Origin of the sequence: Bacillus sp. SRB_8 (assembly GCF_003264205.1) — a bacterium.
In the GTDB taxonomy this organism is placed as follows: Bacteria; Bacillota; Bacilli; order Bacillales; family Bacillaceae_G; genus Bacillus_A; species Bacillus_A mycoides.
In genome coordinates this window covers 1-51381 of the sequence record NZ_NADT01000043.1, presented here as the reverse complement: position 1 = coordinate 51381, position 51381 = coordinate 1, and the positions used below count along the sequence as shown (strand labels likewise).

General features: G+C 34.4%; 40 protein-coding genes and 12 pseudogenes. 39 read left to right on the top strand and 13 right to left on the bottom strand.

Going from position 1 to position 51381, the window contains the following annotated elements; genetic code table 11:
* Nucleotides 1–533 precede the first annotated feature (533 nt).
* The 3 genes from B5P40_RS26750 to B5P40_RS26740 form a co-directional block, all read right to left on the bottom strand.
* Nucleotides 534–1166 carry a sterol desaturase family protein gene (locus tag B5P40_RS26750; RefSeq protein ID WP_002191655.1) on the bottom strand — a complete coding sequence of 211 codons (633 nt, stop codon included), beginning with the start codon at nucleotides 1164–1166 and terminating at the stop codon, nucleotides 534–536.
* A 21-nt stretch (nucleotides 1167–1187) separates the two neighbouring features.
* On the bottom strand, nucleotides 1188–1871 hold the full coding sequence (locus tag B5P40_RS26745) for a GntR family transcriptional regulator (RefSeq protein ID WP_002144339.1): 684 nt from the start codon (nucleotides 1869–1871) through the stop codon (nucleotides 1188–1190).
* 140 nt (nucleotides 1872–2011) lie between these two features.
* Nucleotides 2012–3709 (bottom strand): helix-turn-helix domain-containing protein, encoded by a 1698-nt coding sequence (locus B5P40_RS26740; RefSeq protein WP_002191654.1) that lies wholly within the window; start codon nucleotides 3707–3709, stop codon nucleotides 2012–2014.
* Nucleotides 3710–5585: 1876 nt separating this feature from the next.
* On the opposite strand from B5P40_RS26740, the gene B5P40_RS26735 reads away from it, so the two are divergent.
* Entirely contained in the window at nucleotides 5586–7277 is a 1692-nt protein-coding gene (locus B5P40_RS26735) for a hypothetical protein (protein WP_113710197.1), read from the top strand.
* Nucleotides 7278–8835: 1558 nt separating this feature from the next.
* On the opposite strand, the pseudogene B5P40_RS33800 reads toward B5P40_RS26735, so the two are convergent.
* A pseudogene (locus B5P40_RS33800) lies at nucleotides 8836–9185 on the bottom strand (Replicase RepFR55); the annotation flags it as partial.
* A 127-nt stretch (nucleotides 9186–9312) separates the two neighbouring features.
* Here B5P40_RS33800 and B5P40_RS33795 point away from each other — a divergent pair.
* The 10 genes and pseudogenes from B5P40_RS33795 to B5P40_RS26670 all read left to right on the top strand — a co-directional run.
* Nucleotides 9313–10211 (top strand): annotated as a pseudogene (locus tag B5P40_RS33795) (hypothetical protein).
* Nucleotides 10212–10470: 259 nt separating this feature from the next.
* Entirely contained in the window at nucleotides 10471–10731 is a 261-nt protein-coding gene (locus B5P40_RS26715; RefSeq protein ID WP_113710195.1) for a hypothetical protein, read from the top strand.
* Nucleotides 10724–11868 (top strand): annotated as a pseudogene (gene mobP2, locus B5P40_RS32960) (MobP2 family relaxase). The gene B5P40_RS26715 and the pseudogene mobP2 overlap by 8 nt, the downstream one beginning before the upstream one ends.
* Nucleotides 11869–11916: 48 nt before the next feature.
* Nucleotides 11917–12360, top strand: coding sequence for a hypothetical protein (locus tag B5P40_RS26700; RefSeq protein WP_002191647.1), 444 nt, complete (start codon nucleotides 11917–11919; stop codon nucleotides 12358–12360).
* A 42-nt stretch (nucleotides 12361–12402) separates the two neighbouring features.
* Nucleotides 12403–12678, top strand: coding sequence for a hypothetical protein (locus B5P40_RS26695; RefSeq protein ID WP_002191646.1), 276 nt, complete (start codon nucleotides 12403–12405; stop codon nucleotides 12676–12678).
* A pseudogene (locus B5P40_RS26690) lies at nucleotides 12671–12886 on the top strand (hypothetical protein); the annotation flags it as partial. The gene B5P40_RS26695 and the pseudogene B5P40_RS26690, both read left to right, overlap by 8 nt.
* A gap of 228 nt (nucleotides 12887–13114) precedes the next feature.
* Nucleotides 13115–13303 carry a hypothetical protein gene (locus B5P40_RS26685; RefSeq protein ID WP_002193510.1) on the top strand — a complete coding sequence of 63 codons (189 nt, stop codon included), beginning with the start codon at nucleotides 13115–13117 and terminating at the stop codon, nucleotides 13301–13303.
* Between the two features lie 202 nt (nucleotides 13304–13505).
* Complete coding sequence (locus B5P40_RS26680) at nucleotides 13506–14483, top strand: DUF3991 and TOPRIM domain-containing protein (RefSeq protein WP_002193511.1); 978 nt, start codon at nucleotides 13506–13508, stop codon at nucleotides 14481–14483.
* Nucleotides 14476–14667, top strand: a pseudogene (locus tag B5P40_RS26675) (restriction endonuclease); the annotation flags it as partial. The gene B5P40_RS26680 and the pseudogene B5P40_RS26675, both read left to right, overlap by 8 nt.
* A 541-nt stretch (nucleotides 14668–15208) precedes the next feature.
* Nucleotides 15209–15796, top strand: a pseudogene (locus B5P40_RS26670) (reverse transcriptase domain-containing protein); the annotation flags it as partial.
* Between the two features lie 33 nt (nucleotides 15797–15829).
* Here the strand turns inward: B5P40_RS26670 and B5P40_RS26665 are convergent.
* Nucleotides 15830–16096, bottom strand: a complete 267-nt coding sequence (locus B5P40_RS26665; protein ID WP_162208023.1) for a hypothetical protein — start codon at nucleotides 16094–16096, stop codon at nucleotides 15830–15832.
* 167 nt (nucleotides 16097–16263) lie between these two features.
* Between B5P40_RS26665 and B5P40_RS26660 the strand changes: the two genes are divergently transcribed.
* The 16 genes and pseudogenes from B5P40_RS26660 to B5P40_RS26585 all read left to right on the top strand — a co-directional run bounded on the left by B5P40_RS26660 (nucleotide 16264) and on the right by B5P40_RS26585 (nucleotide 33277).
* A complete protein-coding gene (locus tag B5P40_RS26660) occupies nucleotides 16264–16560 on the top strand; it encodes a WXG100 family type VII secretion target (RefSeq protein WP_000918583.1) in 297 nt (98 codons plus the stop codon).
* Between the two features lie 377 nt (nucleotides 16561–16937).
* A complete protein-coding gene (gene esaA, locus B5P40_RS26655; protein WP_113710193.1) occupies nucleotides 16938–20465 on the top strand; it encodes a type VII secretion protein EsaA in 3528 nt (1175 codons plus the stop codon).
* The gene (essA, locus tag B5P40_RS26650; protein WP_113710199.1) at nucleotides 20440–20952 is read left to right on the top strand and encodes a type VII secretion protein EssA; all 513 of its coding nucleotides are present in this window, start codon (nucleotides 20440–20442) and stop codon (nucleotides 20950–20952) included. Before esaA ends, essA begins: the two co-directional genes overlap by 26 nt.
* A 13-nt stretch (nucleotides 20953–20965) precedes the next feature.
* Nucleotides 20966–21217 (top strand): EsaB/YukD family protein, encoded by a 252-nt coding sequence (locus tag B5P40_RS26645; protein WP_000918627.1) that lies wholly within the window; start codon nucleotides 20966–20968, stop codon nucleotides 21215–21217.
* A gap of 188 nt (nucleotides 21218–21405) precedes the next feature.
* Nucleotides 21406–22614: a type VII secretion protein EssB gene (gene essB, locus B5P40_RS26640; RefSeq protein WP_002191637.1), complete on the top strand. Its 1209-nt coding sequence runs from the start codon at nucleotides 21406–21408 to the stop codon at nucleotides 22612–22614.
* Between the two features lie 40 nt (nucleotides 22615–22654).
* Nucleotides 22655–27157: a type VII secretion protein EssC gene (gene essC, locus B5P40_RS26635; protein ID WP_113710192.1), complete on the top strand. Its 4503-nt coding sequence runs from the start codon at nucleotides 22655–22657 to the stop codon at nucleotides 27155–27157.
* The gene (locus B5P40_RS26630) at nucleotides 27154–27966 is read left to right on the top strand and encodes a DUF3952 domain-containing protein (protein WP_016127887.1); all 813 of its coding nucleotides are present in this window, start codon (nucleotides 27154–27156) and stop codon (nucleotides 27964–27966) included. Before essC ends, B5P40_RS26630 begins: the two co-directional genes overlap by 4 nt.
* A 36-nt stretch (nucleotides 27967–28002) precedes the next feature.
* A complete protein-coding gene (locus B5P40_RS26625) occupies nucleotides 28003–29571 on the top strand; it encodes a Tle-like phospholipase domain-containing protein (protein WP_113710191.1) in 1569 nt (522 codons plus the stop codon).
* Nucleotides 29572–29635: 64 nt separating this feature from the next.
* Nucleotides 29636–29896, top strand: a complete 261-nt coding sequence (locus B5P40_RS26620) for a hypothetical protein (protein ID WP_000363076.1) — start codon at nucleotides 29636–29638, stop codon at nucleotides 29894–29896.
* 1 nt (nucleotide 29897) lies between these two features.
* Nucleotides 29898–30236, top strand: coding sequence for a DUF4176 domain-containing protein (locus B5P40_RS26615; protein ID WP_000656386.1), 339 nt, complete (start codon nucleotides 29898–29900; stop codon nucleotides 30234–30236).
* A gap of 392 nt (nucleotides 30237–30628) precedes the next feature.
* Complete coding sequence (locus B5P40_RS26610; RefSeq protein ID WP_002193517.1) at nucleotides 30629–30847, top strand: hypothetical protein; 219 nt, start codon at nucleotides 30629–30631, stop codon at nucleotides 30845–30847.
* A pseudogene (locus B5P40_RS26605) lies at nucleotides 30765–31043 on the top strand (hypothetical protein); the annotation flags it as partial. The gene B5P40_RS26610 and the pseudogene B5P40_RS26605, both read left to right, overlap by 83 nt.
* Nucleotides 31040–31858 carry a DUF3952 domain-containing protein gene (locus tag B5P40_RS26600; RefSeq protein WP_113710190.1) on the top strand — a complete coding sequence of 273 codons (819 nt, stop codon included), beginning with the start codon at nucleotides 31040–31042 and terminating at the stop codon, nucleotides 31856–31858. The pseudogene B5P40_RS26605 and the gene B5P40_RS26600, both read left to right, overlap by 4 nt.
* Nucleotides 31859–31959: 101 nt before the next feature.
* Nucleotides 31960–32181: a hypothetical protein gene (locus B5P40_RS26595; protein ID WP_206703389.1), complete on the top strand. Its 222-nt coding sequence runs from the start codon at nucleotides 31960–31962 to the stop codon at nucleotides 32179–32181.
* Between the two features lie 19 nt (nucleotides 32182–32200).
* A complete protein-coding gene (locus tag B5P40_RS26590; RefSeq protein WP_113710188.1) occupies nucleotides 32201–32683 on the top strand; it encodes a hypothetical protein in 483 nt (160 codons plus the stop codon).
* 267 nt (nucleotides 32684–32950) lie between these two features.
* The gene (locus B5P40_RS26585) at nucleotides 32951–33277 is read left to right on the top strand and encodes a hypothetical protein (protein WP_113710187.1); all 327 of its coding nucleotides are present in this window, start codon (nucleotides 32951–32953) and stop codon (nucleotides 33275–33277) included.
* Nucleotides 33278–33360: 83 nt separating this feature from the next.
* Here B5P40_RS26585 and B5P40_RS26580 read toward each other — a convergent pair whose 3' ends face one another.
* A complete protein-coding gene (locus B5P40_RS26580; RefSeq protein WP_113710186.1) occupies nucleotides 33361–34050 on the bottom strand; it encodes an IS6 family transposase in 690 nt (229 codons plus the stop codon).
* A gap of 68 nt (nucleotides 34051–34118) precedes the next feature.
* Here B5P40_RS26580 and B5P40_RS33790 point away from each other — a divergent pair.
* From B5P40_RS33790 to B5P40_RS26565, 3 genes and pseudogenes are all read left to right on the top strand, one after another.
* Nucleotides 34119–34655: pseudogene (locus tag B5P40_RS33790) on the top strand (type VII secretion protein EssC); the annotation flags it as partial.
* The gene (locus B5P40_RS26570; protein ID WP_002193420.1) at nucleotides 34652–35494 is read left to right on the top strand and encodes a DUF3952 domain-containing protein; all 843 of its coding nucleotides are present in this window, start codon (nucleotides 34652–34654) and stop codon (nucleotides 35492–35494) included. The pseudogene B5P40_RS33790 and the gene B5P40_RS26570, both read left to right, overlap by 4 nt.
* 173 nt (nucleotides 35495–35667) lie before the next feature.
* Nucleotides 35668–36486 (top strand): annotated as a pseudogene (locus B5P40_RS26565) (DUF3952 domain-containing protein).
* A gap of 473 nt (nucleotides 36487–36959) precedes the next feature.
* Here B5P40_RS26565 and B5P40_RS26560 read toward each other — a convergent pair.
* The 4 genes and pseudogenes from B5P40_RS26560 to B5P40_RS26545 all read right to left on the bottom strand — a co-directional run.
* Nucleotides 36960–37640 carry a DUF1266 domain-containing protein gene (locus B5P40_RS26560; RefSeq protein WP_078177135.1) on the bottom strand — a complete coding sequence of 227 codons (681 nt, stop codon included), beginning with the start codon at nucleotides 37638–37640 and terminating at the stop codon, nucleotides 36960–36962.
* Nucleotides 37641–37652: 12 nt separating this feature from the next.
* Entirely contained in the window at nucleotides 37653–38951 is a 1299-nt protein-coding gene (locus tag B5P40_RS26555) for a J domain-containing protein (RefSeq protein WP_113710185.1), read from the bottom strand.
* The gene (locus tag B5P40_RS26550; protein ID WP_113710184.1) at nucleotides 38948–40651 is read right to left on the bottom strand and encodes a molecular chaperone HscC; all 1704 of its coding nucleotides are present in this window, start codon (nucleotides 40649–40651) and stop codon (nucleotides 38948–38950) included. The genes B5P40_RS26555 and B5P40_RS26550 overlap by 4 nt, the downstream gene beginning before the upstream one ends.
* A 512-nt stretch (nucleotides 40652–41163) precedes the next feature.
* Nucleotides 41164–41550: pseudogene (locus tag B5P40_RS26545) on the bottom strand (DDE-type integrase/transposase/recombinase); the annotation flags it as partial.
* Nucleotides 41551–41732: 182 nt separating this feature from the next.
* On the opposite strand from B5P40_RS26545, the pseudogene B5P40_RS26540 reads away from it, so the two are divergent.
* From B5P40_RS26540 to B5P40_RS26500, 9 genes and pseudogenes are all read left to right on the top strand, one after another.
* Nucleotides 41733–42109 (top strand): annotated as a pseudogene (locus B5P40_RS26540) (SUKH-3 domain-containing protein).
* 130 nt (nucleotides 42110–42239) lie between these two features.
* Nucleotides 42240–43082 (top strand): hypothetical protein, encoded by an 843-nt coding sequence (locus B5P40_RS26535; protein ID WP_002191614.1) that lies wholly within the window; start codon nucleotides 42240–42242, stop codon nucleotides 43080–43082.
* Between the two features lie 327 nt (nucleotides 43083–43409).
* Nucleotides 43410–43925 (top strand): hypothetical protein, encoded by a 516-nt coding sequence (locus tag B5P40_RS26530; protein WP_002191613.1) that lies wholly within the window; start codon nucleotides 43410–43412, stop codon nucleotides 43923–43925.
* A 6-nt stretch (nucleotides 43926–43931) separates the two neighbouring features.
* Nucleotides 43932–44360 (top strand): annotated as a pseudogene (locus B5P40_RS26525) (deaminase domain-containing protein); the annotation flags it as partial.
* Between the two features lie 27 nt (nucleotides 44361–44387).
* The gene (locus B5P40_RS26520) at nucleotides 44388–44744 is read left to right on the top strand and encodes an Imm3 family immunity protein (protein WP_002191609.1); all 357 of its coding nucleotides are present in this window, start codon (nucleotides 44388–44390) and stop codon (nucleotides 44742–44744) included.
* Nucleotides 44745–45303: 559 nt separating this feature from the next.
* Nucleotides 45304–45618 carry a hypothetical protein gene (locus B5P40_RS26515; protein WP_002191606.1) on the top strand — a complete coding sequence of 105 codons (315 nt, stop codon included), beginning with the start codon at nucleotides 45304–45306 and terminating at the stop codon, nucleotides 45616–45618.
* A 12-nt stretch (nucleotides 45619–45630) separates the two neighbouring features.
* Complete coding sequence (locus B5P40_RS26510; protein ID WP_002191605.1) at nucleotides 45631–45897, top strand: hypothetical protein; 267 nt, start codon at nucleotides 45631–45633, stop codon at nucleotides 45895–45897.
* An 11-nt stretch (nucleotides 45898–45908) separates the two neighbouring features.
* Nucleotides 45909–46427 (top strand): hypothetical protein, encoded by a 519-nt coding sequence (locus tag B5P40_RS26505; protein WP_002191604.1) that lies wholly within the window; start codon nucleotides 45909–45911, stop codon nucleotides 46425–46427.
* A 349-nt stretch (nucleotides 46428–46776) separates the two neighbouring features.
* On the top strand, nucleotides 46777–47409 hold the full coding sequence (locus B5P40_RS26500; protein WP_002191603.1) for a hypothetical protein: 633 nt from the start codon (nucleotides 46777–46779) through the stop codon (nucleotides 47407–47409).
* A 434-nt stretch (nucleotides 47410–47843) separates the two neighbouring features.
* On the opposite strand, the gene B5P40_RS26495 is transcribed toward B5P40_RS26500, so the two are convergent.
* The 3 genes from B5P40_RS26495 to B5P40_RS33105 all read right to left on the bottom strand — a co-directional run bounded on the left by B5P40_RS26495 (nucleotide 47844) and on the right by B5P40_RS33105 (nucleotide 51218).
* On the bottom strand, nucleotides 47844–49385 hold the full coding sequence (locus B5P40_RS26495) for an S-layer homology domain-containing protein (RefSeq protein WP_002193425.1): 1542 nt from the start codon (nucleotides 49383–49385) through the stop codon (nucleotides 47844–47846).
* Nucleotides 49386–50000: 615 nt separating this feature from the next.
* Nucleotides 50001–50645 (bottom strand): hypothetical protein, encoded by a 645-nt coding sequence (locus B5P40_RS26485; protein WP_078177138.1) that lies wholly within the window; start codon nucleotides 50643–50645, stop codon nucleotides 50001–50003.
* A 405-nt stretch (nucleotides 50646–51050) separates the two neighbouring features.
* On the bottom strand, nucleotides 51051–51218 hold the full coding sequence (locus B5P40_RS33105) for a hypothetical protein (protein ID WP_002187068.1): 168 nt from the start codon (nucleotides 51216–51218) through the stop codon (nucleotides 51051–51053).
* Between the last annotated feature and the right edge of the window lie 163 nt (nucleotides 51219–51381).

The following is a 51381-nucleotide window of genomic DNA, read 5'->3' as shown; positions in this document are numbered from 1 at the left end:
TGAAAGTGGGGGTAGTTCAATGGAGAAAGCATACTGTTAGTCTCACCTCTTCTTTTTTAACGAATTCTGTCATTGTACAAGGGAAAGATGATAAAGAAAGGGATGTGTTGCACCATTTGGTTAAAAAGGTATCTAGATGAAAGAGATGATGAGGGGCTGTATTCGTCGTGCTTTCACGCCTGAATATTCCGAGTTTCTCCGCAATAATATTTTCAGGTGCCATAGCTTTGCGCGAAAATTTTCTTTTGATACGAAGATTCTTCTGGAATGAGTCGCTAAAGAAATCACTGGGGCAAACGCGATACAGATTGTAGATAGCATCGGCGAAACACTTCGTGAAAAATGAAGCAATGCTAAGAGAAATAGAGAAAAAAGCGGGTGCATTTTTCGGTAAGAAAAACTTTAAAACGAGCCTTATGCAATCTATTATCATGCTTACTATTCAATAGGAAAAAATGCCTGTCACTCCCCGAGAAATGTCGAAGCTACAAAATTCATTCGACATTTCCAGGATGATGACAATGGATTATTTTTTATAATTCTATTTTCTGGTCACCACGTTTTTCTAGGTTTTTAGCAGTTTTACTTTGGTCAACATCCTTTTGGTCTTTAAAGGTGCCCATGAGAAAATCATAGGCTGGGTTCGTGACACCATACCAGTAATTTTCATTTTTGAAGTGATGCCATAAATGAACCTTTTTCATCCATCGCCCCCATGGTGATATTGGTTGAAGGGGGCGATGCGCGATATAATGCTTCCACTCATAAAATAATAAAAAGAGCATAATACCTGCAATAAATGCGTTTGTCATGACAAAGCTGGATGAAAGAAAATAAAAAATCGCTCCTGAAATTGCAATGTTTGGCACACTATACCATAAGGGTAAAAATAATAAATGTAATTCATTCGGATTTGTATGGTGATCATAATGTAGGCGCTTAAGTATTTTTAATAAGAATGCATTCTTTGGTGGCTTTAGATGAAAAATAAACCTGTGAGTAGCGTACTCAGCTAAGGAATACATAATCATTCCCAAAATAAAAGCACCCCAAATTCCGATAGAGGTTAAATGTAAAATCATAAATCCAAAACTAGCGAAGAAAAGACAGCTCATGATCAAAATATCAGGATAGGAAAAATATTCTTTAAAATATTTTAGTTTCATTTATCACGCCTCCAGCTTTCTTTATTTTTTTCTATCTTTCCAGAGAGCCAAGCTTTTCTCCAATGTTGTCTTACACAATCTTTCCGCTTCAATTGCATCTCCCTTTAATGCAGCTTTTAATAAGTCGTGATAATAGTTGAAGGACAACCCACGATGATCTTTTACAGAAAAATATCTTTTCGCCATATCTACATAAATGGAATCGAAGCTATTTAAAATGAGTAGAAAGATCGGATTGGCAGCAAGCCCAGCACACCTTTTTTGCAAATACCAATCAAATGCTGCATAGCTTTCTGCACTATCTTCAAGTTGCTCAAGATTAGCAAGGAGAGCAACCACTTTAGGTTGATTAAACGTAACAGCATCACGAATATAAGTCGGAGTCAACGAACTTCTAAATTCTAATAAATACATAATAAATTCATCTGTAATGGTATGATGATTCTCAACAATATTAATAAGTGTCGTTAGATTCCCATTGCTCCAATAATCATTAATAATCGCTGGCATTCCTTTTCTTCCTGTTATCCATCCACTCCTTTCTAAACGTTGAAGCGCCTCCCGAATAGTTGGGCGACCAACACCAAATTCTTTCGCAAGCTCTCTTTCCGGCGGTAAAGTACTTCCTACAGAATAAACACCCGCCAATATGGATCTAATTAATTCATTCTCAATTTTATCTGAGGAGCGTTCCTTTTCTTTCAAGCCATCGTCCCCTTTATTTTTTGGTAATACATGTTGAAGATATTGGTAATACCAAAAATTATATAACGTGTTTGAATTTTCCGTCAATAAGATTCATTAAAAAGAGGAAACCATTTTCAAAGTGGTTTCCTCTTTTTTGCTTACATAGACTCGATTATCATTTGTCTTTCATACCATTTTGTTAACTTATCATTAACACTGTTTGAAATCCGTTTCATTTTCTTATTACAGAATCTCGATAGTGTAGCAGGGGATAAGCCTAACTCATCTGCTATTTCGCGCATTGTTCTATTTTGATGCATATGTTGGTGCATAATTTTCTCTCTAATTAGCTCCTCAGTACTTACTGTACTATGAGCTATCGTATTTATAATCACATTATTTTCTTGCTTATCCGGAGTATCAATTACCTTTTTCTTTGCCAAACTCCCGATATTATCCATTAACTCTTTTGGTGGTAAAATGATGATTCCTAATTTTGAGTAATAATTCTTAAACCAGTTCCGTTCTCCAATTCTTGATTCATCAATTTCCTCAGCGTATTCCCAATGTGAAATAACTTTTTCTTTTTCTAAATCTATTAATACATTTTCTAATTGCTCACGAATACGGTGGGGGCGTCCCTTAGCTATATTAATCCCCATAACAGACAATAGTCCTTTTTCTCCATCAATTGAATATGGTCTTTTTAAATTACTGTACTGTTGTCGAATTCTCCATTGCCAAGATAAATAGCGAATTAGTCGCTTGTGGAATTTGTGTCGATAACTATTATACTCCAATGCTTTTTTAGATAATAACGCTGTTGTGCTACTAGATCCGTATAAATACATCGACAAAAAGCTACCTGGCTTTATTCTACAAGATTCAATACCTACGTAATCATTGGTATTTTTATCTCTCCAAAGAACTACAGAATCTAAAACGAAAAGTCTTTTAATTATTTCACGTTTCATTTCAAATTGCTCACCAGTTTCTGCACGATCATTTAAAACCACGACTTCATTATCGTCATTTAAATAAATAAAGATACTCGCCAAAGCAGCTATACGTTGTGCAATTTTAATTTTATCTTCTGCACGATAATACTCTATACCATTTGCTGATGCTTTTGGAATATTACACATATCTAGTACATTTTCATAGCTGAAATCAATAAAATCATCTGGAGATTTCGCTTGATTCAACCACTGTATTGTAATTGTATCTAAACAGTCTGCGGTAAGATCATCCATGTTACTAATAACACCATCGACTAGTATTGACCATCTTTCTGCTTCATTGGTGTTTACTAGCCTTAAATCTTCATCCTTGTGTGATGATAGCTGAGCAACTCCGCTTGTATTTTTAGTTTCTAATGGTAAAACAGATACTGCTCCTACTTCATCTTCTTCAAAGTGATTCTTGGCTATACCATCTCGTAGTTGATAATATACCGCATCATTACTTACAGGATAGTAATCCTCTTGTAGATCAATTGAATGCTCTTTTAACTTTTCATCGGTTGTATTAGATATTATAGACGTTTCAACTTCTTCAGACGTACCTCCAAATTCTTGCTCTATTATTTTATCGAGTACATTTCGAATCTCAATTTTATATTTATCTAGATTTGCGTATATATGCAATAATGAAATCCCTTGTTCTTGTTTCTGGCCTAACCAAGAGACAAGAGCTGAAAATGAAGGGGATATATTAGCTGAAGTTACTACTTTGTCATGATTTCCCTGTACTTCCTCATAATATCTATTCCACTTTTCCCATAGCTGCGTGTTCTTTTCATACATTGGTGCAGCAAGTAAAAGGGCATCGCTAAACAACACTAATACTTTCTCCATATTCAAAAACCTCCTTACTAAGTTCCCACCAATTAGAATTATAAATTATAGAACTTGAGACGTTATAGCTATATGGTGGCAACATAGCATATAAGTTGAAACGTTATCAGAATAATCTATATCGAGAAATGATTTATCGAACAGTATTTGTCCTATCAAGTAAACATTCTTGTACTTGTATTATATAAGACTGTACTTATTTGTAAAATTACTACTTTACACTACAATCTCCATGCGGGAAACCCATTCGGTATTAAATAGTGTAAATCATACTTTTAAAGTGAAACGTAATTGTCCCTTTTCTTACAAATGAAATAAAACATTATAGCGTTATGATAACAATTACTTTCTTACCAAGAAACATCGATGATTTGCTGGTTTCATCTAAAAAATTATTTGTATCATTCTATACAATGATACAAATACCCTTACTTTTATGAAACGTCATAGCTACATTGTGGCAAGTACTCCTTAGAACTTGAAACGTTTTAGCTTTATAGTGGCAAGTATATTCGAAACAAAAAATACCGATAAACTGTTGATTTCCACTTCACAAGCATTAACGTTATTTCATACTTCGACACAGATACCTCTACTTTTATGAAACATTATAGCTGCATTGTGGCAGTTACTATTGAAAACTTGAAACGCTTTAGCTTTATGATGGCAAGTATATCCTGAACAAGAAATACCAATGAATTTTTGGATTTCATTTAACAAGAATTAACGTTATTCCATATATCAGCACGAATGCCTCTCTTTTATGAAACCCCTTAGCTACATTGTGGCAAGTACTATTGAAGACTTGAAACGCTTTAGCTTTATGATGGCAAGTATATTCTGAACAAGAAATACCAATGAATTTTTGGATTTCATTTAACAAGAATTAACGTTATTCTATATATCCGCACGAATACCTCTACTTTTATGAAACCCCTTAGCTACATTGTGGCAAGTACTATTAAAGACTTGAAACGCTTTAGCTTTATGATGGCAAGTATATTCTGAACAAGAAATACCAATGAATTTTTGGATTTCATTTAACAAGAATTAACGTTATTCCATATATCGGCACGAATACCTTTACTTTTATGAAACATCATAGCTACATTGTGGCAGTTACTATTAAAAACTTGAAACGTTATAGCTATATGGTGGCAACAACTCTTTAAATCTGAAACATAAACGCACTAAAATCTGTTCATATAAAAAAAATATTTTTTATTTAAATTAGTGCTAAACATTGATATAAAGCCATTCTTTAAAAAAACTAAAAAATCCCAATGAAATGCTATAGCTATATGATGGCAACAACTTTTTTTTAAAAAAAACCTATGAATCCATATGTAACAAGGGTTTAGGTACATTTCAAGCGCAATGAAACATTGATTTCAAACATGAAACGCCATAGCTTTATGATGGCAACAATCTAAAAAAAACATGAAACGTATATAGCTATATGATGGCAATAGTCCCTTGACGTAAATTAACATGAAAACGCTATACCACAACATTTATGAATGAATTCTACACATTATTTAGTCATTTCAAAATATGAAACGTTATAGCTATATGATGGCAACAACTTTTAGACAAAAGTACTAAAAAACCTATCATATCAAGGTTTATGTGCTGTTTCATTCATTTCAGATACGTTTCATATTCAAAATACCTTATAGCTTTATGGTGGCCAAAAGATTTTTTTTGTGAAACGTTGAATCCCTTGTGCCTCTAAGGCTGAGGCAGCGTTTCACATTTTTGATTTTCCTCTTAAAGAGACACATTTCACCAAGATTCGATTTGATATAATCAAAATTGAATTTTTATATCCTATTTAGGTAAAAACTGAAACTCATAATAAGAGGAGGTGAAAAAGATGGCTAAACCTTTCGTTATAAAGAACAAACGTAGTTTAAATGGTGAAACAACAACTCCAGTATTAGTAACAATTAAAGCATGGCAAAAATTAGTGGAAGCTTTAGAAGGCAAATACTATAGCTTTAAAGATACATATCTAGAAGATATCGTAAATTCAATGTCTTACGAGGAACGAATTGCAGATGAAGAAGGGTTTGTTGAAAAAGCCAAACCATCTTTTTCACTTCAAATGAAAAATCTCTTCACTAAAGCAAATGGTAGAAAGCATAAGCTATATGGTATTACTAATGCAGATCTAGAAGTATTTCTATTTCTACATAAAAAATGTAATACCTATGGTGAACTTTCTCATGTTTCCATTCACATGCTTTGGGAGGACTACAAAAACTATAAAGAAGTATTTGCACATATTCATCATTCGCAATTCTATGTTGCGTTGAAAAAGCTTAGCTTACACAACATCATTGAAATTGAGAATGAATACAGTGGTAAATATAAAATTACATTAACTGATTTTATGAACAAGGAAACGAATAAAGCGAATCCTTACACGTTTATCAGCCCAATTGTATTTACAAAAGAGTTCTTCGATTTATCCATTGCTGCTAAAAAGCTATTTATTGATATCGCAATGCAGCAAAAACGAGAAACTACTTTGAAACGTTCACTATACAAATTTGATGAACAAGGACAACAGACTCATTTTGGCGGTATGTATCGCTTCTTACATAAGAAATACCCACATCAGATACGTTCTGTAATGGCTGAATTAACAACTAAATCAACTGCTACTGGATCTTCTTTGTTTAAAATTTGCAAATTAGAAAAAGGGAAAAAGAATAAAAAGCAGTATACAACACTGCATTTATCTGTACACCCTGATTTCCTGTGTAATAAGGAAATAGGGGAAGAGTATCGCGATCCATTTACACCAAGACTTACATATAAACGTAAAGCTGAGTTCATTGAAGAATCATTAGTTGAAATGAATATTGCAGAATTTACAAAAGATATAAACCAATTTGTAAATGTCTTAAAACATTCCTGTCATCGTCAAATCCGCCAAGTGATTCGTGGATTACGTGAAATGATTGATAGACAAGAGGGTTTCCCTAAAAACCTTGTTTATACACTAAGCAAATTATTAAAGCAGTCTTCTCAATATCGCGTATTAGATACAGCTGCTAAAACAGGTATTTATTCTCTGATTACACATAATGTGCCGAGAGAGAAACAAGAAGATGCGGTATTTAAATTCGGTACTCACTTCGCTATATATTCATTACAAAATGTTAAGAAGTTATTCTGTAAAGCGCATGACCTTCTTCATGCTACATATGCGGTTCCTGTGACTGAAGAAGCATACCATCGTAATTATATGCAGTATCAAGAAGAAACACTATTTAGGAAGTATGCTTTTGAGCAAGGAGTAAATGTTAACGCATATATTGCATTAGAAATTAAAATTCGTGAATTATTAAAATCTCATGGCCATAAAGAACATCATATTCCAAGTGATATTCGCGAACTGTTCATTGAAAAAATAGATAGATTGCCTAAGGAAAAAATCCGCGTAATTGAAGTTCCTAAAGACTTTAATTTGATCGATTTTCTTCATTCCTTAGAAGCTTATTACCGTAAAAATAGTGAAACACCATGCACGGTAGATCAGCTGCTTCCTGCAATGTAAAATTACATGCTCTCCTTTTTTGAAAAATCAAAGACGGAGGGCTATTCGTGCTGAAATTAGAAATTAAATTCGTACTATCCAAACATAAAAAAGAGAGATTCTTAAATTTGAGTTAGAATACCTCTCTTTTTTTATACACTTTTATACAAAATTCCTAAAATATAATCAGTAATTCACAATTTTACTTTACTTTTTTCTGAACATTCGTTCTCTTACTGGGATTTAATCTACTAAAAATCGTAAATATATATATAAATTCAGTGGATATCTTAATAATATTGTCCAAATGTGTACAATAAAATAGCTCAAAGCTTTATTTATAAACGTTTTATATATAAATCTACTTAAAATCAGAATGTTTTTTGTTAATAATGTTGATTTACTGAATTATGTCTATAACTTACTTCTAAATGTTAATAAAATGTGGGTTATTTTATAGCGTATGTGGAAATCATGTTATTAATTTAAGCAAGACTGCCATTAATCTTATATACACTTTTACGCATCAAAATAATGCTGATTATATGTAGGTTAAGTAATTCAACTTTATGATATTTTGTATATTTAGAGCGGCGTAAAACGCAATAAATACATTTCCAATAAGTGTTCTTTTCGATTTTTTATGGTTCTATAACTTTGCAGACACTGTTATTACTGAGTTTGTAAGCCATTTTTCATAAGTATAATAGTTTTATCTTTATATTCTTTTTATATAAAAGATATATATTATATTAGGTTTTAACGTACTATCCGAAAAATGCGCATTTCTTGATTATCTAAAAGGTAGTAGTCTTTCACTAAGTAACAAATAAATTTAAATACTTGAAGATACTGATGGTATGATTTTACAAAAGATGTGTAATCAGTATGAAAAGGAAAATTAGTTTAAATAGAAGCATTATCAGTATGAACTAAAGGGAAGAGAGATATTAATTGCTCAGACAACAATTATACGCTGAGTTTATCCATATAGGCCTTAATTAGAAGAGACAATACAATATCATCTTAAATGAACAAACAACTCATGAGGAGTCGATAAAACCTATATTAGAGTAAAAAGAAAACTTATTTTGTCGAACAAGTCTGTCTAAGATCAAAAACACTTTATTCATAAAATGTTTGGTTTAGCTTCATATGCTAGAAATTCACAGGATTCTTTTTATATATTGAAAATATGCTAAGCTTCCTGAAAAAATGACAAAAAATATAGAATATTATATTTAATAAATCTTGTTTTAGAAATTAAAATAAATAAAAACATTAGAATTAATTTTTCACCTTTCATACTTACTACAGCAAGCTATTGAAGATTTAAGCTTAGTAAATTTCAAAGTTAATCCATTGGTAAATAAATGAATATTCAGTATCTATCAAATGTAATTTCTATAGTAGAGTTACCTGGAAACTGATAATAGTTTACAGAAAACGAGTACGGCTATTGAAGATTTTTTTGTTGAAAAATACTAAGATTATAGAAAACTATAAGAAGATATGAAAAATAACCTTGATATATATAATTATTTTAAACAAGGTTATTTTTCATTGGATTTTTTAAAATTTATCTGTTCTCTTCTAAAAAATTAAAGAAAACAAACTTACGATTATTATTTGCATCCAAAAGCGAGTTTGTCCTTTGGGTATTACGTTTTCTACGTTCTTAATTCTGTTTAGATTTTTGATTAAAAATCTTTATGAAATGCACAGGATTGCAATGGTTTCAGCTTTATTAAACTGAAACCATTGCAATCATTCTTCAAAATCCCATCTTGTGAAGCGATCGATATCAGATGGCAGTCTTAAAGCAATTATGTACGCATCATTTTCGGAAAGGTATGTTAATTCTTGACTCAAAATGTAATAATATGCTTTTTTCTGATCATCACTTAAGTAATCGTTTAAGTCATGTAATATCGAGAAGAAAAAGTCAATAGTGTGTTACGAATCATCTAAAAAAAAGAAAAGGAAACATGGCGAGTTACAAGTGTAGAAAAACTCAATATGAAAGTTTTATAACAAAAAAAGGTGAGGTGAGAGTGTGATAGGTACAATCAGTAGGAAGAGTGAAAGAATCAATTTGAGAAGAAATAAGTCGTGGATCTACCTAGCAATTATCAGCTTTCTATTTTTAGGTTTTTCCGCTTTCTTCACATCTAAAATTTACATGCCGAACGATGAAAGACTATTCCATACGGCAACAAATAAAGTAATCAAGTTGTCGGGAATGGGGACATTGATTGTAGAACAAAGGGAGTATAATCCACATAAAAACTTCATTGAAATTCGATTTCGGATAGAAGGATATGAGGAAACAGAATTTACGTTTCAGGCACAAGAAAAAGCAAAACCAGGTGTTCAATTACCTGTCAAAGTGTTGTATGAAGAGAACGGAAATTACGTGATAGAAGTCAAAGAATTATCTCCAAATTGGAGAGCGTTAACTTTAGATATATATAATAAAAAACAGTGAAAAAGAACAAATGGATATTCGCAAATTCACACAAGATGTTAACGAATATGAAGATGAAAATACAAGTACAAAGAGTCCCAATAAACTTGTTCAGACGATTTTTACCGATCAAAGAAAAATAAAAGCAAATGATGAATTGTTAGCTGAAGATAAAAAAACATATGAGATAGATTTTATAGAAAGAGACAAGAAAGATTTAGAAACAAAGATTAAATATTATGGGAAGGTAATCAAGCTTGAAGAAGAAAATGGGAAGACAGTTTATGAGAAAGTAAAAGAACTAAAAGATGAAATGAAGTACCAAACCGGAGCGGAAAAAACGAAAACCCAATCGAAAATATCATCTTTAGAATCCAAAATAAAATCATCAGAAAAGAACGTTGAATTGTTTGAAGGAGAGTAAAAAAAATGCGAGAGATAAGATCAAAAAATTAGAGCAAAAGGCACAAGAAATTAATAAAAATTGAAAAAAGACATAGGGACACGATGGAGACATTGAGAAGAAAAAGAGGGACATGAACGAGACATGTAGAAAAAATAACGGGACGTGATGGAGACGTTAACGGAAAATATGGGGACATAAGGGGGACATTCAGTTTCTTTTCTTGTTCCCATCGTTTCGCTAGGCTCCGCCTAGCTTCACACCATGGGTGGGAACAAAAACCCCTTATGCTCTTCTCACTATTTTTTGATCTCTACCCAAAATTGTAGAAAGGAGAGGGAAAAGTGGAAATCAGAATTAGAGAAGTAGATCCAATTGCCGTAAAGAAAATAGATGAAATTGCAAAGAGGAAAGGATTATCCAGGCAGAAATTTTTGAAAGACCAAATTGAGATGTTGGCATTTTTTCAGCAACAAAATAAAAGAGAAATGGAATTAGAAAATATCATCCAAAAGAACATCCATATGATGAATGATTGTTATAGCGAAATAAAAAAAATGAATGAGTTTATTCAAATGATGATGCAGGATGATGAAAATGAGTAGTACGGTTCCAGTTCAATCTTCCAGCACGCCAGGTTTTGTTTTAAAAACAAAATTTGTGTTATCAAGTTCAGATGCCTTTCAGAACTATATTGAGTAGTAGACCGGGAAGAAGCACAAAGTGAAGTGAAGTTGAATCCGAAAATGTTTGAGACGTATCAAGAATATATGGTGAATCCAGAAAAGACATCGGCACTGTTTACGGAACACGCAAATCGTTTAACGGAAAGTGAGAAAAAATCCTTAAAGGAAATGTTTAAGACTGATCATGAAAATGGAAGTATTATGTGGCAAGATGTCATTTCTTTTCATAATCCTTGGCTAGAGAAACAAGGCATTTATGATGAGAAAACAAAAAAATCGGATGAAAAAAAGTTAATGGATGTGAAACGGCTTGCGATGAAGGAAATGCATAAAAGAGAAGGGCCAGAAAAAAGTTCTACCTGGTCGGCAGCCATTCATTTTAACACGAATAACATTCATATTCATGTGGCAACTGTTGAACCATTTCCAACGAGAGAACGAGGAAAAAGAAAACCCAAAACATTAGATGCGATGAAGGGGAAAGTGGTAAATAATTTATTGGATCGTAAACAAGAACAAAAATAAACTAATGATTTGATACGAAATAATATGGTGGGAAGTAAAAAAGAGGATTCGGTTTTTGATTGGCGTAACAATCATCTGAAGCCATTCTTTTTATAAATATACAAAAAGTTACCAAATAATAAAAGGCAATGGCGATATAGCTACAATACAATTCAGCCATTGAAGCCGGAAATTGATGAATTAAGCAGGCGATATATTCAACATCATCATAAAAAAGATTACGATCAGTTTCTCCAAAAATTAGATAAAGGAGTTCAAGTTTTTAAAGAAGCATGTGGAGAAGGAAAGTATGATAAGAAGCAATATGAAAATTACATGACGAAAAAAATCAATGATTTGTATAAAAGAATAGGGAACGCCTTTTTACAAGAAATGAAGACATATGATAAAGAACAAAAGAGAATACATCATATGAAGAAATCAAAACCATATCAAAAATTCCAACAGAATGTATCTATTCAGTATTCCATGAAGAAAGTGGAGCGTGCTTTTAAAAGTGAATATGAAAGTTGGAAAAACCAAAAGTATTAAGAGCGGATGCAAAGGGAAAATGCATATGAAAACGAAAGGGGTTAGATTATGGGGAATGAAAAAGTAAGAATGAAGTTATCATTGAGTGAAAACGTCCATCATTATGTTCAAGAGTATATGGAGGAGAATAATATTACACATCCTGGTGATGCCATATCGAAAATTTGTATGGAACATCAAGCATCAAAAAATACAGAATGGTCATTGAATTATATTTCAGAAGTTGTTTCTAAAAATCTTCATGACATATTAAAAAGTGAGCTAACAAAAATTCGTCTTGGTGCAAATAGTGCGGATAGAAATACACAAGTTTTAATTGAATTAATGAATGGGTACTTTTTTGCCAATGACTTAGATTTAGAGAGTATTATTACTACGGATAAAATAGAAGTCGGTGGCGTGAAAATGGCAAAGGAAGTCGTAGCGGAACGAATTAGTCATGCGAGACAAAAACGTCTAGATCATGAAGCATCAAAGAACAATGTAACGTAAGCTACATTGTTTCTTTTTATAAAAAAATAGGAGGTTAGTAGGATGTTATTATTTCATGAAGATATCGCATTAGGAGTCATTAAAGCAATTGGAGAAGGTGAACTAATTTTACTTGTAAAAGATAAAGAATTAACAATTAAAATTACACGAGAACAAGAGGAAGAACTTGCAGTTCATGTTATGAATCAAGAGAATATGTTAGTTCCGGTTAACGTAAAAACTCATGCGCTTTTCTTTGATACAACTGAAAGATGGAATGAAGAAGACATGGAAGAATTGCAAAGAGCTAGCGAAAGAGTAGGAGAAGATCATGAGTAAAAATTATAAGGAAAAGTATCAAACAAAATCACCGGAAGAAAAGAAAGAAGCGGTGCAAGCTTTAACAAAAAAGATGGAAAAAAGCATAGAAGGCTATTTTCGTACACCGGGAGATTTGAAAGATTATTTATCTTTTATGGCAAAATTTTATCACTATTCACCATCTAATATTTCATTAATACAGAGTCAATTTGAAGAAGCCAGAGCCTATTGCACAAGGTAATGTGGAGCAGCCAAGGGCTACAAAAAAATCAAGTAGGAAAAAAGAAACAATGGAAATAGAACGATGAAAAATTTTATAACAGGCAAACCAGATTGAATCATTTTTTGTTACTCAATTGAGAAAACGGAAAGTGATTTTTTTATGTCTACAAGTGAAAGAGGATACATGTAAAAGCCCTCTTTCTTGTTTTTAGAACGAAAGGAGTGAAAAGGAATGGGAAACATTGTGGAAATCGTAGACATTGATTACAGGGGTGTTTGGGCAGAAAAAGAAGATCCAAAAGAACTCATTTTTATCTCATTATCTAAAAAAGAAATTCAAGCCGTTCGTGAAATATTGTTAGAGCAAAAACCATTATATGTGTTCTTACAGAAGGAACTAGAATGGAAGGTCATGTCATGAATGTATGGCTGTTTGCGGACTGTATGTTTCTTGTAGCTGTCTCTTTGAACGTATTGTTGTTATTTGGGCAAAGAATCGTGAAAAAGCTGAGAATCAAGAAACGGAACCATAAAACTGAAATTGCAGATTAATAGGAAAGGACTATGAAACGGAATAGTCCTCTTTTTTATTTCATTTTATAGAGTAAAGGGGGGATTCCGTAATGGCACATGTCAGTACGGAGGATGCGATGAAAGCAAGAAACATAGACTTGATTTCATATCTAGAAGCAAAGGGAGAAACGTTTAAGAAAGAAGGAAACTATTATCGTCATACGGAACATGACAGCCTCATTATTAAAGGAAATCAATACGCCTGGAATAGTCGTGGCGAAAAGGGCTATGGAGCGATTAGCTTTGCGATGATGTACTATGAAATGACATTTCCGCAAGCTGTACTAGACATCAATAAGGATGATTATAAAGAGTTTGATTGCTTAAAAGTTGAAGAAGAACACAAAAAAGGACAGCAGCCTTTCATCTATCCGAAACACTTAGAGGTGCAGAAACAAACAGAGATCAAGCAGTACCTAATTGATGAAAGAAAAATAGAACCTCGCCTGGTGAACTGGCTGATTAAAAAGGATCTCATCGTCCAGGATAAGAAAAACAATGTCGTGTTCAAATGGAGAGAAGAAGGTGGCAAAGGGCAAGTAATTGGAATGAACCGTCAAGGTACGGTCAAAATGGAGAATAAAAGAGGAAGCTTTAAACAAATTGTCCCGAATTATGAAAAAATCCATGCAGGTTTTACGGTTGATGTGGATAAGCCGGATAAGATCTATTTTTATGAAGATCCAATCGACATGTTATCTCATTGGAGTATCAAGCAAAATAAAATACAAAACGCTCGCCTGGTCTCTATGCATGGATTGAAGTCAAAAACGGTGATTCAATCTTTAATGGATGCAAAAAAAGAAGGGCACGATATTAAAGAGGTCATTATGGCAGTTGATAATGATAAGGCCGGGAAAGACTTCATTCAGACGATGAAATGCTTTGTAGATCTTAAAGAGGATGTTCCAATGCATGAAAAAGATTGGAACGATGTTCGGAAGAAACAAGTGAATGAACAACAACCAAAAGAAACAGCTCAACCAAAGAAAATGAAACCAATCAAAGAGGTGGAGAGAAGTGTCTAATCTACCAGCAATGCCAAATATACTACAGATTTTGATTTGTGGTTTTATCTTTTATGTTCTTTTTCGTATTTGTAAGTTTATGTACCGGAAGATCCAGGAGCGTAGAATGCTGAAGCGAATGGTGAAGTCCGGCATTCGCTATATAGACAAAATGGACGGACATCAATTCGAAGTGTATGTGCGCCCATAAGGGCTTCTGGGGAATCTGCTTTAGCAAGTAGTAGGTATAGACACCCAACAAACCTATCATCAATCAACTTATCCATGAGGGAAACCAAAGGCAACTTATGGCAAGATGAAACTGTTGTGAACAAGGATGAAAGCTAAACTGCTTGAATGACAGTCCAAGGGGGCATATCGAAGCCTATTTCGAAAGGTGACTGATACGAAATAAAACCATGGTACAGGGTTCAGATAGATAACCCTTGTATAGTAGGTGTCCGTGGTTTCCTAGCCATAATAAATGGAAAAGGACGAAAGTCACATCCGATATCACAATACTGCTATGTCCGCAGAAGTACTAAATGGGGATTACCTAAGTTAGAGTGCCATAGAAAATGGCTATCGAGGATGATATCAAGTGTAATAAGCAAGATATGTGGCCCATGAAAATCTAATAAGGTAACGGAGTTCCCGTAGTAGTCTGAAGTGGGGAAAGCCTATCACATGGCGAAGGGGAACAGCTTATCTAGTTTAATACAATTATGGAAGGAGCGAGAGGCTTCATGAGAAATCCAAATGATGTATTAAGCAGTCTAGCGTCTAAGGCAAACAATACTGAGTATAAGTACAAAAGACTGTATAGGAACTTATACAACATAGAGTTTTATCTTTTAGCTTACCACAAGATTAATGCCAAAGAAGGAAGTCTGACTAAAGGTGCAGATGGAAAAACTATTGATGGAGTGAGTATCGAAAGAATACAAAACATAATTGAAGAATTAAGAGAGCAGTCTTATCGACCACACCCTGTTAAAAGAGTGTATATCTCAAAAGCAAAGCAAGGAAAAAGACCGTTAGGAATTCCGTCTTTTGATGATAAACTAGTACAGGAAGTATTGAGATTAATACTCGAAAGTATATACGAGCCACAATTTTTGGAAACATCACATGGTTTTAGATCACAAAGAAGCTTTCATACAGCAATAATAAAAATTCAGAGGCGATTTACTGGTGTGAAATGGTTTGTTGAAGGAGATATAAAGGGATTCTTTGATAATATAAACCATCACATACTTATAGGAATATTAAGAAGAAGAATCGATGATGAAAAATTTATGCCTAATTTCTTCGCTAAATGGATACCGTCTGGTTTGTTTTGAATAGATTTCTTACGAAATATGTACCTAAATCAGTACTTGGATAACTTTGCCCATCCCCCAAAAAGGGGGATGGGCAAAGTTATCCAAGTAAAAAATAAAATTTAAAACACGAATAATGTTTCTTGGCCAAAATTCCTGAATGCCCCAAATTACGAACTTTAACCATTCCTGGTATCCAGCCATTTGAATGCATTTTCCTTTTTCATATCCATCACGCACCTTTTTTAGATTAGTAGTATCAGCATGTCTAAGATTTGTGAATTTATTGCAATTGTCCTGAAGTTTTTGCACCAGAACCCCTTTATTTATATGCATAGACAAGAAAAAAACGACAATATATGATAAGAATATCCAAAAAAGTAAAAATATCTTTTCAATTTTTCTACTTATTGTTATAATTCAGTAAGTAAAATAAAAGTTTGTTTTACAATTTTCACAAATTGATAGGGGGAATATAAATGGCTGGACAAATTCGTATGAGCCCAGAGGAGCTTAAAGCAAAAGCAGCTCGTTATGGTAACGGTGGTCAACAAATTGAGGACATTCTACGCGATTTAACAAACTTACAATCAGACTTACGTGGAGAATGGGAAGGTCGTGCATTCGAAGGGTTTGACCGACAATTTATCGAATTAGCACCGAAGGTAAGAAATTTTGCCCAATTACTACATGACATCGAAAGACAATTGAAGGATACAGCAGATGCTGTGGCTCGACATGATCAAGACTTATCCCGTAATTTTGGACTTAGCTAATTACGGTGATGTTTGTTAGTAGATTAGGGGATTTTTCATGCTTTACATAGTAACGGGCGCGAGTAAATTCTCTGAGTAGTGAGCCACGCAGCAAGTGCTGCGTGGTTTATTTATTGGGGTTATTTGTAAAAAAGGGAGAGATGCTGCCATTTTTCTTGGGATTATACTACAAAATAAATATAAATGCTTAGTAAAAAAAGTATAAGGTAGCTTGAAGTTTGTTTGCATCTCTCCCGCATTAGCGGATAGTAAAGCTCCTACTAATGAAAGTTTCACCTTATTGTGGGTATGAAAAGGAGTATCCGTTTTCGCGACTACTAGAAGTAAGCGAATAACAGTATACAGACAAAGAGTTTTACTAGCAGGAGTGGTGATGTGTGAAAAAAATAAAGTGGAGCATAGTATTTTTTATTATACTGACGCTTGCGCTGTCTACTGGAACATCCTTTCTAGCACTGAATCAAGTGAAGAAAGGAAAGAGTGATAAAGAAACACAAAAGATGACGGTTGCGCTGGTTAACGAAGATCAAGGTGCAAACCTGGGTGGCAAAAAGATTGAATTTGGTAATGAATTTATTACGAGTGTGGAAAAAGATAATAAGCACGATTGGTATGTAGTTAGCCGCGGGGTAGCAGAAAGCGGACTATCACGTAACGTCTATAATATGATGATCGTTATTCCGAACGATTTTTCCAAAAAAGCATTATCAATTGAGTCGAATGCGCCGGAAAAGGTGACGCTTAACTACAAGGTAAATACAACTGGTAATAATGATATAAAAGCAGAAGCAGAAAAAACAGCAAGTTCGATACTTGGAGATTTCAACAGCCGAATTATCGATGTTTATTTCGCTAGCATTATCGGAAACTTGCAAAATGCGCAGGATAACATTACAACTTTTGTAAAAAAAGAACAAACTTACACCGATGTGTACAATAAAGAGGTTCATAGCCCGCTAGCTGGTTACACACAGCAGTTTAAAAGTGTTCAAGATCAAACAGGTGTGGCGAAAGGCAGTTTTAAAGGGTTACAAGAGATTTTAAATGGGTTTAGCAACAATTTGAATGAAGGTATGAAATCCAATCAGACCAGTCAGACAGCTTTTGGTGATTTTAATAAAATGAAGGAAGCAAATGGCCTTGTCTTAAAGGATTTCTCGACACAGTTGACTCAGTTTGACCAAAGTATGAATACAACAGATATAATGCAACAATTTGCTAATTTAGAATTAGCGAATAAAGTAATTTACGATCAATTTCAGTTGAAAGAAGAGCAGCCTAATATTTTATCGGATTCAGCTGGTATGCAAAAGTATTTGAGTGATAACAGTGCGAAAATTCGCAGTCACAACACTGAGTTAGCAAATAGACTAGGACCAGAGCTTACGGCATCAATAACTGAAAAGCTAAAGCGGGAAATTTCAAATTCTTCTGAGGGTCATCAAGACGTGTATTTAAATAAATTCTTTGATGCACCGGATAATCGTGCGAATCAAAAGATTCAAGAGGCTATTAATCAGTTACCGTCATTAAATAAAGATGATATTCAAAACATTGGTTTATCAGATGGGACGAAGAAAGAACTGGAAAATGTTATTGATATCACAAATAAATATAATGCGGAAAAACTTTACACACCTGCGCGAGGTACAGATACTATTCCAATGGTGGAAATGATAAAAAAAATTAAAGATAATTTGACGACATCTGGTGTTGAAGTAAACGATAAAGCAGTATTGCCAGCTACGAAAAAAGAAGGGCAATATATCACATTAAATGTACCAGACGATTATGAAGTGACAAGTGTAAAACTGGTTATCGGAAATGAAGCAGATTACACAGAGGAGTACCTTGAAAATAAAAAAGTTGTTTTGCCAGCTACAGACAAAGGCGATTTCGAAATTAAAGCGACATTACGTTTAAAAAATGCTAAAAGTAATATTTCTGTCTTTGAGCCTGTAACTTGGAGTTGGAATTTGACACAAGAGGATACAGATTATGTCATTGATAATCCATCATCTGACATGAAACCAAAACCAACTGAACCGCCTATACTAGGTGAATCACGTACGATTACTTATCAAAATCCTTTGAAGAAGGTAAAAAAAAGTGACAGTCAAACGCAAAATAGTGGCAGCCAGCCAGGTGGAAGTGACAGTCAAACGCAAAATGGTGGTAGCCAGCCAGGTGGAAGTGACGGTCAAACGCAAAATGGTGGTAGCCAGCCAGGTGAAGGTGGCGGTCAAACGCAAAATGGTGGTAGCCAGCCAGGAAAAAGTGATGGGGAGACACAAACAGAACAGCCAGGAAAAAGTGATGGAGAGACACAAACAGAACAGCCAGGAAAAAGTGATGGAGAGACACAAACAGAGCAGCCCCCTAAAAAAGATGAAGAGACGAATACAGAAGGGGAATGGAAACCTGTAAATAATAATTACATTACTCACCAAGTTATGTCGTCGTTAGATTCGAATGCGACTAATAAGCTTATACAAGCAGTTGAAGATACGATTAAAAATTATCAAAAACTATCTAACATGTATAACTTGTATTACGGGTTTGAGGCATCAGCCGATTTACCGGAGAATTTTAATCAAAAATCACTTACGGATTTAACAGAATCACATCAAAATTCATTATACTACCTGTTCAACAAACGCGATGTGCTTGACTTATTAGCGGAATACATTGCTAAGCAAACGACAGAAGAAGTACAGCAACAAACAAAAGATTTGAAAGACAAAGTAGATGCTTATCTTCAATTGGTTGATGAAGCAGATAAAAATTCTACACATTTAACAGAAGTAATTAAGCAGACAACTGAGCAAGCAAACGCGATGAATACGAATCTTACGCAAACGTTAAAAAATTTAGCAACATGGCGTGAAACAAGCAATAAACTAATCGATCAACAAGGGAAAGTTGTGACAAATAGTGATGGTGAACAAACGGCGACGCTTGCGTTAGACGGGGAATTCAAGTCTATTTTTATACAAAGTCAGACACTCGCTGATCAGTCGAAGGGTAACTTAATATCAACTGACGATGTGTATAAAACGTTTGATAATATTGATGACCAGGCGAAAACGATTCAAGATAGTGGAGATTCGCTAGTTGGTCAGGCGACAAGGCTTTCGGGTGATCTAAGTAAGAAACTAATTGATGATAAAGATTACTTGAAAAATTTCACGAAAGTTCTCGCAAACAGTCGCGTTGGCGATCGACAAAACGAAAATTTATATAGCTTCCTTGCAAACCCAGTGCAAAAGAAAAACGATGGTGTTGTTGTAGCCGCAGATACGTTTACACCATATTTATTAGTACTGATTTGCTTCATTGTTTCTCTATTTACAGCTTATGTAATTTCAAACCAAGAACGAAAACGTATAGAAAAAAGTGCTTTTGAGGAAGAGATGTCATTGGTACTGAAAAACGTACCAACTACGGCTGTTCAAGTTGGTATTGGAATAGTTGAAGGGATTCTAATTGGCGGTATTTCAGGCTATTTATTGAAAATTAGTCATGCAGAATTCCCAGTATGGATCAGCATGTTTACCAGCATTATGTTAGTGCTAGTTCTCATTTCAGGCTACTTATTACGCCAAATGAAAATGGTCGGAATGTTTATTTTGCTAGCCACGTTTAGCCTGTATCTGTTCCTGACAGATGCAGTTGGGTTGAATCTTGATAAAATGTCGACTGCTGCTAAAATACGTGAATTTTCACCGCTTCAATATATTGAGATTATGATTACTGGTTTTGCAAACGACCGAGCAAATTGGTCGACTATTATGTATAGTTTAATGGCAGCTGTCGCTATTGGCCTTGTGGTAAACTTATTCGTCATACGCAAATACCGGGCAGAAGAAAGGGATGAATATGAAGCTGATTCTCATACGAGCTAGTTTCATTACTGTTTTTTTGTTGCTTTTTCTTGCTCCGTCGTCCCTTCACGCTGATACGGGCAGCTATCTTGATCATAACGGAAAGATAGATTTGAAAACGGATCGTGTGGAACAGATGCAACAGGAAAAAGTCGAAAAGGAACAAAAGGAACCCCAAGAAACTGAGCTTGAAAAACACGCACCAGACTTGTTTAAAGAACAAACAAAAGATGTAATTAAAGAGAAGCAGAAACAAATAGAGGGCGAAACGAAAGCATTAAATGACTCATTGTTTGTAACATCAGACAAGAAGGATACAACTGTGAAGGACAGACAAAACAGCTTGTTTGCTCAAAATTATACGGTTAGCAACGCTGTTAACGCTGACCAAAACACTAATCAACTAGAAACGGAGCCTATCAGTACACAAATGATAGGAATCCTATCTGGTGTAGTACTAGCAATTTGCTGCGGCATTTATGTTGTAATACGGAAAATTTGGCAGTAAGGGAGAAGGAAGTATGGCAGGACAAACACATATTAATGTCACAATTGACTTTAGTAAATGGGATAGCAGATTATATGATCTGCGTATCCCGACCCACCAGCCCGTCAAACAGCTGCTCATGAACATTGCTGAAGCACTAAAACTTGATGTGATAGAAGTTTCTCGCTGCGCTATTAAGGTTGTTAATAAAGAACTGTTACTCACTGACGATGATCGGTTAATTGATTATCAGGTAACGGACGGGGATATATTAAAAGTTTTGTAGAATTAAAATCTTTCTTTTTAGTTAGGTGAGAGTAACTGACCGTGCATAGAAGCGGTCAGTTACTGCTTTTGCCAAAAAACAAAGCTAGAAAGCAAGAGTGGATCACTTCAACATAGCAGCGACTTATATGTTGAAAAATCAAAATGAATTTATATAGAAAAGAACATGAAAAAGAGGAGTAAGAGACTATGACAGAGAGAACGATTCAGCTAGATTCGATGCAGTATCTATTTGAAACGACTGAGCATATACGGACATTGAAATTATCGAAATCACAGACGCGTGTGAAGGACATGCGGCAACTGGAGTTAATCACAGAAAAATCTAACTTCTTTGTACCGGCTACAGTAGAAGATCATGAAGATATGTTTACATTTGAGTTCAACGTTAAGGGATATACAAAGGAATGGGAAGATGTACACAAACTAGGAAAGAACGATAAATTACGATTATTGCTTAATGTTGCTCGTTTTCAAGAGTGCTTACAAACGCGAAAAACTTTCTTCCTTCATCCAGACAATCTAGTATTTGATGACAATTATATGCCCTATCTAGTTTATCGTGGTATCCGTGATATTGTACCACCGTATCGCTTAGATGATGAGAAGTTTTTACGTCAGTATAAATGTTTAGTTGTCGCAATATTCTCGAAAAAATATAGTTTTGATGAATTGTATTCTGGTTCATTGAACAATGCAAAAGATACAGCATTCGAACGTAATGTCGTTGAGGTTGGTACATTTGATGACCTTGTAAAGTTGTTAAATGAGCATTACAGAAGAGAACAAACGACAACAGAGAAAAATATGCAGCTTGTGCCGAAAAAACGATTCCGTTTATTTAAACGATTATCCATTTTTATGATTGTTGCTTCGATTGTTCTCGCAGTACCGCTTGGCTATTTCAGTTTTGTAAAAATGCCGTATCAAAATAAATTGTTAGAGGCAGATAAGAATTTCTTGGCGACAGACTACGATAAAGTAATTAGCACTTTAAAGGAGCAAGATCCTGAAAAACTACCGGATGCATCTAAATATGTTTTAGCTTCTTCATACGTAAAGGCAGAAAAACTAACAGATGATCAAAAAGCAGCAATTATGAAGAATGTGAGTCTAAAAAGTGATAAAAATTATTTATTATATTGGATTTACAATGGGCGCGGAGATTTCTCTAAGTCTTTAGATCTTGCGAAATATATCGATGATCCGCAATTGATTATGTACGGATTAATTAAACAAATTGAACAAGTGAAAAATGATCCGAAGTTGACTGGTTCAGCGCGTGAAGAAAAAGTACAGAAATATCAGAAACAATTGGAAGATTACCAAAAAAAATATAATACAAATTCCTCAGATGACTTATCAAATAAGAACCCATCAGGAAATAAAGAGAACTAGACATCAAACGAAATAAAAATAAAAGAAACGGGAGATAGAGATGGTACAACTACTAACAATTAGTTACGGTAATCAACTACATAAATGTCATCTTAATCCGAAAAAACGTGAATTAGTCACAATCGGAAATGAATGGTCCGACACAGTTACTTACGCGGACTTGGAAACGCGTGTAGTGGTGAAGTGGGACGGCGAAGCATGGAAACTTGAGGATGAAGCATTACGTGCAAATGAACATGTGACTCTAGATATTACGAAAGAGAAACAAATGCATTTTTACTTAACGGATGCAGGAGAAGAGTATGTGTATGACATGGCGTCCAAGTATAGTATTTCGTTTGGCGCAACGGATCGCGATGATGTGACAATTAAAAATATGACAGCTGCTAACTTGCTGTTTATCCGTGAAACATGGGGAGATTGCTTTAAAGTCGTTGTGAATGACGGCTATGTATATCACAACTTTTTTCGCATGACTGGTGAGGCAATGCTTGAACCAGGCGATCAACTGTATTTTGATGGTGTAACAATCAAAGTTGGGAAAGAAGATATTCAAATATTAGCTTCACCTAATCGCATTACATCAAAATTAACACCTTTAATGGAAGCTGATAATGATTTAGGTGATGAATATCCGAATTATCATCGTTCCCCGCGGATTATTTACCGTGAGCCAGAGGAAAAACTCACGATTGGAAAGCCATCTCACCTACCGTCAAAACCAAGTGAACAACTGGCACAGATGATCGTCCCGCCGATTGTGATGATCGTGTTGACTGTAGTCGTTTCAATCTTTCAGCCCCGCGGGATTTTTATTATCGCATCACTCGGGATGACAGTGGTAACAGTAATTATTGCATTAACCACATATTTAAAGAATTTAAAGAAATACAGAATTGATACGAAAGAACGGAATGAAAGTTATCAAAATTATTTGAAGCAGAAAACGCAAGAATTGTATGCCGCAAGTGAAGAGCAAAGGCACGCTTTAGATTATCACTATCCAAACATTGAACAAATTCGTGATATGGCAGTAAGAGTAGATTCGCAAATCTATGAAAAAACAATGTTCCACCATGATTTCTTGACATATCGGGTTGGACTGGGCCGCGTTGATTCTAGTTTTGAAATTCAGTTTAACAAAGAAGAGTTTACGCAAAACAAAGATGAATTAGTAGAAGCTGCAAGCGGCTTACGTTCGCAATATATGGGTTTAGAGAATGTACCAGTTGTGACCGACTTAGTGAATGGCCCGGTAGGTTATATCGGACAACGAAAATTAGTAATCGAACAGCTGCAAATGCTCGTTATGCAAACAGCTCTGTTTCATAGTTATTATGATTTACAATTCATTACGATTTTCCCAGAAGAAGAAAAAGCAAGCTGGGAGTGGATGCGCTGGTTACCGCATGCGAGTTTACGAGATATTAATGTTCGCGGGTTCGTGTATCATGACCGAAGCCGAGATCAAGTATTGAACAGTTTGTATCAAATCCTGAAGGAACGCAAATTAGCATTAGATGAAAAAGGCAATTCCAATGAAAAAATGTATTTTGCACCTCATTACGTTGTATTGATTACAGATGAAAAACTAATTTTAGATCATAGTGTAATGGAGTTCTTTAACGAAGACCCGAGCGAACTTGGTGTATCTCTCATCTTTGTAGAAGATGTGATGCAAAGTTTACCGGAACATGTGAAAACAGTTATTGATATTCGCGATGCGAAAAACGGGAATGTTATCTTAGAAAAAGGTGAACTAGTGAATCGCCACTTTACGCTCGATTACTTCCCAGATGGTTTCAACAAAGAAGAGCTCTCTCGTGCATTAGCACCGCTGAATCACTTGCAAAACTTAAGAAACAGTATTCCAGAAAGTGTTACATTCCTTGAAATGTACGGCGTTGAAAAAATTCATGAACTAAACATTAAGGCTCGCTGGGCGAAAAACGAAACATTTAAAAGTTTAGCTGTACCGCTGGGCTTACGTGGTAAAGATGACATCGTCAACTTGAACTTACACGAAAAAGCACACGGACCGCATGGATTAGTCGCAGGTACAACGGGGTCTGGTAAATCAGAAATTATTCAATCGTACATTTTATCTTTAGCGGTAAACTTCCATCCGTATGAAGTCGCATTCCTACTGATCGACTATAAGGGCGGCGGAATGGCAAACTTATTCAAGAACTTACCGCATTTATTAGGAACAATTACGAACTTAGACGGTGCTCAAAGTATGCGTGCCCTTGCATCGATTAAAGCAGAATTACAAAAACGTCAACGTCTATTTGGCGAATATGATGTAAACCATATTAACCAATATCAAAAACTATACAAACAAGGCAAAGCGAAAGAAGCAATGCCGCACCTATTCTTAATTTCAGATGAATTTGCTGAGTTAAAATCAGAACAACCTGAATTTATGAAAGAATTAGTATCAACGGCACGTATCGGTCGTTCACTAGGAATCCACTTAATCCTAGCAACGCAAAAACCGAGCGGGGTCGTAGATGACCAAATTTGGAGTAACTCCAAATTCAAATTAGCACTAAAAGTACAAAACGCATCCGACAGTAACGAAATCTTAAAAACACCAGATGCCGCAGAAATTACACTGCCAGGCCGCGCGTACTTACAAGTCGGAAATAACGAAATCTATGAACTGTTCCAAAGTGCATGGAGCGGAGCGGATTATATTGAAAACAAAGAGGACCAAGAACAGCTAGATACGACGATCTATGCGATTAATGAGCTTGGGCAGTATGAGATTTTGAGTGAGGACTTGAGTGGACTCGGAAACAAAACGGAAATCACAACTGTACCGACTGAACTTGATGCGGTTATCGATTATATTCATGATTACACAGAAGAAAATCGAATTGAAGCATTACCAAGACCGTGGTTACCACCGCTTCCAGAGAAAATATTCTTACAAGACTTACATCCAGTAAACTTTAAAGAAGCATGGTCAGGTGAAAAGAAACCATTACAAGCAACAGTTGGTTTACTAGACCAGCCTGAACTACAAGCACAAACACCGCTTACGTTAGACATAAGTAAAGACGGTCACGTTGCAGTCTTCTCAAGTCCAGGATACGGAAAATCAACGTTCTTACAAACAGTTATTATGGATGTGACACGTCAGCATAGTCCGGAGCATTTGCATGTGTACTTAATCGATCTTGGAACAAATGGTCTTTTACCATTAAAAGGATTACCTCATGTGGCGGATACAATTACAATTGACGAAACAGAAAAATGCTTAAAATTGGTAGAACGATTAAATCAAGAAATGAAAGCTCGTAAGCGCATGTTAAGTCAATATGACGTAGCAAGCTTAGAAATGTATGAAAAAGCTAGCGGAAATAAAGTTCCGAATATCATTGTAGCAATTGATAATTACGATGCGGTAAAAGAAGCTAGATTTTACGAAGAGTTTGAAATGCTTATGATGCAAGTTGTCAGAGAAGGTGCAAGTGTAGGAATTCATACATTGATTAGTGCTGGTAGACAAAGTGCACTACGCATTCAACTATACAATAACATTAAGGTACAACCTTGTCTGTACATGATTGATCATAGTGAAGTATCAAGTATTGTAGGACGATCTGATATTAAGATTGAAGAAATTACAGGACGTGCACTGATAAAACTAGAAAATCCTACATTATTCCAAACAGCATTACCAACAACAGCAGAAGACGAATTGCAGCAAATTCAGTTGTTACAACAAGAAGCACATGAAATGGATGAAGCATGGCAAGGAGAGCTTCCTAAAGCGATTCCAATGATGCCAGAAGTAATTGACTTAATGACATATCGTAACCATAAACAAGTGAAACAAGCATTACAATTAGGACAAATTCCAATGGGTCTTGACTTTAAAGAAGTGGAAGTTGTTGCCCATGATAGTGCGGTAAATGATCACTTAATGATTTATAGTGTAGACGATAGTATAAGAAAACAAGTTGTATCAAGTATCATTTCTCAAACGAATAAAGACTATTTTGAAAGTGTAACGTTAGTAGATACAAGCGAATACGGATTTGTTCAATATAAAGAGAATGTGACCCATTACATCGTAGCAGAAAATGATGTAAATACACATCTCAAGCATTGGATGGAAACTATTCGCGAACGATCCAATGAATTAGCACAAGCAAGACAAGAAGGTAGAGAAATACCAACATTCGCAAAACAACTCATTGTTATCGCAAATGTTGAAGAATTGAATCGACTTGTTTACATCGACGACGTAGCGGCAGCAACTTTAATAGATTCATCTCGTGCAGTAGGCATCTACTTTATCTTTGCTGGGCATCATGAATATATGGACCGAAACAGAGATGCATTACCAATGAAAATGCGAAATAAACTAACAACAGCAATCATCGCAATGCCTCTAAACGACCAAAGCATTTTCAACATCAAGTATGTAAGTAACGAACCAGCTTTAGGAAAAGATGAAGTATACTATTATGTAAAGGGAAATATTACTAAACTGAAAATGCCAAGAGTAACGAACGAGGTGATGGTATGAAAAAGAAAAACAAAGTTAAGGGGATGATTATTATGACGGTAGTTGCGTCTTTATTAGGCGGATGTAGTTTTGGAGAAACGAAAATTGAGTATGAACCATTTGTAAAGGCCTTGGATGAAGGGGATATGACGAAGGTTATGTCTGCGAGTGATGATGGATATGCACATGTGTTTCAAAGAGGTATATATAGTGCGTATGAGGAAAAAGAAGATGGAGAGCACAGTAAAACAATCTATCAAACTACGGAAGGTGTATATAATACGAAAGATAAAAGCTTATATGGAGATACAACACAAGAGATTACTACTGATATAGATAATAGAAAGAAAGAAAGTACAAATAATAATTATAAAGAAGAAACTGTTTATAGTACAAATATTATGTATAAAAATGGGCAGGTACAAAGTGATTCCAATGTTGATGTTTCTTACGTTAATTTAATTGTGGATCGGTTAAAAGGAATAGGGAAACTAAAGATGAAGCCAGGTGGTGATATTAAAAAATTTGATCAGCCTAATACCGTTGGATATAAACTAACTGAATCAGAATTTCAAAGTATTATTAATGACAAACTAAAAATACAATATGATGAATATCGTGGGGCGACAATTGTACTTTATCTTGACGCCGCAAAAAAACCAAAGCAGATACTGCAAGTAAGTATTGATGTAGACTACAAGAAAAAGAACGATGAGGGGAATTTAGTAAGGTATGCGTTGCAGATACACACATACTTTAATAGAAAACAAGATAATGGTAAAGACGCTAAAAAAGAATATGTAGATTATAAAGCACAGTACAAAAAATAATAAATAATAAATAATTAAGAAAGGAGATAACCTAGTATGGAGAATAATGAGAAACAGGAACCCACTAAAAGGTTAAAAGTAGCTACTGATTGGGGGAAATTGGAGCTAGCTGGTCAGGATATATATGCTTATAGAGGGGGAAAAGATCCGTATAATAAATTAACCAAAGAAGAAAATATAAAGAGATTACAAGAAAATTTTAATGCAGAGCTTGTGGATCATCAAGTAGATGAAAATACAGGATTTGCAGCATATGCTTTTAAAGATAAGACAACAGGAGAAATTGTAATAACATATGTAGGAACAGAAGATGGAACGGATGCAAAAACAGACGGTGAAATTGGTCTTCACAATATAACGGGTGCAAATAAAATAGCATTGGGAGATTGGAACGAGGATCTTGCGGTAAAGCAGTACGATCAAGGTGATTTGTTTTATACGAAGGTTAGACATAATAACCCTGATGCGCAAATTAGTGTAACAGGACATTCATTAGGTGGTGGTATAGCTGACACGGTAGCATTAAGACATCGAGAAGATAATATTGAAGCGTTAACATTAAATCCAGCTCCTGTTCTAAGTCGAGATGTTGAAAAATTCGGTGACGGATTTGATATGAAGAACATTAGGAATATTATTAATGAAAATGATCCACTACACCTTGGGATAAACGCAGCTGATTTTATCATTCCTGGAAGAATGTATATAATTCCAAACCAAGCATGGCATTCTTACGTTTTTACAAAAAAAGATTATGGGGAGAATGATAAGCTAATATGGTTTGATAAATTACCAAGTTCTAACGATACAGGGTTTGATGGGATTCCTGGATTCTTAGAGCTTGCCCGATCGTCAGGAGCTTTGTATACAGGAACTATATATAAAGTGTTTGACAGAAAGGTTTCTCCAGTAGAGGAAGCGGCAGGAGGTTCAGCAGTAAAGTTTATACTAACAGGGACACCACTGGCACCTTTAATAGCGACCTTGTTTGCATATTCAGACGGTGTACAAGCTGGAAGAGAGTTTAGAAAAATAAAGGGTCAGGTGGAAGAAAGTATTTCTAGATTAAACAAAAAGTTTGATGGGCTAAAGTCTCAAGTTACAATAGAAGCCATTAAGTTTAGTATGGCAGTTAGCATAGAAATTAAAAGTAAGGTAGATGCAGCAATTGATTTGATTGAAACGAAGTTAGCTACATGTAAAGAGAAAGTGTTAGAAGTATTAAAAGCAGTCTTTAATGCAGCGATAGATGTTTTTGTGGGAGCTCTTATGGTGTATTTGAACCCAGGTGAAATTATGGCAATCGCAAGAGAAGTAGCACCATCTCTTTTGAAAGATATTGTGGATGTGTTTAAAGGTGATTTTGTCATGGATACAAATATTACTGCAGTTGTAGAAAGTCATATAAGAAGCCATCGTCAATCACTTCTTAATCTCTTTATGAACGATAGCAGAAAAGGCATAGATCGTTCATTGCTTGGTGAAATTTCTAAAGATGTGAAGGAGCTAGCAAAAGATTTAAGGCAATTAAATGAGGATGTTTCCTCTGCAGTTACTTCCATGATGGCAAAAGACGAAGAGTTAGGGGCGGTAGCATATTATTAAAGGGTTCTAAAAGTAGTCTGGAAGTTTCGGATATTTATAGAATATATAAGTAAGGAGAAATGTTATGGATTTGCATTTGATTATGAGTAAAGTTCATAGTACATTTTCGGATAACGGCGGGCGAGATCAAATATTGAGTGTAGTGAAACAACTTGAAAATACTGCAGCTTCTTTAACAACAGATATTAGAAATTTAGAGAGCAGTATTGATACACATATGAATGGGAAAACACGAGATGCATTCATGGATCGAATTCGTCAGTTAGAAAGAAAACGGCAAAAAATAGAAGAGAAAATTAATGCATTAAAAGGGACGGTTAATTAATATGAAAGATTATATGGAGAAGGTATTACCATTAGGAAGTGTAGTAAGATTAAGTTCTGATGAAGATGCAGATTATGTTATTACAACAAGAGGGATATTATTGGATGATACAACATTCTATGATTATGGAGGAGTATTATATCCATTAGGCTTGACAGAAGAAACATATAAACTCTTTAATCATTCAGATATTGTACAAGTCCAATTTGAGGGATACCGAAACAAAATTGAAGGCCAATTTGCTTCTAAATTTAAAATGTGGCGTAATGAGTTTGTAGAAAAGGTAATTGAAACAAAGAAAAAAGAGCAGACAGATCAGGTAGTTGAAACGAAGGAATAAAAATTATAAGCCTTCCCCTTTCTATATTTGAACTGTACCCATATAAAATGAAGGGTTTTACAAAAAGGTTCTTGAGAATATAAGGTTAAAAATGGCTTCGGATATTGATCCGAGGTCATTTTTTTGTATTTATGCAATTGAAGAATAACTAGCTAAATTAAATAAGTGCTAAAAATGTAAAACACATCCGACAGTAACGAAATTTTAAAACACTAGATGCTGCAGCCCAGTACGTTTCAAATCGAGAAGAGATGGGCCGAGCTAAGAAATGTATGGAAAAGAAGAGAAAAGAAAAAGTCTAGTTTAACGGCAGCTAGACAAGTGCCTTATGATCGGTACGTGTATTACAGAGATAAGGCCAATGCAAAAGCAGCAGAAGGGAAGTGAGAAAGATGGGGAAAGTTGAGATTATTGATAGCGACTTACAGCAAGCCGTTCAATATTCCAAAGCAATTCAAGAGGCGCTACGTACATCTTATGATAAAAGTAATGATCTAAAAAGTTATGTGAAATCAGCAAAATGGAGCGGCAGCAACTTTAATAGATTCATCTCGTGCAGTAGGCATCTACTTTATCTTGGCTGGGCATCACGACTATATGGACCGAAATAGAGATGCATTGCCATTGAAAATGCGAAGTAAACTGACAACAGCAATCATCGCAATGCCTCTAAACGACCAAAGCATTTTCAACATCAAGTATGTAAGTAACGAACCAGCTTTAGGAAAAGATGAAGTATACTATTATGTAAAGGGAAATATTACTAAACTGAAAATGCCAAGAGTAACGAATGAGGTGATGGTATGAAGAAGAAAAAGAAAGTTAAGGGGATGATTATTATGACGATAGTTGCGTCTTTATTAGGCGGATGTAGTTTTGGAGAAACGAAAATTGAGTATGAACCATTTGTAAAGGCTTTGGAAGAAGGAGATATGACGAAGGTTATGTCTGCAAGTGATGATGGATATGCACATGTGACACAAAGAGATATATATAGTACGTATGAGGAAAAAGAAGATGGAAGACACGTTAAAAGAATCTATCAAAATACGGAAGGTGTATATAATACGAAGGATAAAAGTTTATATGGAGGTACAACACAAGAAATTACTACTGATATAGAGAATGAAAAGGAAAAAGGGACAAACAAAAATTATAAAGAAGGAACCGTTTATAGTGCAAATATTATGTATAAAAATGGGCAAGTACAAAGTGATTCTAATGTTGATGTTTCTTACGTTAACTTAATTGTGGACCGTTTAAAAGGAATAGGGAAACTAAAGATGAAGCCAGGCAATGATATCAAAAAGTTTGATCAGCCTAATACAGTTGGATATAGCTTAACTGAATCAGAATTTCAAAGTATTATTAATGACAAATTAAAAATACAATATGATGAATATAGTAGGGCGACAATTGTGCTTCATCTTGACGGCGCAAAAAATCCAAAGCAGATACTGGAATTAAGTATTTATGTAGACTACAAGAAAAAGAACGATGAGGGGAATTTATTAAAATATGCATTACAGATATCAACATATTTTAATAGAAAAGAAGGTAACAATAAAGACGCCAAAAAAGAATATGTAGATTATAAAGCACGGTACACAAATAATAAATAATTGGGAAAGTAGATCATGGAGTAAATGGTGTATCAACACCAATTGATGCACCAGATAAGTTTTATGGGGCTATTGAATATATAGAAAATGATCCATCAAAGTTGACGCTTCCAAGGTGGGGAGCTAATGCTGATAATTATCCATTTACTGCAAGAGGGTTTACAGGAAGTAAGAATGTTGCATTACCAGAATTTTCATATGAAAGGGGTTATGCAAGAGCTTTCCAAGATGGAGATATATTGAATATTATAGATTCAGAAACTGGCAATGTAGCAACAAAACTTGAATTTAATGAAGAATTGGGATGGATTATAGTTGATTAGGAGGGAAATATAATAAATTATGAGGGACTATGCTATTCATAAAAATAATTTGTATAGATTAAATGTATCGGATAATAAACTGAAGCTTATAAGTAATTCAAATGAATCTATAAAATATGGATTTAAAGAATTAAAATTTGAACAAGGATTCGTTTCGAAAGTAATATATATAAAAGAGGTTGATATTAATGAGGTAGAGATGGCTTATAAATTGAAATACAAGGTAATATATAAAGAAAAAGAATTTGTTCCATGGGCAATAGGTAAGTTTATACTGGAAATAAATAAAATTACGCTAGGTACAAGTGATGAAAAAGAAGCTAGAAATTATGGATTTGAAAAGATGGAACAATTTGTTTTTAAAAAAGAGGTTCCAATACAGGAAGTAGATGCTTTAATAGAAATTAAGGAGTCTATTTTGAAATTTCAAAATATGGATGAAAAGGTCACTAGAATCGAACAAGAGGATATAAGAAGTTATTTAAAGAACCTTTTAGAATAGATTATATTTAATTATACGGATATATTCTGCGGTTAAAGCTCAATGGATAGATCCTAAAACAGGTGTACTGACAGCTACTTCGCCAATAGAATCAACATACGCAATAAAAATTCCTAAAGGAACTACAATATATGAAGGGCCGGTTGGATATCAAGGAGGGCATTACCTTGGTGGAGAAAATTGTAATCAAATTTTCATTTCGGAACCATGGAAGATTAATGGGGTAGAGTCTTTAAGTGAAACACCAATAAAATAGGAGGTATGATAGTGAGTTCAAGTAAGTTAGTAATAGATAAATTAGAAAAATCTTTTAGTGAATTGGGTGTAATATTAGAGGAAAATAAGAAATGTGATATAGATTATCAGATATCTGAAGTTATATATGTAATTAATATTTTAAATGAATGCCAAAATAATAATTATATAGACTTTGATGATGTTATAAATGAAATAAAATTAATTTATAGTAATCTATATCCACCAAGAGGAGGATTATCTGATTTCTTTATATGGAAGGCAGATTTTAATGAACGTGTTAAAGCTAATGAGCCTTTAGGGAGAATTGGGAATGAATTGGGGGAAATGTTAAAGTAATTAATTGTAAAGGAATAGAAAATAATTGGTTCTGTTGCAAAGTTTTTTAACAGAGAAAAAGTTGGTATGATTGCAGATGGATTTTATGCCATCGTTAGTAATTGTTGTAATGCATGATACGTCGAAAAAACGAAATTTGGTTGTTGCAAACTTCGTTTTCGTTTATATAGAGCATGAACGGTTTCAATACCTTTCAAGGTACGTGAAGCATGACGAAGGCTTTGAAATCCTGCGGATTTGGCAAAACGCCTTTTTACATGTCTATGGTCTTGTTCAATGAGATTGTTCAAATGTTTGACTGTACAATGAGTTGTACGTCTATAAAAACCTTGTTCTTTTAATTTGTTAAACGCGCAAAGTAGCGCTGGGGCTTTGTCTGTTGTGAGAACTGTTGGTTCTCCAAAAGCCTTCACCAATCTTTTCATAAAAGCATATGCCACCTGATGATCTCTTGTTTTTCGAAGGTGAATATCCAATGTATATTCACCTTTATCGATCGCACGATATAAATAACGCCATTTTCCTTTCACTTTTATATAAGTTTCATCTAATTTCCACGATGATTGTACCTTTTTGTTTTTCTTCTTCCAGATTTGATAGATCAAATTTCCATATTCATGGACCCAACGCATAATAGTTGTTGGATGAACCGATATGCCACGCTCTCTCAAAAGTTCAGAGATATCGCGATAGCTTAAAGAAAAACGACAATAGTAGCCAACGGCTACTAAAATAATATCCTTCTTAAATTGTTTTCCTTTAAAATATCCCATATAGTATTCTCCTCGCCTCATGTTTCTTACATTTTAACTTCCCTTAGAAAAACTTTGCAACAGAACCCTATTTTGAAAGTGTAATGTTAGTAGATACAAGCGAATACGGATTTGTTCAATATAAAGAGAATGTGACCCATTACATCGTAGCAGAAAATGATGTAAATACACATCTCAAGCAGTGGATGGAAACTATTCGCGAACGATCCAATGAATTAGCACAAGCAAGACAAGAAGGTAGAGAAATACCAACATTCGCAAAACAACTCATTGTTATCGCAAACGTTGAAGAATTGAATCGACTTGTTTACATCGACGACGTAGCGGCAGCAACCTTAATAGATTCATCTCGTGCAGTAGGCATCTACTTTATCTTTGCTGGGCATCATGAATATATGGACCGAAACAGAGATGCATTGCCATTGAAAATGCGAAGTAAACTAACAACAGCAATCATCGCAATGCCTCTAAACGACCAAAGCATTTTCAACATCAAGTATGTAAGTAACGAACCAGCTTTAGGAAAAGATGAAGTATACTATTATGTAAAAGGAAGCATAATCAAACTGAAAATGCCAAGAGTAACGAATGAGGTGACGGTATGAAGAAAAAGAAAGTTAAGGGGATGCTTATTATGACGATAGTCGCGTCTTTATTGGGCGGATGTGGTTCATCTAAAACAAAGCCTCAAACAGGGACAAAAATTGAGTATGAAAGATTGGTAAAGGCGTTAGATGAAGGAGATATGAAAACGGTAATGTCTGCGAGTGATGATGGGTATGCGCATTTGAAAGAACAAATGATTTTTGTTACTAAAGAAGAAAAAGAAGATGGGATGCATGATAGAACGATATATCAAACTATTGATGGAATATACAATACAAAAGATAAAGTTTTATATGGAAATACAAATCAAGTATTAACTACTGATATTGATAGTGAAAAAGAGAAAGATACAACAAAAAATTATAAAAAAGAGGACATATATAGTACCAATATTATATACAAAAATGGTGAAGCTCAAAGTGAAAATCCTAAATTAGATGTGTCGACTATTAATTTAATTGTCGAAGGTTTACAAGGTATAGTTAAAATGAAACCCACCAAAGATATAAAAGAGTTTAGTGAGCCTAGTAGCATTAGTTATAGTTTAACAGAGTCACAATTTAAAGAGATAATAAATGATAATTTGAAGTTAGAATATGATAAATTTAGAAATGCATCAATTGTTATCGGCTTTAATTCTGCCAAAGATACTAAGGACCACCCAATGAGTATAACCGAAATAACCTTAGTAGTAAGGTATTATAAAAAAAATAATCAAGATAAAATGTTGTTACATCGACAACAAATTGCTGCGAGTTTTAGTGACAAAGTTGAAAATACTCAAAATTCAAAAACGAAATATTTAGAATGTAAAAATCAATTCAATAGTAATAAATAATTAGGAAGGGGTTGAGGTTAATTATGGGGCGTTTTAATTTATATCCCGACGAAGGGAAATTACAATTAGCAGGGAAGGACATTTACGATTTTAATGGGAGAGGAAGTATACTATTATGTTAAAGGAAACATAATCAAACTGAAAATGCCAAGAGTAACGAACGAGGTGACGGTATGAAGAAAAAGAAAGTTAAGGGGATGATTATTATGACAATAGTCGCGTCTTTATTGGGAGGGTGTAGTTTAGGAGAAACGAAGATTGACTATGAACCATTTGTAAAGGCTTTGGAAGAAGGAGATATGACGAAGGTTATGTCTGCGAGTGATGATGGATATGCACATGTGACACAAAGAGGTATATACAGTATGTACGAGCAAAAAGAAGATGGGGAGCACAGTAAAACAATTCGTCAAACTACAGAAGGTGTATATAATACAAAAGATAAAAGTTTATATGGAGACACAACCCAAACAATTGCTACTGATATAGAGAATAAAAAGGAAAAAGGGACAAATAAAAATTATAAAAAAGAAACCGTTTATAGTACAAATATTATGTATAAAAATGGGCAGGAACAAAGTCCAGATTCTAATGTTGATGTTTCTTACGTTAACTTAATTGTGGATCGTTTAAAAGGAATAGGGAAACTAAAGATGAAGCCAGGCGATGATACAAAGAAATTTGATCAGCCTAATACAGTTGGATATAGCTTAACTTAATCAGAATTTCAGAGTATTATTAATGACAAGCTAAAAATACAATATGATGAATATGATGGGGCGACAATTGTACTTCATTTTGACTCAGTAAAAGAGCCAATGCAGATACTGCAAGTCAGTATTGATATAGACTACAAGAAAAAGAATGAAGAGGGAAAAGTAGTAGAATATATGTTACAGATACACACATACTTTAATAGTCAAAAAAGTAATAATCAAGATGCAAAAAAAGAATATGTAGATTATAAAGCACGGTACAAAAATAATACATAATTGGGAAAGGAGATAGGAGCATATGAATAATGAAGTGGAACAGGATAAAGAGTTACATGTAGCTTCTGATTGGGGAAAGTTGGAGTTAGCGGGGGAGGAATAAAATAATAAATAATTTAAAACAAGGCATCTTAGAGATTAAGAAAGTTTTAATAACCCCTAATTGTAGATTGAACGACCTTATTATGGAATTTAATAAAGATGATATTAAAATGATTAAGGTGGTACTATACTGGATCGTGACCACAATGCAGCGATTAACATTGAAAAATCCGGCTTAATGCAAATTGCGTATCAGCCAGCTTATTAAATGTACATAACATCTATATAACTGTAGGGCAAGGTCTTGTCCGAACAGTATAATCTACGCCTGTGGAGAGCGTGTAAGACCGGATCTCGTAAGAGATAGGCAATGCTTGTAGAATCAGGAAGCCCCCACTTCAAGCGGTGATAACCGGTAAGTGGGGGGGAGTTCACCTTAAATCTTTAAGTAGATTATTTTCCCATGGAACAACACTCAATAGAGTTTTTTTATAATCAAACAAGTGCGATACGTAATTAATATTATACTTATCTTTATTTATGAATTCTATATCATTTGCGTTAAAGTGGCTGCCGATACGAAAGGCGTTAAAATACTCGTGCCAATCTGAATAAGCATGTTGTGAAAGTCGTGCAGCCTGTATCATAAAGTTCTTTGCTTCCTGTTTTGATAAATAACCGAGTCTTCTACCGACCCGACATAAACAGATACACCATGCATAATCAAACGCTGCAATTCCGGAATCCGTCAAAATATGTAATCCGTAATTAGCAATATAAAGTTTTTCATAGTCAGGATGGTCTTTCGATAATTGCTTTCGCGCTGCCTCGGAAAGAGGAGTCAATTGATGGCGTTTACGATTAAATTCCTGCCGTGTTCCTTCTTCTAAAAACCAAATGATTTTCTCTTTTAACTCTTTCGGATTTTCGATCTTCCATGCCCATAACACGTTCTTCAAAAAACGTTTCCCAATAAAGCGGTCTCTGATAAGGGTGAATTCATATCGGGTAAAGTAGTTTGTAAGATAAAAACAATTCAAACAAACGGAAGACAGACAGCGGAAATATAGTTCGAGCTGTTTCTCTCGTTTTCTTTTATATAAAACAGGCATTCTGTCTCCTCCTTATGCTAATGTTTTAAGCCTAACGAATTTCCATGCTTCCCAAATAAGTGGGAGTAGGAGAAGTAATGCATATTTAGATGGTAATGGGGTTAAAACAATAAGAATCATAAAGATCAAATAAACCCAGGTGCGGCTAATAAATATAAATAAAAGATATAGCGCATAGTGGATAATAAACTTCGTATTTATTTCTTGTTTCTGTCTCTTCTCTGGAATTTCAGTGTGAATTCGAATACTGTATGAGCGAAATTCAAAGCGTTCCGTATAACGCTTTACCACATCTAACCCCCTAGTGGCTACAGTTTCTATATCACCTGATTCGAACGAATACTTCACTAATAAGAACTGTGCGTCCATATGCTCCGGCTCAATCGAAAGTAGATGCTCACAGTCCTTGATAGCATCTGCAAACTGCCCGCGGTCATAGTAAATCTGAGCGCGATACAGTAAACCATCCAGGTCATCTGGGCAAATGACAAGTATGTCATTGAATGATTGTAACGCACGTTCTTTATTTTCGATACGCAGATAATAAATGCCCTGCATGCGTAAAAGTTCCGGATCTTCTTGATACAGCTCGTATGCAAAATCGAGTGCACTTTTTGCTGCTTCTAAGTTATTATTCATAAGTGTGAGCTGGACTTCTTCACGTAAATGAAAATACGCTTCAAAATCTAAATCATCACTTTTCTTGAAAATATCATAACGCATCTCCTTCTCGCCGCTCATTCTCTCTAGCAAAAATTGCACCGTTTCTTCACCGTATTCAAACTCTAACTCCTCTCTTTGCTCACTAAAGCGAAATACATTGTCGAGAAGTTCCCAAATCGAGCGGGGGAAATGGTAATGATATTGTAAAAATTCTATTAATATATCTTGAATCACTGCCGCATGTTCTACGTCCCATATCACATCGGAACTTAATAAGTCTTCCCAATTTTTCGGTTCGATTCGTGCAAAGAAATCGTTATACAGCGTCTCGATTTTTTCCGTAAATGCGTGAACGGGATGTTCTGAAACGAGAGTGGTGGTAAGTTCAACATCACCATCCATCCATGTAGGAGATACAGGATGGATATAGGAATTCCCTTCGTTTTCATCTGTTTTTTCTAGTTGAGAGGGAGGTGCGGTCTTCATTTGTTTTGCGCTTTTTATCGCTTTATCAAATGCTTCTCTCAGCCGCTGATATCCTTCAGGATCGTCTTCGGGATGATAAATCTTTAGAAGTTTTGCATAAGCCTTTTTAATAGCTGCAATATTATCGGTAGGCTCAATTTCTAACGTTTCCCAAATGCTCATGAATGACTGACCCACCTTTCAATATTCTCTAAATGCTCTTTTAATATATGAGCAGCTTCTTTCACTTTTTTATCATTTTGCGTTGTGAGCGCATTTTCAAATTGCTGTAACAAGATAGCGACTTTCTGGCGTTCGTCACCGAGTAATTCTTCATAGAGCCGTTCGCCTTTTGCGAGCAGCAATCGGTTTTCGGACCGGTCTCGTGGATGAATTTTAATTTCCTTCAATTCTAGTAGTCTAGCTTCAATTTCTTCTTCTGTAAGATTTCCGGCATTTTGTTGGATAATTGCTCTTTTTTTCTCTCCAGTTGTTGTACTTATTACCTCGACTTCGAGAATGCCATTTATGTCATATGTATAACGAATGTCAATCGCCTCTTGTCCAGCAGGAGCAGGAGGGACTTTAATTTTAAGTTCGCCAAGTTTTAAGTTATTTTTAACCAAGCGGTTTTCTCCTTGATAAACATCGACAAGTATGGAGTGTTGTCTATCATTGACAGTATAAAGTCGTTCCACTCGACTTACAGGAATCGGTGTATTTCGTTCAATAATCGGGAAGAAGTATCCGGATTCTTGTTGTCCATTTCCGAACGCTTGAACAACACTAGTTCCTAATGTATATGGACAAACATCCGTTAAGATAACTTCTTCTAGTGCTTTGTTTCGTTCTTTTAAAGCAACTTGAATCGCAGCACCTAAAGCAACCGTTTCATCAGGATTAATATTCGCATGAGGCATGCGTCCGAACATTTTAGAAATGACGGATTTGATAAGCGGCATCCTTGTCGCCCCGCCAATTAGAATGACAGCATCTAAATCCTTAGGGTTTAGCGACGCATCACGAAGTGCGCGTTCAATCGGATAGCGAAGCCGTAAGAGGAGCGGGGTTACTAATTTTTCAAATTCACTTCTGTTAATGCGAGTTTCATACGTCTCATTATGAATAACGACTTTCATAATCGCGGCAGGCTCATTACATAATGTAAGTTTGCAACGTTCTGCTTGTGCATAAATTAAAGATAGCGTTTTTGAGTCAAGGGAACCGGAATCGAGTTGGTGTAACTCTAAAAAAAAGGACATGAGACTGTTTGTGAAGTCTTCGCCTCCAAGATAATTATCGCCGGCGATTGATTTAACATCCATCACTCCTTCAAATAATTCCAAAATGGACACGTCAAATGTTCCGCCGCCTAAATCAAATACAAGAAATTTTGTCTCTGCCGCTTCCTGATTCAGTCCGTAAGCGATAGCAGCTGCCGTTGGCTCACTAATGAGACGTTCAACTTTTAATCCAGCAATTTCAGCAGCTCGTTTTGTCGCTTTGCGCTGAGCATCGTTGAAATAAGCAGGTACGCTAATGACAGCACCAGTAACCGCTTCGTTTAAATAAGCTTCTGCATCTTGTTTTAAAGATTGAATGATAAAAGACGAAAGTTCTTCTGAAGAAAATGTATACATACCTAACTCGTATTTTTTCTCTGTTCCTATAAATCGCTTAAACGTTGATGCTGTAACGTGCGGATGGGTAATCAGCCGTTCTTTGGCGATGCGTCCGACTAAAACTTCACCGCTCTCATCAACACTGATGACAGATGGTGTAAGATATTCGCCAAGTGCATTTGGGATAAGGGTTGCACCATGATCCGTCCAATAGGCTACTAAACTATTCGTTGTTCCTAGGTCAATTCCAATCGTTACCATAATAATCTCCTCTCGTTTTTACTCTATCATACTATATAGTATTATAATAATATATAGTATGAGAAAAATGGAATCTTAGGGTTTTATTTCTTGAAGGAAAGGGGGAGAAACAGATAGTTTAGTAGTGTTGAGTTTGTTATAAGTAAAGAGGTATAATTTTATCAGAATGTTTTTACAAACATGGTGAAATTTTATGTAAAGGGTGGTAAAGAGGTCAGATGATAATTGGAATTATATGTTTGATTTTAGGAATAGCGTTAATTTGGATGAGTGGAGGAGGACTTTTATTATTGGTGCCTGGCATTCTGTTTACAGTGGCGGGCGGTGTTATCTGTGTGATTTTTAGACGGTTAGAAAAAGAGAGAAGAAGATTAAGTAAGAATAGTTAGAAGTTACATATTGTATAGTTTGTACTTACATAATTAGGCGGAAGCATCAAGTCTAAAACAGGTTCTTGTGCAAAAATAAAACAAAAGAGAATAAAGCATATATATTCCTAACGGAATCGTATCTTATGTTGCAAGTCCAAACAATTGATGGATGAATTCTTTTTGATTTTGGCCAGACTGGTTCCGTAAAGCAATCTGTTCTTTTTTAATCATATGCATGGCTTCTACTCCAGAAAGAATAGATGTAGCTGTGTCAAAAGATTTAAGACCTAGCATAGAACGGATTCGCTTCTTTATAAAGCAATGATCTTGTTCTACTATGTTATTCAAGTACTTTTGTTGTCTAAGTCGCATACCGTTAGGTATGCTTTTTTCTTTTTTTAGCTTTTCAATTGCTATAGGATAAGCTGGATTCTTATCGCCTGTTATCACACATGGCTTTGAAACATGAAAAGACCGCAAGGCTTTCTTGAAAAGGCGCTTTGCAGCCTTATGATCTCTTGTTTTGCTTGAGCGCGTCAAAGACAAAATCACTATGAATGATATCTTCATTTCCAACAATGTGTTTACGACCATTATGATAATTTTATGATTAGAACGGAAAACCTACAAGGTGGCTTTGCTGAACCTTGTGATAATTGTAGTAGAACGTTTTCTGGATTCTATAACATTGATTACTAGGAGGAATGAAAATGAAAATATCAAATAAGAAAATAGAAGAATTAAAAAAAGCGGGATGGTACGAGGGGAGAAAAATAGACATATCAGAAAATGTAAAGTTTCTTGAAGAAAGAGGCTTTGAAGTTTTTGAAAGTGCAAAAAAATTTATGGAGGAGTTTGGAGAATTACGAATCAATGTTGAAAAGATTCGTTCAAATGGGTCTAAGACAATATCTGAACATACCACTTGTATTAAGGAAGTGATAGGTGTGTTAGATAGTTCGTGTTTTGGCTTAGATGATTTTATTGATGATAAAGTTATTCCTATAGGTTCACTATATGATTTCGGTTAGGACCAGGAAGATTATTCAGATCAACAGGGTGGATAGGAGACAATGCTTTGGGATGAATTTAAAGGGGAGTAATATTTTTTTAGTTCAAAATTATCTCCTAATCTCCTATAATGATAAATCCAATTTCTAAAAGAATATTACCCTCTTTTTTGTTAGTTATGTATAATAATAGAAGGGGGTATATATATGAATTATAAAAAAACAATAGTAAGCATATTGCTAGTAGCTTCATTATTTACATTATCTGCTTGTAAGGAAAAAGAAGTAGTAAAGCCAGTAGAGAAGAAAGAAGAGCCTCAAAAGGAACATATAACATCAGATAAAACAGAGGAAGTCACTACAGAAAAAGAAAAGCAAGATGAACAAAAGAAGGAAGAAGGACAAATTGGTATACAAACAACAGTAGAAGAACTTCAGCAACATATTGATAAACGCGGTTATATACTTTACACGGATCATCCGATTCGCCGTGTTACAAGTGAAAATAATCGAACTACCGATATATCTAATTATGGTGATTCGGTTGTTAATATTCGCACAGAAGAACCACTTGAAAATTTATCGCCAGATTGGGTGAAAGAAGGATATGCATTTATAACAGTACAACAAGATCCTTCTTTTCAATATAAATCATGGGATGAAATAACAAATTTAGAAAGGGCACTTGTAAAAGTAGCATATGCATCAGTTTCTGCATTTCGTGTGCTAGAAGCTCCTGTAAGAAAGGAAGATTTCTCAAATACTGCTGAGATTACAGAGGCACTTACATACCTCCGAAAAGGTGGAGAATTTGATTATATGGCTCCTGTCGCCCAAGGCGGAGTAGATCAAGGGCTATTTCAAAAGAATGATAAACTGAAAAAAAGTTGGAGTAAGTTAGCAAACATAGAAAACCCTAAAGAGAATAAAATAGCTTTTTCCCAAGCATATGAGGAGGCGAGACAAGAGACGAATAATATGATAGGCCTTCTAAATATTTTAGTGTCTAAAAATTATAAGGAGCGTCTGTCGCAGCTTCCTAGTAAATAGGATGATAAGATATCCAAATAAGGCAAGTAAAATCTCTAAACATGCGAATTTTATATTGGACATCATCCCGAACAAGCTGAAGACATAGGAAATCTCATAATAAAAACAAAGGAGAAATATAATATAAAGGATTAATTTACTCCTTTTCTTGATTGGCTAAAAGCCTTTCAAGGTTTTTTTATGATTTAACAATTTTATGAATGTATTAAAAAGAATCAAAGAAAATATGATATAAATTTTAGTCTAATTTCTATACATAAATAAAGATTTAAAAGTAAACGTAAAGTAACTCCAAAATATACAATAAAAGTTGATTTTAGAGTTACTTTGAAAGCGGAAAAAGAAGCGCAACTGCAAGCTGAAAGAGAAATGAAGAAAAAGCGAGAGGAATGGGCGAACCATCATCCAGCGGAGGCGTGGCTTCAAGACGTTTCTGCTAGTTTCGGTAAGAAATGGGATGGATTAGAAAAAGGAACAAGATGGTTAGGGATGTTAGGCACGAACTATCCTGCCCTGAAAAGACTTTCTGATGAAGCCTTGGTGTTAGAAGGTTTTATAGGTAAGGCAGGTTCCGCTATTAGTGGGGCTGCGATAGGTGTAATAAAATTAGTTTACCTAGGTGCAGAGCTTATTGAGTGGGGCTATAACTCGATACATGGCGTAGAAACAGAACAATGGAAACTGGACGATCTCGATGCGACTTGGCAAGGGGTGAAGAAACTCACCGAATATGGGATTGTAGGCTCTATCACAACTACGGCTCCTTATCTTAGTGATTTCTTAAATAATCCCGCACTCACGGACAAAATTCCCGTGCTGGATAACCTTGCTAGAACCTATTGATAGAGTAAAGAACTAAGAGGGAATTTAACAAGTAGGTATAAGAAATCTGGTGATTTTGCTGTTGCAGAAGTGGATGTCAGTGGGATAAGCAAATCTGAATTTTATGCTCAAAGTAGCATAAATGAACTCAAAGGAAATCTTGAGCATAAGGTGCCTGATATTTCTTTACAACCTGAAAATCCAATGTTTAAAGCTACAGAAGCAGTTGGTAAAGAGGGGGAGAGTTATTTAAGGAATACAGATACGGAGTATAAAATACTAAATGATATTGCTTCTAGGCTTGGAGAGAATACACAAGCTACTGGGAAAATAAAGTTATTTACAGAATTGGATACTTGCGACAGTTGCAGTAAAGTCATAGCAGAGTTTGCTGCTAAATATAAAAATATTGAATTAGAAGTCATACACAACAATGGTAATAGAATTATTCATTAAACTTAATTTTTTTGGAGGGGAAAACTAATGAAAGACTGGGAGTATAATGAATTATTTGATGCGATTCAGGAGACATATGAAGAGTTGTTAGATGAAGACAGGGGATATAGGTATGCTATAGCAAAACTAGCGGATGAATTTGATAACTTAGGTAAGATAGAAGATGTTATTGTTGATACTGCTATTGGAGAAATTGCAATCGGCCATGAGAAAGTTTTTGTTGGGCGCATTGAAGGTATAACAAAGAGATTAAGCATGTTTAATCCACAAGAAGCAGGAGATGAATTAACATTAGAAGAAATAAAAGACTTATCGAGACGAATAAATAAGGTAATAGAAGGATTAAAAAATATTGAGGTTGATTATAATCCTTCAGCAGAATAGTGATATTTATAAAGGATTGATTACATTAGCTGATTATATAAGAGTAAAAAGCTCATGATGGTTGTACCATCATAGAGTACTGTGTGCAATTCTAGAATAGAAAAAGAAGTACGAGCTTAGGCGAGATGACATTTTACTGGCCGATGAATATAAACACATGGAGTGTATATTAAACTAAAGAACTCGTACAAACTCGTAAGTTTTAATGTAGTAGTTGTCATGGCATATAAAAGGTGTCACGCAATAACTTGAAAACTTACAAATTTATGCTATTTAAAAATATAGGAACTTAAAGCACTTGACTGTCATTTATGGCAACAAGTGCTTTTTTCATAGATATATTAAGACTCGATAAACAAATAAAATATAGATTATATATATGGATTGATAAATGAAATAAAATAAGTCGTGAATATTATATAAAAGATAAGACTTACTTAGGTAATATAGATAAAGAGTTATACAAGAAGTTAGACAAAGGCTCTAAAATAGAAGTACTAGAATACAAAGGAAAGACAATCATGTATGATAGTTACGATGTAAAGTAAGGGGGATTATATTGAAAAAGAAACGGTTTAGAATTGTTTGTATTGTAGTGTTTCTAGTGTGTACGTTCCTACTCATAGGGGTAGGAACGTACAACGAGATACAAGTCAGACAACATGGTAAGTCAAGTATAGCGGAAGTCGTAGACATGAAAGAGTACACACCTAGAGGGTTTAAGGTTTATGAAATCAAGTACAAAGTAGATGGTGAAACGCATACAGGTAGCGTAAGTAAGAAAATATACAAACGTTTAGACATTGGTTCTCGCATTGAGGTTGTTGAGTACAAAGGAAAGACTATGCTATTTGAAAGTTACGGTTCAAAGTAAGGGGTATGAATAGTGAATCATAGACGTAAGAAAAAGAAGAATCCAATACACGCAGAAAAAGTACCAAATAGGGTAGAGCGCATAGGAAAAGAAGAGAAACCGAAAGAGGAGCAGAGTAACAAGTTTGTTGACATTCTCCTTGGTATTCTTCTTTTCCCACTTATTATATGGGCAGTATTAGAAGGTTCTAGGGGAAAGTTAAGTAAAAAGGCAACTCTTGTGGTTGTAAGTGTTATTGTTTTCATCTTAGTTGGGGTAGTTATAATAGGAAACAAATAAAGGGGTATGTTATGAGTGAAAAGAAATTCATAAACTTAGAGAAAGACCCAGAGTATGTAGACGACTATGTTGTATTTAAGAGTACAAAGTTTGGAAAAACCTACTACTTAGATTCATCTGTGAAAGAGTATACAGAGTATGAACTTGAAGAGTATATCATGAAACTTGAAGCATACAAGAAAAAGAGAAGGAAGAAGGCTTGGATGTATGTAGGTATTTTCGTCTTATTCTGTTTGGTCTTGTCAGTTATAGAGGGGTATCAAAACGATGAATTAGTTAAAAACGGCAAAGTAAAAGAGGTTATGGTTCTTGGGAAACACATTGAAGAAGAGTATATCATACTGAAACACCCTACTTTAGAGTTGTTTGACAATAACACAATGAAAAAGATATGGGTGAATCAGGAACTTTACGATAAGGTATATCCGACTGACAAGGTACGAATCATTGAGTACAAAGGTGAAGTTAAGTTAGACCCTAGATATGAGGATAAAGACTTAGTCATACAGAAGTATAAGTTTGGGAGGTAATTGTAATATGGTTGAGTAAGGGGCATTTTATCAGCCCGCTATGGACCATGTAAATGTACCTCCCATGAAGGATTTCCCTTTGATTCATATAAGATACCGTCACGTTCCCGTTTGTACTTGCAACATAAGATACGATTTCGTTAGGAATATATATGCTTTATTCTCTTTTGTTTTATTTTTGCACCAGAACCCTTTAACTGGAGTATTAGGAGTTAGACTGCTTTTTTATAAGTCCTCATAAATTTCTGGAATTGAGGGTTACTATTAATCTATAATTTATTTAAAATAAAGGTAGTGAAGAATAACTACTCTTCACCTGAAATAAATATAAAGGAGAATTATAATAATAATGACTTTTCCCAATAATGTTAACGGTATGTGTGAGTATTCAATAATAGAAATTAGATGCTTACCCTATAATTCTGAAACAATAAAATTTCAAAACGACTTTGTTCTTATTTGTAGTACATATCTTAATAAAAATGATAAAGCACATGGTCATACTACATTTGAAATCCAATCTGTAAAAGAATTATCTTATAATAATTCACACGTTAAAGAAGCCAAAAAGTTTGCATTCAAAGGTGGTACTTTAAGGATTAATGATTTTGTAAACATAATTGAGGTGAAAACTGATTATGATACAAAGATTATAGCAAACCTTTCTTACCAATATTCTAAAGATCAAGAGATGGAATATATACAAAATAAAGACTTACTCCTATTTTCTACTTCAGTAGGAATCAAAGGTTCTTTTTCTAACGTCCCTTATCTTTATCTACCACCAGAATTTAAGACCTACATGGACTACTATGATGCTCATCAAGAATCTAAAATTCTCGATGATGCTTATTATACTTTGTGTCGAAGCACAAAAGAAGATAATGAATTCATTGAACAATTTAAGGAACTACAAGATAAACAAAGTATTTTAGAAAAAGATTTATATGATCGTTATTTACAAAACACATATAAGGACTAAATGAATTTCGTAAACTATCTCCACTTCCAGCTTGTTTAGAAGTGATCGCTTCCTAAATTCACCTATCTTGCGTGTTTATTTCTATACAAGTACAAGAACTAATCATGGATTAGGCTATCTCGTTAGTTTATATAGTTCGATAAAACGTATGTTTTATTATGAAAAAATAGTAATTCATCTCCCACCTATTTGTTGGTGCCATGCACCTACATACAAATTGAAGAGAGAGAGGAATCACCTAAATTTAGTTAAAATGATTACATGCTGTAAATATACACATCAGATAAACAAAACAAATAAAATAAAAAAAAGAATCCCATATCATATATGTTTATGGGATTCTTTTTTTATCTAGTACTGGTCCATTGTTACACAGACCTCAATTTATCTTTTGTTCATTGTTTAATTTTGTTAATAAACTACATAGATTCATATTAGCGTTTGATATCCGTTAATATTTTCTGATATCCCATTGCTTTCGGGCTACCGATCTGAATTTTATTTGTTAACTCATTATTATAGATTGTTGTTGCTTTCGCAAATTGATTACGATCCCATTGGTGATCTTTAGCAATTTGTTCATCAGATAAATTATAGTATGAATAAGTTACACGTCCTTCTACATCTGGAATTGGATCATCGAAGGTTGTATCAAGATGGTACCATTTCCCCTCAATTTTCACTAGATTCCAAGCATGAGGTTGTCCATTTCCAGTCCCTGTTACAATATGACCTTCTACTCCTGCCTCTTTTAACAATTGATAAGTTAATAATGCATAGCCTTGACAAACTGCAGAACGGTTTGCTAAAGCTTCATATGCCGTATAAGCCTGGAAAGAAGTATCATACGAAACATGTTTTACGACATAATCATGAATCGCTTTTACTTTTTCATGTTCATCCATACCAGCTTTAACAATAGAAGTGATAACTGATTTTGCTTGTGTCTTTACATAGTTCATTTGCTCTTTTGATTCACGGTATGTAATTTTTAATGTAAATACATAATCTCCTGGAATACCACGAATAGAATATTGTGTATTTGCAACGTTATATTTCATGTATTCATTTGAATCAACTGTCTCATCATATGCTTTAACAAGCGTATCCATAACTTCTCTAATATTAGATTGTTTAGATTTATATGTTATAGTTATATCTTCTTCATGATTATTAATATAATTTTTCATGTCTTTTTTATAAGCTTCTAATAGTTGTACCTCAGTTTGTACACTCGTATCTTCTTTATTTGGTTTTGTCACATCAGGATTTTGTGTATTTAATTGTTCCCTATAATTTAATGCATTAAATAAAAACTGTGCATACTGTTCACGAGTTACAGTTTTATTTGGTTCAAAACCTCCATTACCTGTACCTGATGCAATTTTATTCGACTGTACGGCACTAATAGCGTCCTTCGCCCATGAATTATCTGGTACATCATTAAAAGTATGTTTACTTAACACAGGAACTTTAAAAGCAGTCTTGATGACCTGTGCCATTTCTGCACGACTTAATGATTCTTTTGGTCGAAATGCCCCATTTTGATCCCCTTTAAAGACTCCTATGTCTGTCAAAAATAGAATCTCTTCTAGGAACATTGTTGAGTTTTTATTAATGTCCTTATATGGATTTTTAAGCTGAGACCCATCTTGCATAATATAAAAAGAGTTGTCCTTATTAAGAGTGCCTCCTTTTTTAGCAGGAGCTAGCACACGATAAATTAAAGCTGCCACCTGTTCACGAGTAGCATTATCTCCCAGGCCAAACATTCCATTTCCATATCCTCCGATAATATTACGATTAGCTAAGCTCGTAATGGCATTATTTGCCCAATGGTTTTTGGGAACATCATTAAATACAACTGAATTTCCCCCTGACTGGACTTCAGCTTTTACGGGATCACTACTTGTTCCTAACAATGCACCTCCTACCATCGTTAATGATGTTATTGATTTTAATAGTTTTTTACTCATAAACTCTCTCCTAATAATATATTAAAGTAATTAACTTTACTTCACTAAGTTTATTAAACAAGTGGTATCTTTTAACTAAAATTTATAGATTTACGATACGAGAAAGCCCCTGCAGGACTTAAGTCCGCCTTTAAGCATGGGATGAAAGTATCGTTTTTGCGTAGCAAAACATGTTAAAATGGCCTCAAAGTCATGCAAAAGACTCTAAAACAATAATGTTCTCTAAAAAATGAATATTGTATGAGGTTGCACGAATCAATTTCACTTCGTGCGTAAAACAATACATGTCGTCAAGTACTAGACGCTAAAGCATAAGGAGAACCTATACGGTCTGTCATGGGAGTGGTGATAGCAAGTCGCAATCTTGCACGTCAGCAATACCAGAAATGGACTTCGCCTTTGGTAGCAAGAATCCCACTGACCTATGTCAGCTTGCCCCTTTAGGGGTGGGAGTGTCAAAAATGTACTATGAAAGACTTTTAGACAGATACAGTCTAGGATACTACAAAATACATATATAGTTTTATGCATTTATGCATTTTCTTCATTTTTTTAAAGCAATAGGTATATTTTGTATAATATTTAAAGGGTTTTTGATGTTTCTATGAAAATAAATCAAATTTTCTTATATTGATTCCGTAAAAAGCTATCATACATGATAAGAGATTTATTCTTTTGTTGTTCTTTTAAAGTTTCAAATTGATTAATAAAAGATTCTGAATAATCATTTTCTTTTATGAAATGTTCTAATATTGAGTAAGCAGTGTGAAGAACTTCAGAATCGTGCTTAGCCTGATAATATTCTATATACTTCTTAAAATCCGGAGGAAGATATAAATAAGGAATATTAGACAATTGCCCCTTTGACCCTTCAGAAATGGAAAATAAGAGTAAATCTTGCTCTTGTATATATTCCCTCTCTTGATCGCTATGATATTGATAGGAAAGTCTCGCTATGAATTTCGTATCATAGTCTGATTCCGCTTGAGTAATTGTTACAAAATCATTTATTTTCAAAGACCCACCTTGGTATACAAACTTCTTAGCATTTTTTACATTTGGATTATTATAAGATAATTCTTTTACAGATTGAATTTCAAATGTAGTATGACCATGTGCTTTATCATTTTTATTAAGATAAGTACTACAAATAAGTACAAAATTATCATAAAAATCGGGTGCTGTAGAAATACAAGGTAAACATTGAATTTCTATAATTGAATACTCATAAGACGTATTGATGTTACTTGGAAAAATCATTTTATAATTCTCCTTTAAATTTATTACCCATACCATATAATCGATCTTCATAAAAAATAGAAAAGCCATTATCGAATTGATAAGGGCTTTTCACATACTTTTATATAGAATAAAAATCAGATGCCTATAGAAGTATAACACAAAATTCAATTAAAACAATGTGGCTCTGTTGCAAAGTTTGAAAAAACATAAACAGGTTGGTAAATGAGGAACAATGTTTCGGAAGAAGTTAGTTCCAAATTTGATAGATGAGATTTCCATATTCATGAACCGGTTCTGGTGCGCTTATATATTTTAAAAAGAAAAGACACCCTAAGGTGCCTTCCTCCGACTTGATAACCACTTTAATTTTAATAACATTGGACGCCCATCCAAATATTATTATACCATGTTAAGTTATTTTGTTCATTTATGCTGGTCGTCTGTAGGCTGTTTTGTAGTCCATGTAGCGATTAATAAGAAAATAATAGCAATAACTACACCTAAAAGTCTTTGTTTGAGCCACATGGATAAGGCGAAATTTGAAGTAATAGCTAAAAAGATAAATATTACGGTATATTTATTGAATCTCATTACGAACAACCTCCCAACGGAACTATACTCAAGAAAATTTTACTATTTTCTTGTTTCGTAAAAAATAGTATTAAACAAAATTCAGATTCTTTATCATTTTAGCCAAGAAGACTCCTTCCTCAAGGAACGCGAAGTGAGTAGGTGGGAGATGAATTGGCTTCGG

Excerpts from the sequence above, each read along its gene's own strand:
- B5P40_RS26750 (WP_002191655.1), bottom strand. The coding sequence starts at position 1,166 with ATGAAACTAAAATATTTTAAAGAATATTTTTCCTATCCTGATATTTTG.
- B5P40_RS26740 (WP_002191654.1), bottom strand. The coding sequence starts at position 3,709 with ATGGAGAAAGTATTAGTGTTGTTTAGCGATGCCCTTTTACTTGCTGCA.
- B5P40_RS26735 (WP_113710197.1), top strand. The coding sequence starts at position 5,586 with ATGGCTAAACCTTTCGTTATAAAGAACAAACGTAGTTTAAATGGTGAA.
- B5P40_RS26700 (WP_002191647.1), top strand. The coding sequence starts at position 11,917 with ATGGGGAATGAAAAAGTAAGAATGAAGTTATCATTGAGTGAAAACGTC.
- B5P40_RS26695 (WP_002191646.1), top strand. The coding sequence starts at position 12,403 with ATGTTATTATTTCATGAAGATATCGCATTAGGAGTCATTAAAGCAATT.
- B5P40_RS26685 (WP_002193510.1), top strand. The coding sequence starts at position 13,115 with ATGGGAAACATTGTGGAAATCGTAGACATTGATTACAGGGGTGTTTGG.
- B5P40_RS26680 (WP_002193511.1), top strand. The coding sequence starts at position 13,506 with ATGGCACATGTCAGTACGGAGGATGCGATGAAAGCAAGAAACATAGAC.
- B5P40_RS26660 (WP_000918583.1), top strand. The coding sequence starts at position 16,264 with ATGGCTGGACAAATTCGTATGAGCCCAGAGGAGCTTAAAGCAAAAGCA.
- essA (WP_113710199.1), top strand. The coding sequence starts at position 20,440 with ATGAAGCTGATTCTCATACGAGCTAGTTTCATTACTGTTTTTTTGTTG.
- B5P40_RS26645 (WP_000918627.1), top strand. The coding sequence starts at position 20,966 with ATGGCAGGACAAACACATATTAATGTCACAATTGACTTTAGTAAATGG.
- essB (WP_002191637.1), top strand. The coding sequence starts at position 21,406 with ATGACAGAGAGAACGATTCAGCTAGATTCGATGCAGTATCTATTTGAA.
- essC (WP_113710192.1), top strand. The coding sequence starts at position 22,655 with ATGGTACAACTACTAACAATTAGTTACGGTAATCAACTACATAAATGT.
- B5P40_RS26630 (WP_016127887.1), top strand. The coding sequence starts at position 27,154 with ATGAAAAAGAAAAACAAAGTTAAGGGGATGATTATTATGACGGTAGTT.
- B5P40_RS26625 (WP_113710191.1), top strand. The coding sequence starts at position 28,003 with ATGGAGAATAATGAGAAACAGGAACCCACTAAAAGGTTAAAAGTAGCT.
- B5P40_RS26620 (WP_000363076.1), top strand. The coding sequence starts at position 29,636 with ATGGATTTGCATTTGATTATGAGTAAAGTTCATAGTACATTTTCGGAT.
- B5P40_RS26615 (WP_000656386.1), top strand. The coding sequence starts at position 29,898 with ATGAAAGATTATATGGAGAAGGTATTACCATTAGGAAGTGTAGTAAGA.
- B5P40_RS26610 (WP_002193517.1), top strand. The coding sequence starts at position 30,629 with ATGGGGAAAGTTGAGATTATTGATAGCGACTTACAGCAAGCCGTTCAA.
- B5P40_RS26600 (WP_113710190.1), top strand. The coding sequence starts at position 31,040 with ATGAAGAAGAAAAAGAAAGTTAAGGGGATGATTATTATGACGATAGTT.
- B5P40_RS26590 (WP_113710188.1), top strand. The coding sequence starts at position 32,201 with ATGAGGGACTATGCTATTCATAAAAATAATTTGTATAGATTAAATGTA.
- B5P40_RS26580 (WP_113710186.1), bottom strand. The coding sequence starts at position 34,050 with ATGGGATATTTTAAAGGAAAACAATTTAAGAAGGATATTATTTTAGTA.
- B5P40_RS26570 (WP_002193420.1), top strand. The coding sequence starts at position 34,652 with ATGAAGAAAAAGAAAGTTAAGGGGATGCTTATTATGACGATAGTCGCG.
- B5P40_RS26560 (WP_078177135.1), bottom strand. The coding sequence starts at position 37,640 with ATGCCTGTTTTATATAAAAGAAAACGAGAGAAACAGCTCGAACTATAT.
- B5P40_RS26555 (WP_113710185.1), bottom strand. The coding sequence starts at position 38,951 with ATGAGCATTTGGGAAACGTTAGAAATTGAGCCTACCGATAATATTGCA.
- B5P40_RS26550 (WP_113710184.1), bottom strand. The coding sequence starts at position 40,651 with ATGGTAACGATTGGAATTGACCTAGGAACAACGAATAGTTTAGTAGCC.
- B5P40_RS26535 (WP_002191614.1), top strand. The coding sequence starts at position 42,240 with ATGAATTATAAAAAAACAATAGTAAGCATATTGCTAGTAGCTTCATTA.
- B5P40_RS26520 (WP_002191609.1), top strand. The coding sequence starts at position 44,388 with ATGAAAGACTGGGAGTATAATGAATTATTTGATGCGATTCAGGAGACA.
- B5P40_RS26505 (WP_002191604.1), top strand. The coding sequence starts at position 45,909 with ATGAGTGAAAAGAAATTCATAAACTTAGAGAAAGACCCAGAGTATGTA.
- B5P40_RS26500 (WP_002191603.1), top strand. The coding sequence starts at position 46,777 with ATGACTTTTCCCAATAATGTTAACGGTATGTGTGAGTATTCAATAATA.
- B5P40_RS26495 (WP_002193425.1), bottom strand. The coding sequence starts at position 49,385 with ATGAGTAAAAAACTATTAAAATCAATAACATCATTAACGATGGTAGGA.
- B5P40_RS26485 (WP_078177138.1), bottom strand. The coding sequence starts at position 50,645 with ATGATTTTTCCAAGTAACATCAATACGTCTTATGAGTATTCAATTATA.
- B5P40_RS33105 (WP_002187068.1), bottom strand. The coding sequence starts at position 51,218 with ATGAGATTCAATAAATATACCGTAATATTTATCTTTTTAGCTATTACT.